This is a genomic window from Marinobacter sp. L-80 (assembly GCF_056859395.1).
Genome location: NZ_JBSXOI010000074.1, coordinates 1 through 57,671, shown reverse-complemented (window position 1 = coordinate 57,671; position 57,671 = coordinate 1). Strand labels below are relative to the sequence as shown.

Here is a 57,671-nt window from a genome sequence, read left to right as displayed (position 1 = left end):
GGACACCGTAGATGCCATCGAGCAGGCCGGCGGCACTGCCATCGCCCTTGAAATGGATGTGACTGACGAAGATGCAGTTGACGTAAACGTCAACTCTGTGGTTAAACAGTGGGGTGGTCTGGACATCGCCATTGCGAACGCCGGCATCCAGCACATTGATCCGGTGCACAAACTGGCTTATTCCGATTGGCGCAAAGTCATGAATGTGCATCTTGATGGCGCTTTCCTGGTGACTCGCGCGGCACTCAAGCACATGTACGAGAGCGGCGGTGGCACCATGCTCTACATGGGGTCGGTGCATTCTCTGGAGGCTTCTCCCCTGAAAGCCCCTTATGTGGCGGCCAAGCACGGCATGCTGGGGTTGTGTCGGGCGGTGGCGAAGGAAGGTGCGGAACACGGGGTGCGGAGCAACATCATCTGCCCCGGGTTTGTGCGCACGCCCCTGGTGGACAAGCAGATTCCGGAACAGGCCAAGGAGCTGGGCATTTCCGAAGAGGAAGTGATCAGTAAAGTTATGCTCAAGAACACTGTGGACGGGGAATTCACCACCCTGGAAGACGTGGCAGAGTTGGCGGTTCATCTGGCTGCATTCCCCTCTGCGGCTTTGACTGGCCAGTCCATCGTGGTCAGTCACGGCTGGCATATGCAGTAACATTCAGGAGATATGGATGAGCAATGAAGAACAATCACCGGTAGTCTGGTCTCCGTCGGAAGACACCCTGGCCAATTCCCGTATGGGCCAGTTCAGGACATGGCTTGAGCAGCAGGGCTTCGGCCCGTTTGCTGACTACCACGCACTGCACCAGTGGTCCATTGATGAGCTGGAAACCTTCTGGCAAAAAGTCTGGGATTACTGTGGTCTTGTCTGCGATACGCCGGCTGAAAAAGTACTGGGCAAGCATGAAATGCCGGGCGCCGAATGGTTCCCCGGGATGAAGCTGAACTTTGCTGCCAACCTGCTGAGGCTGGCAGATGGTGAGCACCGCGATCGCGAAGCGGTCGTGGCGTACTGCGAAACCCGTCCGGTGCTGCGTCGCACCTACGCCGAACTGAAAGCCGATGCCGGTGCCCTGGAAGCCTTCCTGCGCAGCAAAGGCATCAAACAGGGTGACCGGGTAGCCGGTGTTGTTACCAACGGCTATGAAGCCCTGGTGGGGATGCTGGCCGCTACAAGTCTTGGGGCCATCTGGAGTTCCGCGTCACCGGATTTCGGCATCGGCGCGATTCTTGACCGCTTTGGCCAGATCGAACCTTCGGCTCTGATCGTCGTGAACGGCTACGGCTACGGCGGCAAAGTGTTTGCGCGCCAGCAGGATTTTGCCGAGCTCATTGCCGGCCTGCCAACGCTCAAGGCGGTTGTCAGTGTCCAGCAACTGCCAGACGAGGCTCCGATTTCGGGCGATCTGGTGACTACCTGGGAAAACGCCCTCGCTGCTGGCGAAGGAACGGCTCCTTCCTTTACGCCTCTGCCTCCGGATCATCCGGTGTATATCCTGTATTCCTCCGGCACCACGGGCAAACCCAAGTGCATCGTGCACGGCAATGCTGGCCTGCTGGTCAATCATGCCAAGGAGCTGATGCTTCACGGCGACGTTGGCCCCGAAGACCGATTCCTGTACTTCACCACCTGTGGCTGGATGATGTGGAACTGGCAGGCCTCCGCCCTGATGACCGGCGCCGCCGTAATCACCGTTGATGGCTCTCCGGGTTACCCGAGCCTGAACTTTCTGTGGGACACCGTTGCGGAAGAGAAGGTCACCCACTTCGGAACCAGCGCCCGGTTCATTGCCGGCTGCCGCAAAGGCGAACTCAAGCCCGCAAAAACCCTGGATCAGAGCAAGCTGCGAGTGGTGTTTTCCACCGGCTCACCGCTGTTGCCGGAAGACTATGACTGGGTTTACAGCGATGGCGCCCCCGACGCCCTGCTTGGCTCCATTGCCGGTGGCACGGACATCTGCGGCTGCTTCGTGGGTTCAACGCCACTGCTGCCTGTTCGCCGCGGCGAAATCCAGTGCCGTTTCCTGGGCGTCGACGCGGTTGCCTACGGCGACGATGGCCAGCCGGTCAGTGAAGGTCGCGGCGAGCTGGTCTGCCGTCAGCCGCTGCCATCCATGCCCGTCAGCTTCTGGCAGGATCCGGATGGCGAGCGCTACCGCGACGCCTACTTCAACACCTTCCCGGGCGTATGGGCCCATGGTGATTTCATCGAGTTCACCGAACACGGCGGCGCCATCATCTATGGCCGCTCTGACGCCACCCTGAACCCGGGCGGCGTTCGAATCGGTACCGCGGAAATCTACCGCCAGGTCGAAACCGTGGCCGAGGTCAAAGACAGCCTCGTTGTCGGCCGTCAGATCGACGGCGACGTGGAAGTGGTTTTGCTGGTGGTTCCGGCCGACGGTCAGGAAATCACCGACGATCTGCTGAAACAGCTCAAGAGTCGAATCCGCGAGGGCGCCAGCCCACGGCACGTGCCCAAGCACATTGTGGAGGTGAACGACATTCCGTACACCCGCAGTGGCAAAAAGGTGGAATTGGCAGTGGCCCGTCTGATCAATGGTTCGAAGAAGGCGGACAATCGGGATGCTTTGGGGAACCCCGAAGCGTTGGATCACATTCGGGAGCGGTTGGCCGAGGTTGGGCTGTTGCCCAGTTGAAGGTCTGAAATCTGATGGAGGCTGTCGGTTTATGCTGTGCTAATCCGACTTACTCTCTTGATTTTGTCGACAAAAATGCTTCCGAGAATGGCCTTGATTGACCGCGCGGAGGCACACCGAGAGGCCCGGTGAGCGGCAGAAGAACCCCTTTCCAAAACTGTGCGGAGCCAGGGATGGCGGAGCCCAAGCGTCACAGGGATGTGCCGTTAGGAGCGTGTTTTGGAAAGGGGTTCTTCTGCCGCTCTACCCGAATGTCCGATGTTAGAAAGTTTCGTAAATTCCCGCCATTTCATCGTCTTGTAACCGAAGATCAGGCATTTTTAGTCCGTTCTTATACTAAGATCGTAACCAAAATTAACGAAAAAATGGTATCTTAGTAGCCCTATCAAAAGTTCCTAATCAGTCATTGCTCAGGTCGGACGTTCAAAAGACGCCTGACCCCGCCATGACCGTCCTGAACCCACCCATTAGCCTGAGGACGAAAATGACATCATCCAAAGCCAAGATTGTCTACACACTGACTGACGAGGCGCCAGCCCTCGCAACACGGTCGCTTCTTCCCATCCTGGAAACCTACGCCAAGCCGGCTGGTATTGAATTCGAAACCAGCGACATCTCTCTCGCGGCGCGTATTCTGGCGAACTTCCCGGATTATCTGGAGGAAGATCAGCGGGTTCCGGATGCCCTGGCCGAACTGGGTGAATACACCAAGGACCCGGACGCCAACATCATCAAACTGCCGAATATCTCAGCGTCCATTCCCCAGCTGCGGGCCGCGATCAAGGAGCTGAACGAGCAGGGTTACAACGTTCCGGAATACAAAGAAAACCCGGAAAATGACGAAGAGAAAGAAATTCAGTCCCGCTATGCCAAGGTTCTCGGTAGTGCCGTTAACCCGGTGCTGCGTGAGGGCAACTCCGACCGTCGTGCGCCGACTGCCGTAAAGGCTTTTGCCCGCAAATACCCGCATTCCATGGGTGAGTGGAGCCCGGCCTCACGTACCCACGTGGCCCACATGCGCGGTGGTGACTTCTACTCCAGCGAGCAGTCCGTAACTCTCGACAAGGCGACCAAAGCCAACATCGTGTTCGAGAACAAGCAGGGTAAGCAGACGGTTCTGAAATCCGACCTGCCGCTGCAGGAAGGCGAAGTTCTGGACGGCATGTTCATGAGCAAGAAGGCGCTGGTGAAGTTCTTCGAGGACGCCATTGCCGATTGCGAGAACACCGGTGTCATGTTCTCCCTGCACGTGAAAGCCACCATGATGAAAATCTCCCACCCGATCGTGTTCGGTCACGCGGTGAAGGTTTTCTACAAAGATCTGTTCGACAAGTACGGCGAGCTGTTCGACGAGATCGGCGTGAACCCGAACAACGGTCTGTCCAGCGTGGTCGAGAAGATCAAGCAACTGCCGGAATCCAAGCAGGAGCAGATCCAGGAAGACCTGCACGCCTGTTACGAGCACCGTCCGGAAATCGCCATGGTTGATTCCGTCAAGGGCATCACCAACCTGCACGTTCCAAGCGACGTCATTGTTGATGCTTCCATGCCGGCGATGATCCGTAACTCCGGCAAGATGTGGGCGCGTGACAACAAGCTCAAGGACACCAAGGCGGTTATGCCCGAGTCCACCTACGCCACCATCTACCAGGAAGTGATCAACTTCTGTAAGACTCACGGTGCCTTCGATCCCACCACCATGGGGACCGTACCGAACGTTGGTCTGATGGCGCAGAAAGCCGAAGAGTACGGCTCTCACGACAAGACCTTTGAAATCAAGGAAGACGGTGTTGTTCGCGTTGTTGCCGAAGACGGCACCGTGCTGACCGAGCACAACGTTGAGAAAGGCGACATCTGGCGCGCATGCCAGACCAAGGACCTGCCGATCCGTGACTGGGTCAAGCTGGCGGTCAATCGTGCCCGTGCCACCGGTATGCCGGCCGTGTTCTGGCTGGACGACGAGCGTGCTCACGACGCGCAGCTGATCCAGAAAGTGAACACCTATCTGAAGGATCACGACACTGAAGGTCTGGATATCCGCATCATGTCCCCGGTTCGCGCCATCCGCTGGACCATGGAGCGCCTGATTCGCGGTCTCGACACCATCTCCGTGACCGGTAACGTACTGCGTGACTACCTCACCGACCTGTTCCCGATCCTTGAGCTGGGTACCAGTGCCAAGATGCTGTCCATCGTTCCGCTGCTCAACGGCGGTGGCCTGTACGAGACCGGTGCCGGCGGTTCCGCACCCAAGCACGTGCAGCAGCTGATCCAGGAAAACCACCTGCGCTGGGACTCTCTGGGTGAGTTCCTGGCCACTGCGGTCTCCCTGGACGAGCTGGGCGAGAAGCAGAACAACGAGCGCGCGCGTCTGCTGGGTCAGACCCTGGACAAGGCCACCGAGCGTCTGCTGGAAAACAACCAGTCTCCGTCCCGGGTAACCGGCGAGCTCGACAACCGTGGTTCCCACTTCCACCTCGCCCGCTACTGGGCAGAGGAACTGGCCAACCAGGACAGCGACAAGGAGCTGAAGGAGTTCTTCACCAAGCTGTCTGCACAGCTGGAAGAGAACAAGGACAAGATCCTGGAAGAGATGACGGTGGTTCAGGGCAACCCGGCGGATATCGGTGGCTACTACCACCCGCCGATGGAGAAGGTCTGCGAAGTGATGCAGCCCAGCGCCACGCTGAACCGGATTCTCGAAGAAGCTCGCGCATCCGTGAAGTAAGTCAGCCTGTGAGCATCCGGCTTAACAGGCGGATGCCCTCAAAAAACCGGACAACCCTGGCGGGTTCTCCGGTTTTTTTATGGCTGTATACCGGGCGTTCATTCCTCGTCCGGTTCGTCCTGATAGCCTTTGCCGGTTTCGCCGGCTCGCCTGAGCTGAATCAGGGTGAGTGGGGGTCCCACCAGTTCAAAGATCACCGTTGCACCAATGACCAGAGGCAGAATATACGTCAGTTCCGGCAGCCGTTCTGTGGCCAGCAGTGCCAGGCCTAGGGCAACGCCGGCCTGGGGCATGAGGCAGGCGCCGATCCGTTTCCGGGTATGAGATGCAGAACCGGCCAGATAGCCGCCGAACCGTCCGCCGGCCAACCTGCCGGCAATCCGGGCGGCAACATAGGCGAGGCCCAGTGCGCCGAGGGTTGGCAGCATGGCCCACTCGAGCTGGTAGCCGGCCATAAAGAAGAACAGGGCCAGGAACGGCTCGGAAACCCCTTCAATTGAGCGGAACGGGCGCACATGATGCCTTGCCCGGTTGGCGACCACGATGCCGAGGGTCATGCAGGTCAGCAGATAGGAGAGACCAAGAAATGACGCGATACCGGCGGCTACAAAAACAAACCCGGCGGACTCGAGCAACATCGGCTCGCCGGGCCGCAGCCGGCCCGTAAGCCAGGCCATAGGCAGACCCAGGACCGTGCCCAGCAGAACCGCCCCTCCGACATCCAAAAGACCGACTCCGAGGGTCGAAAGCCCGGTACCGCCTTCGCCCAGCAGCAGTTGTGCACCGACCAGGCAGATACTGAACAGGATGGCGCCCCAGGCATCATCAATGGCGACGACCTGGAACACCAGCCGGGTCAGCGGACCGTTCGCACCAGCTTCCTTCAACGTATCAAGTGTTGCTGCCGGTGCTGTTGCTGTTGCGATGGAACCCAGGAGCAGCGCAGCGGGTAGATTACGAGTAACAAGCCAGACTGCAACGGCAACAAATGCCGCCGTCACCAGAGTGACCGCGAGGCTCACAATCACGGCTTCCCGGCCTTCTGACAGGTTTTTCACTGCCATGCGCTCGCCCAGCAGGAAGCCGACCATGGCAAGCGTTAATTGGGTAATGAATCCGAAGTGATCGTCTGCACCTGCTGGCAGAAGATCCAGAAGTTCCGGCCCGGCAAGCGCCCCAAGCAATAGCAACAGGGTAACCCTGGGCACGTGTATGCGCTGGCCGATGCCGTGTGCGGCAAGAGCCAGCAGCAGGGTGCCGCCGATTAGTAGCAGATCCGTTGCGTGATTCACGGGCTACTCCTGGTGGGGGGTGGAATGTAGCGGAGCGAACGCGCCTTTGGTCAGGAGGGCCAGATCGCGGGGCGCAAGTTCAATCTCTAGCCCTCTGCGCCCCCCGCTGACAAATATGGTGTCGAAGTCCAATGCCGAGTCGTCAATAAAGGTTGTCAGCTGTTTTCTCTGGCCCAGGGGGCTGACACCACCCAGGACATAGCCGGTGGTGCGCTCGACCAACTGTTTGTCTGCCATCCCGGCTTTTTTCCCACCTGAGGCCCGGGCGATCAGTTTCATATTGAGCATGGTGGTCACCGGGACAATGGCAACCACCAGCTCCTTGCCGTCGATGGCCACAACCAGTGTTTTGAAGACCCGGGCGGGATCCACGCCGGTTTTCTCGGCGGCCTCGGTACCATAGCTCTCGCTGGCCGGGTCGTGGTCGTACTCATGGATGGTATGGGGTACAGAGGCTTTGCGCGCAGCGTTGATGCCAGGCGTCATGCTGGGCTCCTGAAAGACGGCAGAAACCGGGAATTAAAGCAGCTAAGCGGCATCACAACAACTGTCTGGCGTGGAGGCAAAACCCGATTCCCGGGTGGATTTTACCGGGCATGACATTTGACGCTCGACTTAAAGCGCCGTTATGACTATTTTTCGTACATTATAAATATTCAAACATCGATGGCGGTGTTCATGGAGCCTTCGTCGTCGAAATCTCAGGGAATGAAAAGCTTGAACGAAAACCGCACACCCCTGCGGCGCGCTGGCTGGGCTGCCGTGGTCTATCTGATCGCCGGCTTTGCCTGGATTGCGTTTTCCGACACTCTCGCGGAAACATGGTTTCCCGATCCGAAAACCCTCTCCGTCATCCAGACCTGGAAAGGCTCTTTCTTTGTGCTGATAACCGGGGTGATTCTCTTTTCTGTGTTGCTCCGCCAACTCACCAAGGATCGGGCCCTGCTCAACCTCCAGCACCGACAACGGCAAGCACTCCGTGAGCGCGAGCGTCAGCTCCAGATCCTGATGGACAATCTCCCGGGCATGGCTTATCGCTGCCTGTATGATCCCGACTGGACAATGAAATTTGTCTCCCAGGGATGCACCAAGCTGACTGGTTATGAGCCCGATGAGTTGGTCAACAACCGGGTCACCAGCTATGCGGCGCTGGTTAGCGACGCTTCTAATCAGCAACTGTTCGAGCAAGTCAGAGTGGCCCTGGAAAAAGAAGAATCGTTTTCCCTGGAATACGAGGTCACCCGAAAAGACGGCAGTCGTATCTGGGTCTGGGAGCGGGGACGAGGCGTTCAGGAGGACGATGGCTCGCTCCACCTGGAAGGCATCATTCTGGACATTTCTGACCGCAAAGTGCTAGAGACAGAGCTTGAGCAAATGGCCACTCGGGATCCCCTGACCGGTCTTCTGAACAGGCGGGAGATGTCCCGGGTGCTGGATGAGGAGCTTCAGAGAGCCCGTCGTTACCAGCGACCCATGGCAGTGCTCTGGGTGGATTTCGACCATTTCAAGGATGTGAATGACACCTACGGCCATGCTGCAGGTGACTCGGTTCTCAGAGCTATCAGCCGCCTGTTGCTGGGTAGCGTCCGCAGCGTCGATTCCATCGGTCGGTTTGGCGGCGAGGAGTTCGTGATTGTTTTGCCTGAAATGGATCTGGAGGAGGCCCAGGAAACGGCCGAGCGTTTACGGCGCAAAGTGGCGGAAGAGCCGCAGCCGTTGGGGAATGGCGAGGCGGTGCCCCTGACCATCAGCGTGGGCGTTGCGGTCTACCCGGATCACGGGCAGACTGCTTCGACACTCTGTGCCGCCGCCGACAAAGCCATGTATCTGGCAAAGGATAGGGGCCGCAACTGTGTCGCCATGGCGCACCTGCACGACCAGGTCCATAATCAGTAGTGAGACTCGTGTCCTGGCAGGTGGAGGAGGTGACGTCCGCTTTGCTGCGGCCCGGCCAATGTGGCCCGGGCCGGTTCTGTTGAACATAGAAAAACAACAATCGTACTGAAAAAGGTTTGAGCCGATGAACCGACTTGCCCGCCGTGCCCTCCATAGCAGTCAGATTCCCGAGGATCTCGAATCCGTCACCTTTCGGGATGATGCCGGTGAAAATCCGGCTGCTGCCGGTGTCAGTCAGGAAACGGTTGATGCCCTGTGGCGCAGCGTCCAGAGCCTTTACCGGACCGGCGTGCACCCGGGTATCCAGATTTCCATCCGCCACAAGGGTGAGCAGGTTCTGCACCGGGCGATTGGCCATGCCAGTGGCAATGGCCCCCATGACCCGCGCGACGCCGCCAAGGTTCCGATGACGACTGATACTCCGATCTGCTACTTCTCCGCCTCCAAGGCGGTGACGGCACTGCTTATGCACATGCTGGCGGAACAGGGCCTGGTCAACCTGATGGATCCCGTCTCCTACTACTGCCCGGAGTTCGGGGTTAATGGGAAAAGGACCATCACCGTTCACCAGATTCTTTCTCACCGCGGGGGCATTCCTGCCATTCCACGGGAAACGCCGATTGATGTGCTGTGGGATAACGATGAAATCTGGCGTCTGCTCTGTGCTGCACGACCGGTGGAAGTGGACGGCGCCAAGGTGGCCTATCACGCCATCACCGGCGGTTTTGTCCTGCAGCGGGTATTGGAACGCGTCACGGGCGACACCATTGAAAAATACCTCGACAAGCATTTGCGTCGGCCCATGGGCATGAAATGGTTTACCTATGGCATTGCCCCGGAGCATCTCGATGAGCTGGCCTGCAATTACGCCACCGGACCAACGCCGCGTTTCCCCGTTTCCTGGGTTGTTAACCGCGCGCTGGGTGGCGATATCCGGACCGTCGAGCGGGTTACCAATGACCCGAGGTTCCAGGAAGCGGTGATTCCGGCGGGCAATCTGTGCGGTACGGCCGAGGAAATGGGCCGCTTCTTCCAGATGATGCTGAATGGCGGGCTCTGGAACGGCCGTCGTATCTGCAGCGAAATCACCATCCGCCGGGCCATTCAACAGTTCGGTTCGCTACAGATAGACCGCACCATGATGATACCCATGCGCTTCAGTGCCGGCATGATGCTGGGTGGCAATCCTGTGGGCCTCTGGGGTCAGAACAGCCGGTTTGCTTTCGGTCACGTCGGTCTGATCAACAAGCTGTGTTGGGCGGATGCGGCCCGAGATATTTCGGTCAGTCTGCTGAACACCGGCATCCCGATCGTCGGTCATCACCTGCCGGCACTGGCGAAGTTCGTGTATACCGTGGGCAATCGTTTTCCGTTGATACCCGAGCACCGGCGACCGCTGATCGCCGCCTGAGGCAAAGGGTTCAGAGCGTCCTGAGCTGGGCTTCGAGTATGCCCAGCACGGAGGACAGAATGTCCCTGAAATCCGTCAGGGTCTGGGTGCGCTGGATGACGTCTTCCCGGTTTTCATCAAGTCGCTCAAGCTTGGGCACAACCCGGCGTATGCCTTCTGTAATTACCTCATAGGGGTAATGGTGGTCCTGGATACTGAGCTTGTTTATCTCGGCCACTTCCTGGCTGAATATGCTGATGATGTCGTACAGCATGTCCTTGTGGTGAATGCTGCTGGCTTCCCAGTAGGCATCGTCCAGCAGTTCCAGCAGCGACAGATATTCACGGAGGGTATCCGCCACGGATGTCTGGGTCATGGGAGCTCCTGTCGGTGGGCATTGTCGTCTCTACAGGGAACTATAGCAGGGGTTCTGTCGTCTGGATGACAGGTGGTCCGGCAGAGCTGAAAATAAAAATGAAACTCTATTCATTTTAATTGCACTATGTCGGACAGTTGTGCAGACTTGCGTGATGGGAAAAGGATCTATCACGACTCATTGGACGAGAAGCCGAATGGACAAGCCCACCCCCCCCAGTAACCAGCCCGCCTCCCGCGAGGTCAAGCTGGACCATCACGACAGCGTTCGCAATCATGTGCACCAACAGGTGCGCTCTGAAGTTGAACGGCTGGAGCGCCGTATAAAAACCCTGCGTCTTGTCAAAGCACCCCACGCGGCCATCATGATCTCCACCTATGAACGCATGATCGACCGCAAGAAAGGCTTCCTGCAGAACTGGGACCTCAGGGATGGCGGCGCCGGCTAGCGGCCGGCGACAGGCACCGTTGTCCAGCTGGTAATCGCGTCGGCATCTTCCTGGTAGGTGCAATTGGCCGGATTCGGTATCGTGTCCTGCTCGTCCGTTGAGTCAGGATCGTCAATGCGCGCTGGCTCGCCGTTCGAGGCAAAAATCCTGACCACGTCCATGTTGTAATCCAGCTCGACTCTCAGGCAGTCCGGGCTGTTGTCTCCCAGGCCATAACCCGGATAGCGATCGAGTGTGATCACCTCGGATTCGTCATTCTTTATAAACAGCGTGTCGGTGTTTTCGTCAATGAAATCCTGGCGCAGTTCAATGCTGCCATGGTTCCGACTCAGGTAGTCGGCGGTGGCGAATTCGGTGGGGCTGTAGCCCAGTGTCATGAAACTGTTGGCATCAAACCGGCTGCCTGCCAGCACGCTGACCAGTTCCGGCTGGGCGGCCTGCTCCTCTTCTTCAACACTGCGGCTGACATACTGGATCGTGCGATATACCTTGTTTTCGAGATCCGAGCCTTCCGGGCCATCCGGCAGGTAACGCCAGTCGAGCGTCGGGTAGATCCAGAGCTGGTCGTTCAGCGGCAGATTGGCAATCACCGCCGACTGGTCTGTGAACCGGATCTGCGCGCCTTTGCCCCGGCTGTTGTAGGTGCCTGCGACACCATCTGCAATCCTCTGGCTGATGTATCGTTTGCCTTCCTGGAAATTGGTGACTTCGCCGGAGGCCAGCACCTGGTTCATCAGGTCCAGCGGGTTGCGCACGCTGTCATAGCTGTTGCCGGCGTCCGTTGGCGTGGCGCGGATGAAAACCTCGATGTGGCTGCGTATTTCCCCGGTGGTTTGCAGGTCGTCGGAATCGTCTGCTGCCGGCTGGATGCCCCGGTAAAAGTCCCAGAAACGGGTATTGCCGAGGTTGTCCGGTGCCACCTCCGTGTTTTCCAGGTTGAAGCTCGAGAACGTCAGATCCACATTGGTCGCCGGATTGAACGCGGAAGGTCCGGTATCCTCAAGTCCGCAGCCACTCAGGACAAGTGTGGTCATGGAAACAGCGGCGAAAATGCAGGAATGTCTCATTTCAGATGGCCCCGGGATGCGAAAAACGGTGTAAACGGCTAAAGTGAGTCACCGGGACGGTATAGCCCCGGCGTGGCTACTGACAGTAAAACAAAAAACCGGTATCTACCCTCGCGGAGATCACATTTTGCGGCAACGGCTTGAATTGGCGCTTCCAGCGGTGACGTCTTTGGTAGCGGTCCTGCTGTTCCTGGTCACGGCCATGATGCCGGTGTCGGCCAGTGCGGCCGGGCCCTGCCATGATGGCGAGATTGTACTGGACGGCGGTATCGAGAGTATCCGTGATCTGGGTGGCTGCATCTGGTATCTCGAGGACCCGGGGCAGGAACTGACCCTCGATGAGGTTCGCGCTCTCGAATCGGGTGCCTTTACCCGCCACGAAGGCGGCGTGTTGAACTTCGGCTACACGGAATCCGCATACTGGGTGCGCCTGGATCTCCGCTCCGCGGGCAATCCTGACCAGAACGGATGGATCCTTGAGCTTGCCCTGCCTCTGGTGGATGAAGTCACCCTGTTCATGGTCCGCGACGGGGATCTGGTTGATCAGCGACAGGCGGGTTATGAGGACAACTGGGTGGAACGGGACCTCGCCGTCCCCAACCCGACATTCCGCCTTTCACTGGCACCGGATTCCCTGAGCCACGTCTACTTGCGGGTGGTCAACACCAATACTTTCCGTCTGCCGATCGGCCTCTGGCATCCGGACAGCTACATCGAAAAAGTCTCGGTGGATGAGCTGGTGCGGGGCATCCTGCTTGGTTCGGTGCTGGCCATTCTCGCCTACAACCTGTTCGTCGCGGTCTCGGTTCGCGAGAGGAGCAACATCTATTACGTGCTCTACCTGGTCTTTGCGGCCATCTTTATCTTCACCGAACAGGTTCACGGTATCCAGCTTCTCGACAGCCGGCCCGCTCTGTTCGACAAGCAGTTCCTGCACTTCCAGATCATTCTGACCTGGTTCTGGGGCCTGCTGATGGCAAGGTCACTGCTGGAGACCCGGGAGCGGTCGGCCGACCTTGATCAGGTGATCCGCCTCTGTCTCTATTCGGTGGTCGCGACGTTCGTGCTTTCCCTATTCCTGCCCTACCACGTGGCCATGGAATGGATTGTGGTTGGCTCTGTCCTGCTGAGCCTGATCCTGATTGTGGTCAGTTACCTGTCCTGGCGCTATTACAACCCGGCGGCCCGGTCCTACTTTTTTGCCTGGACACTGGCGCTGGTGGGCTTCGGCATCTACGCCCTGACGGTAATGGGCATACTCCCGCTGAACACATTCACCGCCTATTCGCCGCAATTCGGTCTGACCGCCCAGATCATTCTGTTCTCGTTTGCCCTGGCAGACAGGATCAAGCAGGTCCAGGGCGAGGCCCTGGGCTGGAGCCAGCGGGCGTTGTCGAACCTTCAGCGTTACCAGTCGCTGTTCGATAACGCCATCGAGGGCGTGTTCCAGATGTCACCGGACCGGCGATTTGTCACGGCCAATCCCGCTATGGCGCGGCTGCTGGGCTACAACAGCAGCCGCGAGTTGCTCAAGCGGAACCCGGACGTACTGGAAACCTGCATCGCCGACGAGCGGTTGCGGCGGCTGGTGATCGAGCAGCTGGAGGCCCGGGGCACGGTCAAGGGCATTGAGGCTCGATACCTGACCCGGGATGGTGACGAGCGCTGGGCGACCATCTCACTGCACACGGTGTATGACACCGAGGGTGAGCCGACCCATCTGGAAGGCACCTGCATCGACGCCACCGAAAGTCACAATCGCTTGAGAATCGAGAGGGAGCGCGAGCAGGAGCGTCTCGAGAAGGAGCTTGCCCGCAATTCCGCGGAGGCGAAAAGCCAGTTCCTGGCCAATATGAGCCATGAGATCCGCACACCGCTGGCAGCCATCATCGGTTACGGAGAAACGTTGCTTGATCCGGATCTCAGTGAGCCGGAGAAAAGAAGCAGTGCCGAGACGGTGGTGCGCAGCGGCCGACATCTGCTGGACTTGGTCAACGACATCCTCGACCACTCGAAAATCGACGCGAACAAACTGGATGTGGACATCGTATCGGTCAATCTGCCGGAACTTCTTGACGAGATTCGCGCCTTCTTCGCGCCAAGAGCCCGGGAAAAAGGACTGGATTTCAGCATCATCTGCGAATACCCGTTGCCGGAGCAGGTACGCACCGACCCCACCCGACTGCGCCAGATCATCATCAACCTGTGTGGTAATGGCCTTAAATTTACCGATAAGGGGTCCATTTCCCTGGTGGTCCGTTGTGATCGCGATCAGGAATTGCTCGTGGCCCGGGTCGTGGATACCGGCATTGGCATGAAGCCGGAGCAATTGGGGCGTCTGTTCGATCCCTTTGCCCAGGGCAGCGCCGCCATTTCCAGGCAATATGGTGGCACTGGCCTCGGGCTCAGCATTTCCCGGCGTCTGGCGGAAATGCTTGGCGGCAGTATCCGGGTGAACAGCACCTATGGCGAGGGCAGCGAGTTTGAGCTTTCGATCCGGACAGGGCCACTGGATGAGGTGCATTTCCTGCGCGATGCCTCGGAGCTGAGCCAGCGCCGCCGGACCATCCCCATGGTTGTCGCGCCGCGATTGTCAGGGCGTATCCTGTGTGCCGAGGACAATGAGGTGAACCGGCGGCTTGTTTCCCTGCTGGTGTCTCGAACCGGAGCCGAGCTTGTCCATGTGGGCAACGGAGCGGAAGCCCTGGAAATGGCGATTCGCGAACCCTTTGATCTGATCCTGATGGACATACAGATGCCGGTGATGAACGGCCGTGACGCGACGGCGGCACTTCGCGAAGCCGGGGTGAATACGCCAGTCATCGCGCTCACCGCCAATGTGATGTCCGAGGACATTGCCGACTATCGCCTGGCCGGCTGCAATGAACACCTGGCGAAGCCCATCGACAAGCAGCGCTTCTATGAAACACTGGGACGATACCTGTCGGTGACGCCGGCCTCCGCTAATGAACGAACCTCACGCTATCAGGGCAAGGTGCTGGTTGCCGAAGACAACACCGAAAACCGGCAGCTGGTAGAGCGTATGCTGCGCCGGGAAGGTCTGGACGTCGTGGCAGTGACCGGCGGCGAGGACGCGGTTCGGACTGCATTGTCCGATACGGTTCATCTGGTGCTGATGGACCGTCACATGCCGGGAATGGATGGTGTTGACGCCACCCGGTTGCTGCGCCAGGCCGGGTTCCGCCGGCCGGTGATTGCCTTTACAGCTGGCGATCAGCCGGAAACCGATGCATTGCTTGAGGCCGGTTGTGACGGCGTTTTGAACAAGCCCATTGATCAGTCCCACCTGACGGCCCTGCTGGACCGGCTGCTGGGCACGGGCCCCGTTTTCGCCGCGGATACTGGCGAAGACGCTGAAATTGCCCACCTGGTGGCACAGTTTCTTGATGGGCTTGCCGCGCGGCGGACCCGAATGGATGCCGCGCTGGCGGACGCAGATCGTGAAGCAATGAAAACCGAAGCCCACCAGATCAAGGGCACGGCGGGTGCCATGGGCTATCCGCTGATGACCCGACAGGCGGGTATACTGGAAGAGCTGCTGAAAGTCACTGAGCCGGACTGGGAACGTGTTCGCAGCGAACTGAAGGAACTCGGTGAAATGATAGACCGTGCCCTCGCCGCTGCGAAAACGCCAGGCTGACGTGTGTGAGTATGACCAACAGGAAGAACCCGATGAGTGAGCTGCCGGAACGCCGAGAACACCATTCCTTGAGCATGATGTATGGTACCTATGCCGACATCCTGTTTGTGTTGTTTCCCTTTCTGATTATCGGTATGCAACGGTTGTGGGAAGGCCGGCTTTACGAAACCCTGCTGCGACCGGACCTGAGCATCGCCGCCGCTATCCTTGCCGGTCTGGCTATCGGCAAGTTCGTGCTCGGTCTCGTGACCAACCGGGAGCTCGGGCGCTACAAGGAGCGGATTGTTTTCTTCATTGCCCTGACGCTTTTCGTGGTGCTGGGGCCGGCAATCATTCTGATCCTGAGTATACTGGGAAGCGCGGATGTACCCGGTTTTGTAACCTTTGTTCAGCCGATCCTTCTGATTATTGCGATATCCCTCTACACAACCGCTGTGAGCATCAGCAATATACTGACACGGTTTGGCATGGAGGACGGGACGACGGCCAATCCGGAGACCTCGCCACGCCCTGACTACAGTGACATGAGCGAGCCCCGACCAGCGCCGCTGGACCTGCCGCGGCGCACAGGCAACGACCCGACAGTTTGAGAGGAGCAACCCACATGACGGATCTGAAAGTGCTGGTAGTGGAAGATGAGCCTGTGATGCGAGAGCGGCTCGTGGATATGCTCTACAACGCTGGCGCAACCAAGGTGATCGAGTGTATTGACGCAGCTTCCGCCAGGACGGCTTTCAAAGCCGGGGAATTTCACATCATCCTGCTGGATCTGGGGTTGCCGGACGGCGATGGGCACGAACTGATGCTGGAATTCAAGGACGCCCGTGAGGAGCAGCACATTGTGCTGGTGACGGCGGACGATTCGATCGAGAGTATTCAGCGGGCGATCAGTGCCGGTGCTAACGGCTACGTGGTCAAGCCTTACTCCCAGGAAAAAATACACGATGTGGTCAACAATTACGCCATGGTTCACGGCGGCGATATGGCGATGATGCAGGGTCTGAACCGGCGCCACTGACCGGTTCAGACACGCGGCTTCTGAATCAGGCGACCTGCCGGGCAATCCATGAATTGTAACGGGTCGCCAATGCTCTGACGTACCTTGCCTCGGCGTCGTTCATATTGCCCAGGACGCCCTTGAAGATCCAGCCCCGCTCATACACTCCCAGCACCCGCTGTTCGTCATCCAGATTGACGCGCTGATTAAGTTTTTTGCAGATGGCATCCAGCAGCGGCAGCTTCTCCGGACGCTTGATCGGGCCCTGGCGATTGTTCATGGGCTGGTTTGCTGCGCGAGTTGTCGGATGTCTTTTCATGATGTTCTCCTTGTCGTTTTGCGGCTGCAAAAACAAAACCCCGGTGCCTGAAGCGACCGGGGTTTCGCGGAGAAGCTGACCCGGTCGCTACATAGGCTCCCGGGACTGACCGAAAGCCGTTAGATGTCTTTCACCATCGCGCGAACAGACTGCCCTGCATGGCAACCTGCTGCTGTGTAAGCGCTGAACTGTGGAATCATTCTGGTCATACCGGCTCTTATGTTTCGGTTCGACTACCAGTGTATAGGCTAATGGGCCGTTTGCAATAGCCCGGCTTCTTCGGCAAACCCCTACAGACGGCCTCCAGGGGCGCTTGGCATAATTCTTTCCGTCACGTGTTTTACGTTGTGCAATCCCGACTGCCTGCCGCGCCAGGCAGTTGATGGATCTCTCCTTTCTACGCAGCCTCTATGGCTGCGTTTTTTTTGGGTAGTGGAATCTTCGTAGCCATTACTTCTTACAGATTTTGCGGCCTGTCCCGGCGATAATTCGCACACTAATATTCGATTAATCGCCATCAACAGACAGAGGTTGAAACCTAGCAAAATGTCCGACGAAGCCGGATCTGCCAGTAAAAAGTTCCGTTCCCACGCATTGATTGAACTCGCCCTGATTATTGCACTTGGTCTTTACCTGCTGGTCGCGCAGGAGCAGGTCGTGGGTGAGAATCTGGTGTTTACCGTGACCGGAGCCGCGCTCATGGCCCTGGTGACCTACTGGACGCTGAATACCCTTCGGGATGGTCTCGAGGTCATCGCACTGCGTGTCCGTCACGCCAGGCACTGATCAACCGGGAATGCGTCAGGCCTGCCGGGTTTGACCCGTTAACGGCGCCAGTTCGTCCTGATTCGGCGCAATCCGTTCCCAGGTTTTGTGGAGAATCAGGGCATCGTTTGCGGCCCGATGCACAGGCAGGCCAAGCTCTGTAATCACCTGTTGGCGAAGTGCTGACCATTCGCGCACCTGCCTCGTGTCCAACAGCGCTGAAATGGATTCAAGCTGAAACGTTGGCGTTATGCGGGCGGCCTTGAACAAACGATGCAGCCAGAAACTGTCGAAGGTCCAGGCATCGCAAAACACCTGTTCCGGCAGCAGTTCGTTGAGGGCACTGGCGACTTCGCTCACCGCAATACCATCCGCTTCCAGGGTCTCGCGGGAAATGCCGTGAATCTGCTCAGCGCTTTGTGACCAGTCCTGCCACAGCACGTGGGGGCTGATCAGCCAGCTGTGGAGAGTGCCATCCGGCATGCAGATTCCCACCTCAATGGGGTAGCTCGCGATCAGATCAAGGCTTGATGCCTCGAAATCGATGAATGCCGGCTGGATAGTGGTCATGGAGTCAGTGTAGCTGATGAGTTGTTTTTCGCTGAGTTTACCCGCCCCGCAAGCGAGACGCGAACCCAACCTGTTCCTGCACTGTTACAATATGTCCATTCATTGTAAAAGCCCGATGACAGCAACAGGCCTCGGGCGCGACAGTAAACCAGCCAAATCCGAACCGCACCATACGGGGAGCCCGAATGACAGACACCGTAGTCGTTATCTATTCCGGAGGCATGGACTCCTACACCCTGCTGCATCTGGCCCGGGAGCGCGGCTACCAGGTTCATGCCCTGTCCTTCAACTACGGGCAGCGCCATGTCCGGGAGCTTGAGTGCGCGCGTTCGGTCTGTGAAGCGCTGGGTGTACCCCACAAGGTGATCGATATCCGCGCCATGAGTGAGGTGATGGCCGGCTCATCGCTGACCTCGGATATCGATGTGCCGGAAGGCCACTATGAAGAAGACAGCATGAAAGCGACCGTGGTGCCTAACCGAAACATGATTCTCCTGTCCCTGGCGACCGGTTACGCCGTGACCGCAGGTGCTGGCGCCGTCTGGTACGGAGCTCATGGTGGCGACCACGCTATCTACCCGGACTGTCGCCCGGAGTTTGTGGATAAAATGGACGCGGTCTGCCGCGTGGCCAACTACGAGCCGGTCGGCATTGAGGCGCCTTTCATGACCATGGACAAGGGTCAGATCCTGGCTGAAGGCCTGCGCCTGGGACTGGACTATGCACAGACCTGGACCTGCTACAACGGCCGGGAGCGGGCTTGTGGACGCTGCGGCTCCTGTGTTGAACGACTGGAAGCCTTCGCTGCCAATGGTGTCAAAGATCCCCTGGACTACGAGGCGGCAAGCTGATGTATCGGGTCAAGGAAGCCTTCTACACGTTGCAGGGTGAAGGTGCCCAGGCCGGGCGTGCTGCCGTGTTCTGTCGTTTCAGCAAGTGCAACCTTTGGACCGGTCGCGAGAAGGACCGCGCCACTGCCGTGTGCAATTTCTGTGATACCGATTTTGTCGGTACTGATGGCCAGAATGGTGGTCGCTTTGAAACCCCGGAGGAACTGGCCCGTCACATACGCAATCTTTGGCCGGAGGCACCCGGCAAGCCCTACGTGGTCTGCACCGGTGGCGAGCCCCTGCTGCAGCTGGATGCTCCCCTGATCGAGGCTCTGCACCGGGAAGGGTTCGAGGTAGGGGTAGAGACCAACGGTACCCTGCCCGCGCCCGAAGGCATCGACTGGCTCTGCGTCAGTCCGAAAGCCGATGCCCCGGTGGTGCTTGAGGCCTGTGACGAGCTGAAGCTGGTCTATCCCCAGCCCCTGGCGATGCCGGAGCGATTCCTGGGCATTCGCGCAAGCCATTATTTCCTGTCGCCGATGGCCTCTCCCTCGATACCGGAAACGGCTGTGGATGAGATCAAACAAAGCAATACCCGACGCGCCACCGATTATTGTCTCGCGCATCCGCAGTGGCGCCTGACCCTGCAAATGCACAAGATCATCGGCATCGACTGATTACCCCGTGGCCAGTGCCCGCCTGGCGGTAATCAGCCCGGGGCCGGGTTGCGAAATTCGGTAATGGCTGGGGCTGCTGCCGGTCCAGCGCTTGAAAGCCCGGGTGAAATTCGCCGCGTCGGCGTAACCGAGGGCATCGGCAATCTGGCTCAGATTCATGGTGGTACTGCGGAGCAGATCCTGTGCCCGTTCCAGGCGGACCTGATCTACCAGCTGCTGGAAACTGGCGTCTTCTTCCTGCAGCCGCCGCTTGAGCGTTCTCTCGGACACAAACAGGGTGGCCGCTACCCTGGCCAGTTTTGGCGGGAAGGGGTGGCTGGTCTCGATTACCCGTCGGACGCGACAGGCAAATCCGGCGTCTTCGGTCAGCTGCCGCAGCGCCTCCTCGCACTGGGCTTTGGACGAGGCCGCCAGTTGATCATCGGTGAAGCGCACGGGCAGGCTCAGACGGCCAACCGGAATCACCAGGGCATTCTCCGTAGCGCCGAATCCCACCGGCACCGGGATCTGTGAGCGGAAACGCTGGAAATAGGCCGGCTCCGTTCCCCGGCGAACAATCCGCAAACCGTCAATGACCGAGCCTGTCAACTGTGCCCCCATGGAAACGCAACCAAACAGCATGGCATCCATGATAAAGCCGTGCAGAGGCCCCAGGTCGATATCACAATGCACAACGTACCAGGCCAGGTTGCCGGTCTCCCGTTTGCAGACCCGAAGGTGAGGCACCCTTAGCGTCAGGTATCGGGTCATCAGCTCCATGGCATCGCCCAGGGTACGGCTACTCATGACGGCCGTACCCAGGGCGCCGTGCAGGGGCAGCTTCAGCTCCCTGGCGAGCATGATACCGAGTCCAGGTTCGCCGCTTTCGATAATGGCCCGGGTGACGAATTCGCTGGCCTGGGTCTGGCTCACCCGCCGATCGGTGGATTGCAGGCGGACGGGGTCAAGACCGACCCGGAGGAGGAGGTCTTGTTCGTCAACACCGATGGTGTTCAGCAGTTCGGCCAGAAGATGCAGGTAGATGGCCGGCATGCCCAGGTCCTGTGCCGTTGAAACGGAGGCGCGCATGGGATTTCCTCGTCTGATTCTGTTCTTGTTATGTCGCAGAACGCTTGGTTTCGACGATTATGGCGCCTCGCGGCTCGTTGCCCCATGACTTCGGTGACGGAATAAATGGCCTGAAAGGCCAATCATCGGCTGGTTGGCAGGAAGCATCCGGATCGATCACTGGCCATGACGGCGGACAAAGTGTTCCAGGGCTGCGGCAGATCGCCCGGGCGTTTCCAGCATCGGAAGATGCCCGACACCCCGGAACATGTGGATTTCTGCCTGAGGCGTGGCCGAGCTGAACCAGTCGACGCAGCGGGTCGGGGTAATCACGTCACGGTCGCCCCACTGAACCTGCAGTGGCGGTGTCTCGGGGCCCAGGTAGCGGGCCGGTGCCAGCGCGTCTGCCACCATGTCACTGAAGATATGACGGAGGGCCTTGGTGCGGCCCAGGAGGTCCGGTCCGAGGAGGCCGGCCATGGCAAGTCCGGAGACCGTGGGCTTGCCGGTGCCAACACTGTTGAACATACGGTAGACGCCTTTCCAGTCCCGTGGAATCAGGATGCCATCCCGGTCAGGCTTCAGGGGGGCGTGAATGTCTACCTCTTCATGTTCGGGGATGCCGGCGCTGTTGAGCAACGTCACCGAGCGGGGCGCCGGATCCAGTGTGTGGGCCAGTATTGCGGCAATCGCGCCACCCATGGAGCTGCCGGCCAGATGGATGTTGTCGGTGTTAACGCCGGCAAGCCACTGAGCCAGTCGACGGGCCTGGGTTTCGTAGCGGTAGCAGGCCTCCGGCCGGTAATCACTCTCCCCGAATCCCGGCAGATCCGGCGCCAGAAGATGCCAGTGTCTTGGCAGTCTTTGCAGCCACAGCCCCCAGTTTTCCTTCATGGCGGCAAAGCCATGAATCAGGACGATCGTCGGGCGGCCGACATCTGGCGATCCCCGTTCCAGGAAAACCATCTTGTGGCCATCGACCATGGTTTCACGGCGGCGGGCCTGGAGAAGAAATCGTTGTCCCGTGCGGGCAGCGGGCCAGAAGTTGGGGGCAGGAATTCTCATGGTTGTCAGCGATCACCGGTTTTGGGTCTGACCACCAGTCTACCGGGACCAGAATCCGGAGCCTTGGCCACAGTGCCCGTGGACGTCGGCGAATGGGCAACAGATTGCCCGTGACGGGGCATCGAAAGTCAGAGCTTCAGGTCGACAATCACCGGATTATGGTCGCTGGATCGCCAGGGTCCCCGGCCGGATGCCGGGTGATCGCTCCGGTAGTCGAGTACCCGGGGCTCATCGGCGTTCACCAGCCAGCTCCAGGCGCCCATGACCCTTGGTTTTAAGGTCTCGGAGGCGAGTGCGAAATCCAGCGAGCCCTTCTGACCACGGTAACGGTAGGTGTAGTGACCACAGGTCTTTTCGGTGCAGGGATGGAAATGGTGCACCATGCTGGTAAATCCTGCCTGCTCCAGCACCGCTATGGGATGTTCGCGGGCATAGCTGTTGAGGTCACCGATTATCAGGGTGCCGACTGAATGGTGCCTGCGGGTATCGCTGCCGGACCAGGCCGCCAGTGTTTTCGCTTCGTTGGTCCGCCGGCTTGCGTAGCAGCCCTGGCCATCGGCCTGGTCTTTATCATCGCCACGGGCGCCCCGACAGGATTTCGATTTCAGGTGAGGAACAATTACCCGAACGGTAGCATCACCGTCCGTTCGGCCGAAATCCTGAGCCAGGGGAGGCCGGCCTCCCGATTCAAATGGCCCTTTGGTAAGCCGTTCTGGCGGGCCAACGGCGCTAATCCGGTCGCTGCGGTAGAGCAGGCCGGTCCGGATCTCGTCATCGCCGTCCTGGCCGGGCGTGCTGACGAACCGCCAGGTGCCGCCCAGGGCCTCTGCAAGTTTCGCTATGGAACTTGCCGGTCCATAGCCGTCGTTCTCAAGTTCGGTCAGCGCAAGAATGTCCGGATCGGGGGCCAGAAGTGTGTTCACCAGTTGTTGTTGCTGGCGCCGGAATTCCGCCGGTGTCCCGGCCCCACGACTCGTTGGAAACTCGCCGCCCCGGCCATCTCCGTTAAAGAAATTACCAAGGTTCAGAGCCATGATCCGCACCGAAGCCTCATGCCGCGGCCCGGGTGCGGTTTCTCTGGGATTGGTGGCGAGGAAAGCCGGCTCCTGAGAAGGCTGGAGCCGCCAGGCATCGAAGCGGAAATCCAGCACACCGATGAGCCCTCTAATCTGATCACCGGCCCTTACGGTTGCCGAGGACAGGCCGCCCGGGGGCCAGGGTACCGGGCGGGGGTCTCTCCTGGACCGGTTGTCATCAAGCAGAACGCGGTTTGCCCCGTTCCGGGTGAATGCCCGGTGTGCTTCTTTGCCGGGGGGCAGGTATTCCGTAGGCTGGACCTGGTCTGAGGCCGCCAGCCCAAGCTCGCCGTAGCGAGCCAGGTTGTAGTTGTCCACCACCGTCAGGGGCTGGCGAAAGGTAACTCTCATGTTCTCCAGATGTTCCGGATCGACGGTCCAGGGCAGGGTGATGGCAATGGGCGCTGGAAGCGGCCCACGCCCGCACGCCCGGATGCTCCGAACCGACACCAGTTCGGTCAGCCCGTGGTATTCCTTCACCTTTCCGGTTACCCGCACTCGCATGCCGACATCGGCGATTTCACGATCGGTGTAAATAAACAGCGCTTCGGAAGTGGCGGGATTCCCGTCGGTCTGATGGTCGGCCTGCTGCAGGTAAAAACCACCAAAGCCGCCCTTTGCCCGGGAATCCTGGGTCAGGATGCCCTCGACGGTGACGGTAGCTCCTGCCATGGGTGAGGTCGGGCCAGTTCCCTGGACCCGGGAAATCGGCGTTGCGGGATCACCGCAGACCGATTCTGCCCTCCCTGCTGCGGGCAGAAACGACAGAATCAGAACGCCGAGAAAGACATACCGCCAGGTCCCAGAGCTCACACTGGCGGTTTAGCTGAGGCCGGCAACGGCTTTGAGGGCCTGTTCGCGTTTGCTGCCAAATCCCAACTGGTCGGGATTGGCCAACTCAAGCTGTTGCACCAGAGGATCCGGGTGCTGATTGTCGAAGGTAATACCGAGCCGTGACAGCACGTAGGGGGCAAGCGCGGCACGGGTAGCAACTTCCAGACGACCATGTTCCATGCCGTAGTCACGGGCAATGATCTCTTGCTGGGCTTGGGTCAGGCGCTGATCCGGGGTGACCACCAGGGTAACCTGCCGGTTCCAGTGCTCGTCCTGGTCCCGGGTGTGTCTGGCGCGCTGCCGGAGGGCCTCCGGCGAGGTCCGGAATCGGCTCAGGGCGAAATCCCGGAATTCCCGGTTTGAGTCGCACCATGCCCGCAAATGCCAGCTGTCGCCGGCACAAACCAGAGTATGCGGCTCAAGTATGCTTTCCACCGCTTCCGGTCGGCTCAGGGAGGCATAGCTGGCCCGCAGCTGTCTTCCCTGTCGTGTTGCCGTCACCACCGCACGCATGGTTTCGGGCGCGATGACCCGATTCGGACCCTGGACCACGGTGCTGTCCGGCAGGCCAATGTTCAGGGATTCAAACGTGGTGCTCAGGTTTTGCTGGCGGGCAAGCAGGTCCAGATATTCATTGACCACGCCTCGGGTGACCACCGGGCGAAATCTATCGGCCGGGACATAACCTTTCAGGTGACGGTCGTAAACCAGATTGCCCGGCGCCAGTTCGCGCAGATAGGTGTTGATATCCTTGGACGCCTGCTGACGACCGATCCCGAAACTGTGGCAGATGTGGTTGGTAGTCAGACGACCTTCCCACAGGGCAATCGTTTCGATAAGTCGATAGCGAAGCAGCAGATCCCAGCGGATGGGCCAGTCCGTTTTTTTCATAACCAGGCGCTCACGGTCCAATGAATAGCTCGTTTTCATGTTACCTGCTCCGGCACTCATGGTCTGTTACGGCGCATTAATGTAAAACCCTGTTAAACCGCTACACGGCGGCCTTTGCGGGTTTTTGTGATGCAGTTAACAGGTTTCGGGAAGTGCCTAGTGGCTTCACTTCCCGCTACTGATCTAATACGTCGCCGGCAAAGTCCGGGACTTGTTGCTATTTTGTTTGTCATCCAAGCGAAAATACCCTGTAACGCCCGGAGCCGATGTAATGACCCGAATGGTCACCTCCCTGTCTGCCCTGATTCTAAGCATTATTCTGCTGGTCAGTGGCAATGCATTCCTGATGACACTGCTGGGCATCCGTCTGAGTATCGAGGCGATATCGCCGGATATTATCGGCTGGATTCTGGTCTGCTATTCCATCGGTTTTGTGTTGGGTACGCTCTATGTTCACCGGATTATCGGCCGGGTTGGTCATATCCGGGCGTTCGCGGTGTTTGCCGCTGCTGCCGCTGTCACGTCGTTACTCTATCCGATGGCCGTTTCCGAGATTTTCTGGGCCGTTCTGCGGGTACTCTCCGGGTTCAGTATTGCCGGTGTGCTGGTGGTCATCGAGAGCTGGTTCTCCAGCCGTGCCACCAATGCCAACCGCGGTGCGTTGTTTGCGGTGTACCAGATTGTTTTTTATCTGTCCGCCGCCGGCGGCCAGCTCATCGTAAATATCGGCGACCCCGCCAATTTCATGCCTTTCTCGATTGCCGCGATCCTGTTGGCGCTGGCGCTGATGCCGCTGGCACTGACCAAAATGGAAGCGCCCGTTATTGAGCAGGTTCAGCGCATCTCCATTTTCACTTTGGCACGGGAATCCTTTTCCGGTGTTGCCGGCGCCCTGATCTGTGGCGTCATGATTGGCGGCTTTTATGCGCTTGGGCCGGTGTACGCAACACTGGTCGGGCTGGACGTTGCACGGACATCCACGTTCATGGCCAGTGCCATTGTCGCTGCCATGATCCTTGCCTGGCCGCTGGGCCGGCTCTGCGACCGTTTCGACCGGCGCCGCGTGATGTTCTGGATCGCTCTGGTAGCGGCTTCAGCGGCAGGCGGTGTCGGAGTTCTCGGGGCCGAAAACGCGTGGCTTTTGACCCTTCTGGTTGGTGTGTTCACGGGGCTTTCAGCCGCTTTGTACCCCGTAGCCGTGGCCATCACCAATGACCGTATGGAAAGCACCCGTATTGTGGCGGCCAGTGCCACGCTGTTGCTGAGTTACGGCGTTGGCAGTGTCATCGGGCCGGTTGTCATGGCGGAGCTGATCAATCTCCTGGGGCCGAAAGGCCTGTTCTTCGGTAATGCTGGCTTCCTGCTGCTGCTGGCCGTGATTACCAGCTACCGGATCAGTCATACTGAGGACGTTGCCGTTGCAGATCAGGAGCACTTTGTGCCTGCCATGCCGGAAGCGTCGCCGGTTCTTGCCGAGATCGATCCACGAAATACCGAATTCCATGAGTCTCCTGAAGTCGAGGAGATGCACGAAGAGCAGCGTCAGGCGAGCTGACGCTGCTTTCGGTTTTCCCCGATTTTGTTTTTACTTCCGTATCTGTTTTTATCACAATGGTTAGCATACTATTGGTGACTTTCCGATAATGTGATTAATTGGCCGAAGGCGCGGCAGCGCCCGGCCCGGGCCAAGCCCTCTTTTGATATGGAGTGACGACAAATGAGAGACCAGTTTCCTTTTGCGGTAGCGCGGGTTACCCGGCGCTGGAGAAAAATGCTGGACGAGCGCCTGAAGGATCTGGGCGTCACCCAGGCGCGCTGGAGCACGATGGTGTACCTGGAAAAAGGCGGTGAGGGCCTCACACAGCGTGAGCTGGCAAGCCTGATGGCGATCGAGAATCCGACTCTGGTGCGACTGCTGGACAGTCTCGAGCAACAGAATTTGATTGAGCGCCGGCCCTGCCCGAACGATCGCCGTGCGCGGCGGCTGCATCTGACCAACGCCGGCCGGGCGTTTATGGATGACCTTTCCGAGCGAGCCGAGGTGCTGCGCGAGGAAATGCTGGAAGGCATCAGCGACAAAGAGATCGAGTGCACCGTAAAGGTGTTCCACAAGATCCTGGAAAACGCCGAAAAGCAGAAATAACCCTTGGCTGATAACTCAGTTGAGGGCCTGAAAGCCCGCTACGGGGATCGCTGGCGTTGGCTGGCGGTGGCCACGGTGATGATAGGCACCATGGCTACCGTACTCAGCGCCACCGTAGTCAACGTGGCGTTGCACGATATCATGGTGGAGTTCGGCATTCGCCAGGGCCAGGTTCACTGGCTGGCAACGGGCTTTATCGCCGCCATGACCACCACCATGCTGGCCTCCTCCTGGCTGCTGGATCACTTCGGGGTTCGCAAGACCCTTGCCGTAGCCATGTTTCTCTTTACCCTGATTTCCCTTGCCGGCGGTTTTGCCGAGACGCCGGGGCAGCTTATCGCCGCCCGGATCGGCCAGGGTGCCATGGCCGGCCTGATGCAGCCCATGGGCATGTATCTGGTGTTCCGGATTTTCCCCCGCGATCGCCGCGGCCAGGCCATGGGTATCTACGGTATGGGGGTGATTCTGGCCCCGGCCCTCGGTCCGGTGCTGGGAGGCTTTCTGGTTGATCAGCTGGACTGGCGCTACGTGATGTTTGCACCGGCTCCGGTCACGTTGCTGGGTGTTTTCATGGCCTGGCGCTTCCTGCCCTTGCCGGTGTCCCGGCCAGCCCCCTATCGCTTTGACCTCCCCGGCCTTGTATTGCTCGGGTTTACCATCGCCCTGTCGCTCGATGCTCTGAACCGGTTGCAACAGGCGGCAGGCCAGAAGAGCTGGATCCTGATCGAAGGGCTACTGGCCCTCGGCGGGCTGCTGCTCTTCATACTGCGTGAGCGACAAACTGCCCATCCTCTGGTGAACATTGCCCTGCTGCGCAAGCCGGTTTTTGTTTTCGCCTGCCTGGGTGCCATGGCACTGGGGCTGGCGCTGTTCGGATCCACCTACCTCATTCCTTTGTTCGTACAGACAGCTCTGGGCTTCAGCGCAACGGAGGCAGGTTTGCTGATGCTGCCTGCGGGTATTGTCCTGGGTATGACGTTTCCGTTGGCCGGCCGCATGGCCGACAGGCACAGTGCCAGGGGTTTGGTGGTGTTCGGTATTGGGGCATTTGCCCTTTCCGCCGTGCTGTTCGCGCTGTCCGATCTCGAGCTCGCCTTTGGCTGGCTGGTGCTCTGGACAGTGCTGGGCCGCATCGGTATCGGTTTCATGCTCCCGGCCCTCTCGACCGGCGCCCTGAATCCGCTGGAGCCACAGGAGCTGGGGGCCGGCTCGAGCACGCTTAACTTCATGCGCCAGCTCGGTGGCGCCTTTGGCGTTAACCTGGTGGCACTGACCATTGAATTTGGTGAGCACACCTCCGGGATGCCCACGATCAACGCGTTTCACTCGGCCTGGTGGCTGGTAGCGGCATTCGTAGCGGTTGCGGCGATCCCGGTGTGGCGAATGCGGGTCTAGGAAGACCTGTGGTTGCGGCCCCGCGCCGGATTCATTATGATGCCGGCATCTCTTCAGGGGAGTAGCCTCCGCATCGGAATGTCCGAGCGGATGATAGTCAACATACTTGGGGCCAAATCCCCATGGCTATCATGTCTCACCGCAACACCGGTGATATTGGCAAGACCTGAGGCGGTTTCACCTCCATTGGGCGGAAGGTGGGCTGCCTCATGTCTGGTTATCCGCCCTGGAGTTTTTCATGGACGCTTTTCTCGCCTCGACGGTTGCTGTTGCCATAGCGGAAATTGGTGACAAGACCCAGTTGCTCTCGCTTTTCCTGGTTGCCCGATACGCCACCCGCCTGCCTATTATTCTCGGCATTTTTGTCGCAACGGTTCTCAATCACGCCTTATCTGCCTGGCTCGGTGCCTGGGTCGCTTCCTTTATTCCAGAAGCCTGGCTGCCCTGGATTCTGGCCGGCAGCTTTGTCGCCATCGCTCTGTGGCTACTGGTGCCCGACAAGGATGACAGCGCAGACTCGAAGTTTCTGGGCATGGGGGCGTTCATGGCCACCACCATCATGTTTTTCCTGGCGGAAATCGGCGACAAGACCCAGGTGGCAACGGTCGTTCTCGCCGCCCGCTTTACCGAAACCTTCTGGGTTATTCTGGGCACCACGGTGGGGATGCTGCTGGCCAACATACCGGTTATCATGGCAGGACGCTGGCTGATGGAACGGTTGCCCCTTGCCACAGCCCGGATTGGCGCAAGCGTTCTGTTCGTGGTGCTTGCCGTTGTAACAGTGTGGGCAACCTTTATGAACTCCTGAGGGTACTTGCTGTCACTGTACCCGGTTGCCTGATGCTTTCGGAATGTTTTCTATGTGGTTCAGATTCTTAATGGTTTTTGCTTTGGCACAGCTCCTGGCATTTCCGACCATCGGTTCGGAACAGCCTGTGGAGGCTGTCAGTAATTCGGATACCCCGGAGAAACCCGACAGAAGCCCTCGTGTGCCCACCTTCCCGATCCAGGGGGACCTGGCCGGAGAGCTTGGCGTATTCGAGACCCGTTACGAGGACACTTTTGCCGGCATTGGCAACCGTCTGGCCATGGGCTATCTGGAGTTGGTGAAGGCCAATCCCGGTGTCGACCCCTGGCTACCCGGAGAAGGCACTACGATTACCCTGCCGCGCCATTATGTGCTGCCCGACTCCCGGCGCGAGGGCATTGTCATCAATCTTGCGGAGTACCGCCTGTATTACTTCACCAATGGGGGAGTTCAGGTGTACCCGGTTGGAGTGGGAACGGCTGAAAATCCCTCTCCGCTGACCGATGCCGAAGTCACCATGCCGCTGGAATCTCCGGCCTGGTATCCGCCGGCCAGTATTCGCGCGGAGTACGAGGCATCAGGTGAGTACCTGCCCCGTATGATTCCTCCGGGCCCCGGGAATCCGCTTGGTACCCACGCCCTGTTGCTGAGCGAGAAAGGCTATCTGATCCACGGCACCAACAAGAAGTTTGGTGTGGGCATGCCGGTCAGCCATGGCTGTTTCCGGATGTACAACGAGGATATCTCCCGGTTTGTTTACCAGGTTGAGAAAGGTACACCGGTTCAGGTTGTCCACGATGCCGTCAAGATCGGTTTCTCGGATGGTGAGGTCTGGCTTGAGGTGCACCGCCCCCATGAAGACTACCCCCGAGAAGATCGCGACCGTTTATGGCAGCAGGTCTTCGCTGAAGTTGAAGCTTTCCGCAGCCAGCACCCAGGCGTTGAGGTCAAGCGTGGCGCCATTGAGCTGGCAGTGGACCAGGCCGATGGTCTGCCAACCATGATTGGTGAACGGGTTACCCAAATGGCCGCAGACAAGACCGTGGAAGAGAAGTCACCGGAATCGGCCAACGAGCCGGAGCAGCGGCTATACTTCTGACATAGAGTTCCGGGCAAGAGTGCCGCGCTGCGTGAGTGCCTGAGACAGAACCGCGGCCACTGTGCCATCGTATGTCCAGCAATCAGAATTTTTCCGGATCCGGGGAGGCGTCATACAGGTAAACCATCCCATGCGATCACAGAACCCTGCCCGGCTTCGGCGCTGGGCCCTGGTGATGATGACCGGCGCCCTGCTGGCACTGGCTTCCCTCGCCCATCAGGTTTTTGCCCAGCAGAAGGCTTCCGAGACCGCTCTGGTGCTTACAGTTGAGGGCGCCATTGGCCCCGCGACCATGGACTATGTCACCCGGGGTATTCGCAGGGCCGAATCTGAGGGTGCCGGCCTGGTGATCATTGAAATGGACACCCCGGGCGGCCTGATGGATTCCATGCGGGATATCATCAAGGTGATTCTTGCCTCCGAAGTTCCCGTGGCTACCTATGTTTCCCCGCAGGGCGCCCGGGCAGCCAGCGCTGGCACGTTTATTCTCTATGGCAGTCACATTGCCGCCATGGCCCCTGCGACCAACCTGGGCTCTGCGACGCCGGTCCAGATGGGCGGCCTGCCGGGTAGCCCGGAACCGGAAAGCGATCCGGCCTCCGGCGAGCCGCAAACGGAGGAAGGCTCTGATTCCGAATCCGGGTCTTCGTCTGACGGCGAACAGCAAGCCAGCGACGACGACGGCAAACGGCGCGGCGGTACCGCCATGGAACGCAAAGTTCTGGAAGATGCGGTCAGTTATATTCGCGGGCTGGCCGAACGTCACGGCCGGAATGCCGAGTGGGCCGAGGAAGCCGTCCGTGAGGCGGTGAATCTCGGTGCCGACGAGGCCCTGGAAAAGAACGTCATCGACGTGGTCTCACCCAACATTCGGGACTTGCTGCAGCAAGTGGATGGCCGGACCGTTCGCATGGCGTCGGGCGACATGACCCTGAATACGGCCAGTCTGGAAATCGTCCGGTCCCAGCCGGACTGGCGCACCCGCCTGCTGTCGGTGATCACCGATCCGAACGTTGCCTACTTCCTGATGATTATCGGCTTCTACGGCATCATCTTCGAACTGGCCAACCCCGGTGCCGTGGTGCCGGGGGTGATTGGCGCTATATCACTGATTCTCGCACTCTTTGCCTTCCAGGTTCTGTCGGTGAACTATGCCGGCCTGGCATTGATCATCCTGGGCTTGGCGTTCATCGTGGGGGAGGCGTTTGTACCCAGTTTCGGGATATTGGGGGTCGGCGGGATTGTTGCCTTTGTGACCGGTTCGATCATCCTGATGGATGGCAGTCACCGGGATATATCGCTACCGACAATTGGCGGCACCGCCGTGGTGGCCGGTGGCTTTATCCTCTGGACGGTGACCCGGTTCATCGGCCTGCGTCGACGGCATCCGGTCAGTGGGGCCGAGCAGATCACCCATGAGGAAGGCGTGGCACTGGATGAATTTTCCGGGGAACACGGGCATTACCGGGGCCATATCCGGCTTAGCGGTGAGCGTTGGAATGCCATCAGCGAAGCGCCTGTCAAGGAGGGTGACCGGGTTGAAGTGACAGCAATTGAAGGTTTGACGGTAACCGTCAGGGTCATCCCGGAAAGCGGTTGACCCGGTAAACAAAGTAACGGCAATACAAGGAGGCCGTATGATTGGCGATCTGATTCCCTATCTGGCACCAACGGTGGTGTTACTGCTCATTCTTGCTTCGGCCATCAAGATCCTGCCGGAGTACGAGCGTGGCGTTGTGTTCTTTCTCGGGCGGTTCCAGGGCGTTAAAGGCCCGGGGCTGATCATTGTGATTCCCGGCATTCAGCAGATGGTGCGGGTTGACCTGCGGGTCATCACTCTGGATGTGCCCAGCCAGGATGTCATTTCCCGGGATAACGTGACGGTGCGAGTGAATGCCGTGCTTTATTTCCGTGTCGTGGATCCGGAGCGGGCGATTATCCGGGTGGAGGATTTCAATTCCGCAACCAGCCAACTGGCCCAGACCACGCTGCGGTCGGTGCTGGGCAAGCACGATCTCGACGAAATGCTGTCAGAGCGGGACAAGCTCAATTCGGATATCCAGGAAATCATCGATGCCCAGACCGAGGAATGGGGCATCAAGGTGGCCAACGTGGAAATCAAGCACGTGGATCTCAACGAGTCCATGATTCGTGCCATTGCCCGCCAGGCGGAGGCCGAGCGTGAGCGGCGTGCCAAGGTCATCCACGCCGAAGGCGAATTACAGGCGTCCAAGAAGCTGGTGGAAGCGGCGGATGTCATGTCTACCAACTCCGGTTCCATGCAGCTGCGTTACCTGCAGACCCTGGCGGATATGAGCAATACCAATTCATCCACCATTGTGTTTCCGCTGCCAATGGAGTTGATGACCACGTTCCTGAAGGAAAACAAACCCTTTACGCCTGATAAGCCCGATCCGGACAAACCCGAACCCGAGGCATAAAAAAAGGCCGGCATTGCCGGCCTTTTCTGTTACGTATCAGCCTTACTTCTGGCTGGCACGCTCGAGCATACGCTTGGCACGCTCGTTTGCTTCGTCAGCGGCTTTCTGGGCTGCCTTGGCAGCGGCCAGAGCTTCTTCTGCAGTCTGCTGGGCAGTACGTGCAGAGCTTGCAGCGCTGTTAGCGGTGTTCATTGCATTTTCAGCAGTGCGCTCAGCGGAGCTGGCGGTTGCATTCGCTTCGTCGAGGGCGCCTTGGTCAGTCGTGGCACAACCTGCAGTCAGAGCAGTGGCCAGTGCAATCCCGGCGATCGTCAGTTTACGCATTGTAAATCCCCTTATTGGTCGAGTTATTTCCTGTGATCCGAAAGTCAGTATAGACGACTTCCTGTCAACCTGTGCCCGATAGGCATAATAGGCATTGACTACCGGAGTCGTTAAACAGTGTAAAACACTGTAAGCCAAAATGTTAACTCAGGATAGGTAAATATTCTTAGCGTATGACAACAACTTAATTCTGCTGTCAGGCTTTTCTCAGGGGTGAATGCTGATCGGGGTCCCGTTCGACACCAGTTGCCAGATTTCGTCCATCTCTTCGTTGGTCACGGCAATACAGCCATCGGTCCAATCCAGACCGGTGTAGGCGAAGGCCATGTCGCCCACATCATTGGGAAGGCCATGGATCATGATGCTGCCACCGGGGTCCAGGCCCCAGGCGGATGCCAGTTCCCGATCCCGCTCACTGGGGTAGGAGATGTGGATGGATTTGTAGAAATCGCTCTCGGCATTGCGCCAGTCCAGGGTGTAATCGCCCTCCGGTGTGCGCTCGTCACCCTCGTACAGCTTGTGGCCTTCCGGATTGTCGCCCAGGGAAATGCGGTAGCTGCGAACCACGTCCTCGCCATCCATCAGGTACAGGCGGCGCTCTCCCTTGCGAACCACCACCCTACTGACGTTCTGAATGTCCGCGGGCTCATACATGGTGGCAACCGGCATCCGGGTGTCGGCCTTGGCCAGCAGCTCGGTTGCAAAGGCGGTTGGAGCGGCCGCCATGCAGAGCAGGGCGAGGCTGGATAATAGGGCGCGGAAAATGCTCATGTCCTTAACTTACCAATGATTAATCTTTGTACAGGCGATTTATACCATAGCCCGCAAGGGATCTGTTAAGGGGTTTTGTTAACTTTTTTGGCTATCTGGTTCGCTGATCAACCATTTTGTGAATTGTCCATCTTCAGTCCCACCTTGGTTACCTGGTCAGCGCTGGTGGCCCGGGCCACCAGCGTTACCGGGCCAAGGGTCACAACATCGCCAACAACGGGGTGACCTTTGGTGCGCCGGGCAAAGCACTCGGCCAGGGACAGTTCCGGGGGCAGATCGTCGAATTCAATGCCATAAACCTGCTCGACATCGCCGAGCAGGGCATCGCCGTTAAGCACAAAATCTCCAAAAAATGCCCGTTCAGCCAGGTACTTGGGCGCGTGGCGGCCGCTCAGGGCCTTGCCGAGCTCGGGCAGCACACTGGGGGTTGCGAACATCGCCACCATGTCGCCACTGGAAACTTCCAGATCGGCTTTCGGCTGCAGGCAAACCCGGTTCCGGAAGACGCCGGCGACGGCCGTGTTCTCAGGAAGCCGCAGCTGGCTCAGCCGCCGCGGCGTCTCCCAGATTTCGCCCCGCAGCGGGAACAGCATCAATTCATGGTCGCCGGCGGCCGGCGCATCCAGGGGCAGCCTTCGATAGGGATCCTCTCCGGCCGGAACTTCCAGGCGAAGTTTCCGGGCCAGGGGTGTCATGGTGGTGCCCTGAACCAGGAGCGAGACCAGCACGATAAAGAAGGCGGCGTGGAAGACCAGTTGGGCTTCCGGCAAGTCGGCGATGATCGGGAACAGGGCCAGTACAATCGGCACAGCTCCGCGGAGGCCGACCCAGCTGATGAAACCAAGCTCGCGGCGATTGAAGGCAAACGGCCAGAGGGTGAGCATGACCGTCAGCGGGCGGATAATGAAGATCAGCGAGAGGGCCAGGATCAACCCGCCGCCGGCCAGCGGAATCAGATCGGAGGGCGTTACCAGCAGTCCGAGCATCAGGAACAGGCACAGTTGGGCCAACCATGCCAGACCATCGTGTACCTGCAGGATCATCGGCATCATCCGGACATGGCGGTTACCGATCACCACGCCGGTCAGATAAATGGCGAGAAATCCGCTGCCGCCGAGGGCGTTTGTGGCAGAAAACACCGAGATGCCAGCAGCGGCGACCAAAAGGGGATACAGCGAAGGCGTCAGGCGGATCCGGTTGGCCAGCTCAACCACGGCGAAACCGCCAATGATCCCGGCAACGGCGCCGACACCGAACTGCTGCACCAGCATGGTCAAGACCGCCCAGCCCGCGTGGTCGCCATCGTTACCGATGAGCGTGACCAGCATCAGGGTCAGGAAAATCGCCATGGGATCGTTACTGCCGGATTCGATCTCCAGGGTGGCACTGACCCGTTCGTTCAGGTGCAGGCCCCGCCCCTGAAGCAGGGAAAACACGGCGGCGGCATCGGTGGATGAGATGATGGCGCCGATCAGCAGGGCCGTCAGCCAGTGCAGGTCGAATACCCACCAGGCCACAACTGCGGCACCAGCGGCGGTCATCGCGACCCCGAGTGTAGCGAGCACCAGGGCGGGTTTCAGCCCCACGCGGAAGGTTTCGGCACGGGTGCGCATGCCGCCGTCCAGCAGGATCACGCCCAGCGCCAGATTGGCAATCAGAAACGCCAGCTCGAAATCGTCGAACTGGATGCCACCCGGGCCGTCCTCGCCCATCATCATGCCGACCACCAGAAAGATCAGCAGCACCGGCATGCCCACCCGGCTGGAAAGCGGGCTGAGCACAATACTGATGACCAGCATCAGGGCGCCAATCAGAGTCAGGGTGGGATCCATTGTTGCTCCAGACAGAATGCTTGCCCATTGCCGGGCGGACCGCTTATATTGCTTTCGCGGCCCTTTTTTTGCGGGTGTAGTTCAATGGTAGAACGGCAGCTTCCCAAGCTGCATACGAGGGTTCGATTCCCTTCACCCGCTCCAAACCACTATCCTTCTACGCCCTCGTATCTCCATTAAAGTCTTTTGTATCAATGCATTAAGACTAATTCTTGCCCTTGTACGTCTTTATAGATCCCTGTACGTCGGGCCCCGTTGTGTATAGCGATTTGTATGGTAATTTCAAAGGCGAACTCAGCCATACAAATACAGGGATCGCAATGAAGCGTCATGAAATCAAAAGAACTCCCCTCGCCGAGACGGTGCTGCGGAGTCTTGAACCTGAAAACAAACTTTACCGGATCAAGGACGGTTCAAACCAGCTTCATTTCACCGTGGCTGCCAACGGATCGAAGCGCTGGGAAGTCAGATTCAAGAGGCTTGATGGTAAATGGAGCTGGATGGGTGTCGGTGGTTATCCGGCTGTGAGCGCCAAGCTTGCCCGAAAGCAGGCCGACTTTATTCAGGCGCTTGTGTCGGATGGGAAGGATCCGCGGGAGGTCCGTCGCGCTGAAGCGGAAGCTAAAAAGACTTTGATTGAACATCCTTTCTCAGAGTCGTGCGAGTTTTGGTACAACAAGAAGCTTGAGGAAGGCTATGCAAAGAGCACTGCCAAACAGATGCGGGGGTATCTCGACAACGACATTTTGCCGGAGCTTGGCAAATTCCCTGTCAGGCAGATTACGCCGAAGCAGTGCGCTGATCTGCAGCACAAGATCGAACTGAGTCAAAGTCTCGACAAAAGTAAGAAGGTTCGCCAAGCACTGAACCAGATCTTTCGCTATGCCATCGGTCGTGGAATTTGCGATAACAATCCGGCGTCTGAGCTTAGGTATATCGCCACCCGGAGAGGCTCGAAAACGCCGTTTCCTCATCTTTTGGAGCCAGAGCTGCCTGATTTCCTGAAGGCTCTGGAGTGCTCCAGCGCGCGGACGCAAACACTTATAGCGACGAAAATGACTTTGCTAACCGCGTCACGACCAGGAATGGTTGTGAAAGCGGAGTGGACTCACCTAAATCTGGACCAGGCGTTATGGGTTGTTCCAGACGGAAACATGAAAAACAGAAAACAGCACATCGTTCCGCTCTCCACCCAGCTCGTGGACCTGCTGAGAGAGCTCAAGGCAATCACGGGCCGTTCTCGCTATCTGTTTCCGTGTATTGGACCAAAGAACCCAACCATGCCAACAGACTCAATAAACAAGATGCTTCGTGGAATCGGTTATAAAGGGCGTTTGACAGGCCACGGCTCGCGTCACACAGCCTCTACCCTCCTCCATGAGCATGGCTGGTACCATTTCCACATTGAAGCTCAGCTTTCACATAAGATGCCCGGCGTGGCAGGGGTATACAACCAGGCCGGTTACCTGGAAGCCCGTCGGGTCATGATGCAATGGTATGCGGACTATCTTGATGCCCTCAGAGAAGGGCTCACAGAAGACAAGCGAGCGGATTTCGAGCAACGTGTTATTCAGGCCATGCAGCGCTACCGGCCGGTTGATGTCTCCCAAAACATCGCTGCTTAAAGTTGGCCGCGCTCGTCTAAATCATCTTTTAGCGAAATTAGACCCGACACAAGTGCTCAAAGCGCCAATAATATAGGTGTCGTTCTTAAAAAATTCAGGAGCGACACCTATGTCCAGAAAGATTCAAAAAATCCTTATCCGCCAGAAAACCCTGATGGAGATGCTCGATCTCTCCAGTAGTGGGTTCTACGAACTTCGTAAGCGTGACCCCAGCTTCCCCAAGCCGATTAAAGATGGCCACTCCCAGCAGGCCCCAGCTTTCTACGTCTACGAAGAAGTCCGCTGCTGGCTCATTGACCGAATGAATGCTCGGGACAAGCAGGACTCATGATGTCGATTTTGGACATAGAGTTATTTCCTGCAGGGGACACCAAAACCTCGCAGAAAGCCTCTGCCCCTTCCCAGAATCACTTAACCACTCATTACTTAATAATGGGTGGTTAATGGCCCTGCCTCCGTAAGCTCTCAATTGGCCTCTTCGTAAAACGCTGATACAGTCAAAGCCAACTTAGCAAAGTAATGATCTTCGGATTTCTCGAACTTGCCATCAGCATCGTGAGACTGATGGTCGCAATAAAGCGCTGAGCCCAGGGAGCAGGTCGTGCAGGAAAGCAGTACTCCATCGGCAAACTTTAGTTTCCTCGACGAACACGATCCTTTATTCGTAGAGCTAGCTCAATCCGCCGAACGTGCCTTCGCCAGTGACCCCAATACGACCCTGATTAAACTCCGTCAGCTTGGCGAAGCTCTGGCACAGCACTTGGCCGCGCTCTCTGGCGTCGAGTTTGACGAACAAACTAGCCAGGCCGAACTGCTCTACCGCCTTAACAGGGAATTGCGCCTGGAACCGCAGATCAAAGAGCTGTTCCACATACTGCGCATTGAGGGCAACAAGGCCACTCATCAGTTCCGCACCCAGCATAAAGAGGCGATGGACGGCCTGAAAGTGGCGCGCGCCCTGGCTATCTGGTTTCACCGCTCGTTCGGTAAAACCGGGGCCAGCTTCAAACCCGGCCCCTTCGTTCCACCCGCTGATCCCAGTGCCCAGTTGCGCCAGCTCCAGAGCGATATAGAAAAACTGCGCCACGATCTGCAACAGGCCAACATGGAGCTGGACAGCAGCCAACAGCTCAGCCAGCTGATCGAGAAAGAGAAGGCGGAATACGAAGCCCTTGCCCTAGCCATGGACGAAGAGTCCCGCGCGTTGACGGAACAGGCCCGCCAGCACGAACAGGCTCTGCACCAACAGCAACAAGCCTACGAGCAGAAGATCAAAGCCCTGCACCAACAGCTCACAGAGCAGGGCGAACAAACCGTTAACCAACAGCGCCAGCAGGTAGCCAAGCAGACCAAAGCCGCCACGGATACTCTGGTACTGAACGAAGAACTCACCCGCATCCTCGTCGACCAGCAATTGCAGGAAGCCGGCTGGGAAGCTGATAGCCAGGAAATCACCTTCCAGAAAGGTGCACGTCCGGAGAAAGGCACGTATCGGGCTATTGCTGAATGGCCGACAAACGACAATGGCGAAAAGGGCCGGGCCGATTACGTGCTTTTTGTGGGTTTGACCCCTATCGCCGTGGTCGAAGCCAAGAAAGAAAACACCAACGTCGCCGGTAAGATTCGCCAGGCAGAGCGCTACAGCAAAGGCCTGAAAGTTGAGCCCCCTTTGGTCGGTGCCTGGGAACTGATTGGCCGCACCATCGCCTGGCCTGCCGATGAAAGCGGCCATTACCATGTCCCCTTCGTGTATTCCTGCAACGGCCGCCCTTATATACCGCAACTGGCGGAACAGTCCGGCACCTGGTTCCGGGATGTGCGAGAGCCCAGCAACCTGCGCCGGGCACTGCCGCAGTTCCACACCCCGGGCGGCCTGCTGGATTTGTTGGAACGGGACAAGGAAAACGCCGAGAAATTGCTGAAAGGCGAGCCCTTCGGCTACCTGAAACTACGTGATTATCAACAGAACGCCATTGTCGCCACCGAACAAGCCCTGGCCCGTGGCGTGCGTACCGCGCTGCTGGCTATGGCCACTGGCACTGGTAAAACCCGAACCATCATCGGTTTGATGTACCGCTTCCTGAAGGCCGAGCGCTTCCACCGTATCCTGTTCCTGGTAGACCGCACCGCCCTGGGGCAGCAGGCCATCGACGCGTTTAACGAAGCGCCGCTGGAGCAGAACCACACCCTCAGCAAAATCTACAACGTCGCCGAGCTGGGCGACATGGCCGCCGAAGCAGAAACCCGCGTTCAGGTCGCCACCGTTCAGGCCATGGTCAAACGCATCTTTATGAGCGACAACCCGCCGCCCATTGACCAGTTTGACTGCATCATCATCGACGAAGCCCACCGTGGCTACACCTTGGACCAGGAAATGACCGAGGGCGAACTGGCCCTGCGGGACACCAGCCAGTACCTGTCCAGCTACCGCCGGGTGCTGGACTATTTCGATGCCGTGAAAATCGGCCTGACTGCAACACCGGCCAAACACACCAGCGAGATCTTTGGTAAACCGGTATACACCTACTCCTACAGGGAGGCGGTGGCCGACGACTGGCTGATCGACCATGAACCACCTGTTCGCTATGAAACCCTGCTCACCCGCAACGGTATAAAGTTCGAGAAGGGCAAACCAGTCGAAGTGATCAACACAAAAACTGGCGAACTGGACACTACCGAACTCGAAGACGAACTTAACTTTGAAGTAGACGCCTTCAACCGTCGGGTCATCAACGAGAACTTCAACCGGGTAATCTGCGAGCAACTGGTGCAGGAACTGGACCCGTTTGGCGACGAAAAAACCATGATTTTCTGCGCCACCGACTTGCACGCAGATATGGTAAAAAGTCAGCTCGATAAGGCCTTCAAGGACTTGTACAACGGCCAGTACAACGAAGCAGCCGTGGCCAAGATCACCGGCCAGAGCGACAAGGTGGAGCAGCTTATCCGCCGCTACAAGAACGAGCGCTACCCCAATATCGCCATCACGGTAGACCTGCTCACCACCGGCATCGATGTACCACGCATCTGCAACCTGGTGTTCATGCGCCGGGTGCGCTCACGCATCCTGTACGAACAGATGATCGGCCGCGCCACCCGCCGCTGCGACGAGATCGGCAAGACCGTGTTCCGCATCTACGACCCGGTGGACATCTACGCCGCCTTGCAGGATGTGAACACAATGAAGCCCTTGGTGAAAGACCCCAACGTCACCCTGGAGCAACTGGTGGACGAGCTCACCGACGAGGAACAACTGGAAAAGGCCCTCAGCAGTCCTGGCGAACAACCCGATGAAAGCCATGCTGATGTGGTGCTCAGTCAGCTTAGCCAGAAACTCATGCGGGTGCTGCGCAAGGCCGACAACAAAGCCGAAAACCGCCCGGAACTGAAACAGAAACTGGACGAACTGCACCAGAGCTGGGGCGTGGAACCCAAATCCCTGCACCAACACCTGCATAAGCTTGGTCCGCGGCAAGCGTCGAAGTTCATAAAGCAGCACAGCGGACTGCTGACCCAGTTAGCAGAAGTGAAATCTCTCGCCGGCACGGAATCCATGCCTCTGATTTCCTATGATGACGATGAGTTCAAAAAGCGAACTCAAAGCTACGGCATTCACGAACGGCCTGAAGATTATCTGGATGAATTCGGTCGGTTCATCAAAGAACAGTTAAACCAGTCTGCTGCACTCTCAGTTGTGGTCAATAAACCGCGAAACCTCACGCGTGAGCAACTGAAGGAGGTGCGCCTTCTACTGGATAACCACGGCTACTCAGAGGCCAAGCTGCAGAGCGCTGTTCGTAGACAAGCGAACAAGGATATTGCCGCAAGCATCGTGGGGTACATCCGCCAGGCTGCACTGGGAGAACCTCTCATCCCGTTTGAACAGCGGGTAGCGCAAGCTATGGATCATATTTACACCCAACACGAATGGAGCCCGGCTCAACGAAAATGGCTCGAACGGCTAGCCAAACAGTTGGTGCACGAAGTGATTATCGACCGCGAGTTTGTGAATAGCCGATTTGCAGATGACGGTGGCGCCAAACAGATGGACAAAATTTTGGGCGATCAGCTTGATACCGTCCTGGAGGAGCTAAACGACGCCATGTGGGGCGCTGAAAGCGCCTAATTTATAAATGTTACCCATTGCTGTTGTAATCGCCACGAGGCCACGGCCTAACCTGCTCATTAGGCATGCCATGCCTGCTGTTGAAGCCCAGCAACGCAAGCCAGACGTAATCGTAGTCGTCTCTGATGAAAGACCCTTGTCGGCCGCAGAGCAAGATATGTTGAGACGGCATACGCCTTCCTTGAAAGTGGTCTTCGGTCAGAACCAAAACTCCCCGGGGGCTGCCGGCACCTGGAACACAGGATTCTCAATCCTCAGTAATTTGTACAAGGATTGCTACGTCGCCATTATCGATGATGACGACCAGTGGCACCCAGACCACCTTCGCTCCTGCGAAACGACTTCGAAAAATGGGCAAGCAGATGTCGTCTTGTCTGGGATAAACGTAGTCCGCAGGAGCACTATTCTGGCGAAAAACATCCCTGATAATATCAGCGCGGCTGATTTTCTCATCGGAAACCCAGGCTGGCAGGGCTCGAACACGTTTATCAGCCTATCAAGCGCGTTACGCATCGGCGGATACACCGACGGGCTCATTAGCTGTAACGACAGAGACTTTGCCATCCGGGCACTCGAATTGGGTGACCTCGACATTCAATACACTCGCCGGGTCACCGTTGATTGGCACATCAATCAAGCTCCTGATGCATTATCTGCTGTCGGGTCTGAGCAGAAGCTCAAGGGGAGCGCTCAGTTTCTGAGGTTCCATGGCGGGAAAATGTCCCCGATTCAACGGGAACAGTTTTTCCGTCGCATGGAATCGCTGTTTGGTCTGAACAAAATGACTATCGAACGAACTGTACAGGGAATGTAACGCTTGCCTCTTCGTGCCCCGATCCGAACATCGCAGATTCTCACTCTGAGAAAGCTCCAGTGCCTGAATGCCGCCAGCAATGAATTCAGGGCTGCGCCGGTTGTTATTGCGGTCTCTCACCAAAACCAACCAGAGCTCTTGAAACGAGCGCTAAAAAGCGCCGTTGAGCAAACTCTTGTCGATGAGAGAAAGGCACAAATTGCGGTACTGGATGATCAATCTGAAGAAAACTGGCGGGACATCACAGGTGCCATTCTCGACCATCCGGCCATTACGATACTAACGGCACGTTGTGGTTCCCCGGCGCGATCCCGGAATCAGATCCTCGACTGGGCAGAAAAGCAGCCCCAGATAAAATGGGTGGCGCGGCTAGATGCAGACGACGAGTTCGCTGCTACCAACAGCCTCGAAGCACTCTACCGCCAAGCAGAAACTCAAAATTCGATCGCGGCAATCGGCAGCAACAAGCTCAGAATCAACGGCTCGCTTTCCTCAAATATCAACCATGCCTCACCCAAGGAGCTGTTGAATACAGAAGCCCTGGTTCAACTCGTACAAAGCTTTTGTATAGAAGGCCAAAAGAGGGAGCTTCCCTCCTGCAACTTGCTACTGAGAGCGGACGCGGGGTTACGCTACCCGAATATCCGCAGCGCTGAAGATCATTGGTTGGTAATGCGTTTACTTTTTGACTTCCCGGATCGAGTGAGTGTTGTCTCCGAACCCACCTATGCCATCTATTCGTTAACTGGCAATGACACTCAATTCAATCGCGACACAGGTTACTGGGCAGATAGCCGCAAAAAACTGGCTTTTGTGGCGCAGAAGCTTCTTGAGCTGAAAAACAATGATCAGGAGCTAGTCGGTTACGGATTAGAGGGTGCCGTATGGCTTGAGGGCGATACCGTCCGAAAGCAGTTCTACCCTTGGTCGATGACTGTCACCGAAGTGACAATGCTGAAGGAGCTTCTGAAGAATGAAGCTACACCTATTCCGCCGGTTCAATGGTCTCAGGCCAGAGAAGGCTTTTGGCACTATGTAACACCGAAGGTTGCCTATTCAACGATAAGAAAACACATACCGTTCGACCAGGTCGTGCATTTCCTTCAGGCACTTTACAAAGCCGGCATTGCCACGCTGAATATCAAGCGTGACAACCTGCGGCTAACGCCTGAGGGTAATCTTCATTACATCGACATAGGAAAAGATATTCAGCCGCTTACGACTTCGTATTTTCTGGACATGTGCGCGCGGCTTTACGGCATCGGAATACTCGGCTACGACGATGAGGAATTGGTGCGAAGATCGTCGACTCTTCGACCAGAAGAAGCTTTATCGGAGATTCCCGGATTCACTAACTTCTATCGCGACTTGATTTCCGGTCTTCACGGCCAAGATTCAGCCGTAACTACAGCCCCAGTCGCCGAAAACGAAGCAGCTGACGTTACGCTCCTTATCAAATGCTGCGCCCAGGATGCTGATGGCTTGTACGAACAAGTCGCTCATATCGTCACCCAGCTCTCCTTCCCAACCACTTTCGCTGAAACAATCCTGCTGGTTGATGGGTATGCCGGGCCTTTTCTTCGACAATATGCAGAACCAGACCTACAAAGCGTTCTGGATCAGGCCGCCCGGCTAAAAGCTGATGGATTAATACATGAAATTTTGACGCCACCAAAAGGCACAGAGTCCATACAGGCCATCTACGAGCAGTGGTTTGGTACTTCCGAAGCCTCAGACACCCACACCATTAATAATGCACCGCTGTATCCCCAAGTTTGGGCCTTTTCTAAAATCCAGACTCGCTATGTCCTTCAATGTGACTGCGATGTTTTGGTTGGCCGAAAAAGGATGGGTCATGATTATCTGACCGACATGCTTGATGCCATTTCTGTGGATGGTGCGCTCAGCGTAGGATTCAATATTCCCAAGGCGACGAACGACGCGTTGGCGTACCAAGGAAAAGCCGGTGAATTCCCTCCTGAAGTGCGATTCGGTCTTCTCGACTTGCATCGAATCCGTGGCTGTTTGCCAATCAACAATCCGGTGCACGACGGCCGCCATCAACTCACTTGGCATCGTGCCCTACAGCAATTCCAGAAAGAAAGTGGGAGACATACTTCCCTCAGAGGTGGGAACCCTGAAAGTTTCTATATCCACCCGCGGAATGAAGACAAAGCGTCGCTGAAATACTCTGCAATACGAGATCTTGTCGCCCAGGGCATCTTTCCTGCGAAGCAAGCCGAACAGTTTGACCTCGTGCCAAACGCGGCCTGGCGGTATCCGCAGCGGCATGAGCCTGTAATTTTCTTGCTTAAGGGACGTTTCACATCTGCCATAAAACTACGGCGTTGCCTCAAATCTCTGGAACAGCAGTCAGACCACAGCTTCGGAGTAATTCTGATTGATGATGCCAGCGGTTACGCCCATTCCTGGCACTATCCCGAACAGATGCGCCCGTTCAAGAATCGTTACACGCTGGTACGGAACATCAAGCGTGAGGGCCATATCGCCAATATGCAAAAAGCCGTGAGCCAGATTTGCACGGATCCATCGTCAATGATCGTGATTCTGGATCAGGATGATTACCTGATGCAGGACACCGTTGTCGAGCAGTTACTCCATGCAAGAGCGAAGGGGCATGATCTCATTCAAATGCCGATGTTCCGACCGAACAAACCGCTGAAGCTTTATCAACCGGATTACAATTCCCCTAGGCAAAAAGGCGGTGGCAATACCTGGGCCCACATGAGGGGGTTTACCAAAGATCTCTTCGATCGCATTCCGATTCAACATCTTAAAACGGCCGACGATGACTGGTATCGGCAGGTGACCGACTACGCCACCATGCTACCGATGGCTGAGCTGGCTAGAAGCCCCGTCTATCTCGACGCTGGGTATGCCTACTGGCACGAACGGGATGATTATTCAGCCACACACAAAGAACAGGAAGTTGCGGCTCTTAAAGAGATTCTGGCAAAGCCTGCACTGGAGAAAGAAGGGACTGTTGAGCCATCGCCAGCGTGCGATGAATCCTCGCCATAAGCCCAGAAGCCTCAAAATCGAAAAGCCACCAGTTCGACGTATCGCGAACACCTCTTCTCAAGAAGAACAAATGTTCTGCCTGTATGAGCAGCTCTTCTGTTGCGTGTGTTTTCCAACAGGCGTGAGGTTGCCCGGCCAGCCACCGTATCAGCCTCAAACCTTCTTGCCTCTCAATGGAAGACAGTGACAGAAGCGGAGGGTATGGGTCGGAGGCCTGGCTCAACTTGGAACCTTCCAATTCAGACAACCAGAACTCAGACCAATCGAGCTTGTGCGCCCATGACAATGCAATGCGGCGTTCCCCCAACCAATTATGAAAACAACACGCTAGTGGCAGACGGTTCGACAACTGCTCTGGCCGCGCAATAGTAGGAAGAAGGTCCATGCAGCTAATTCGTAGGCTACTGGGCTCCTCTCTCAACGCAACAAGGGTCGTCAGCCCTGCAGAGGGACGAACTCCCAGTCGGCTTTCTAGAAACCCTGAAGTCTCATTCAAACTGCGCTCGAAATCATGAGGTGGTTGCAGCCCTTCAACGAGGAACGGTTGGTTGATCCCTTTTCCGCGACCATTTGAAACAACAAGAGTTGATGACTTTGGCCCGGGATCTGATTGATTGAAACGTATCAATCTCTCATTTGGCCTGATCTCAGCCTTTCCAGGACCATTCCCGATCACATGCCATTGCTCGGTATTCGAAGTCATAATTCTGTTTTCTGAATAACAACAATGATTCGGTCTCCCTGACTCTCAACCGAAGTTACATGCGCCATACCCTCCAGCGCAGAGCTAATGGATATCACCTTGCCAAAGCGGTCAGAAACGACAAACTGACCATCCAGCAGATCGAAGTTCCACTGGTGCAGCCCGTAATAGTCTGCAGCGATGCCCTCATTACGATAATGGTTCAGATAAAAATGGCAGCCGGGCTTGAGTACGCGAACACAATTGAGAATGACCACGACCGGATCCAGGCAGTGATCAACACTGTTCCGCGCATGGATAAGATCGAAACTATTCTCTGGAAACTGCTCCGAAAGCCTCTCCCCATAACCTTTCCGCGTGGGAACCGGCGGCAGTAAATCATTCTTTGCCAACAGTTGTTTGTAGTCGTCTGCCAAAGGATCAACCGGGATCAGGTCTATGGGGCTGCCATCCGCGATTTTTCCGACCTTGCTGATCGGTCCTGCTCCCACATCCAGAACCTTATAGAGAGCGTTCGAATCGTTCGGAAGAAGTCTCGCGAGCTCAGGTTGAAGCGCCATCTTTGGGTCAAAAAGCCGCTCCAGTTTTGCCCGATTTCTTCGGAGGTTTTCACCGTGAAATTCCGTTCCCACCAATGTCAGCGCGGATTTCCAGCGAAAAAAAGTGCTCAGGCGAGAGTCCGGAAGTACGGGGTTCAGGAAACGGTGAATCAATCGATAGGCAGCGTGACGCAAATACAGCTCCGTGCATTGGCTAGGACTTAAAACAACGATTTGGACAAGGATATTACCCATCAGATGAGTGCTTTAACATCAAAGCCCAGAAAATGGTAAATTCCTTCGCTATCTAACCATAGCTCCTCACTACAGGCACTGGCTCTTAACATGACCAACAACGACATCGTCCAAAAACTCTGGAACCTCTGCGACGTTCTGCGGGACGACGGCATCAACTACTCGGACTACGTCACCGAACTGGTGCTTTTGCTGTTCATCAAAATGGTCCACGAGAACACCGAAGCCGGCACGCTGAAAAAGCACCCGCTGCCGGAGGGCTGCCGCTGGACGGACATTAACGGCAAATCCGGCATCAACCTGCTGAACGACTACAAACGCATCCTGCTCAGCCTGTCCACCGGCAAGGATGGCGAGGGCAATCTGGTGCACGACGATCCGCTGATCAGCGCCATCTACGCCGACGCCCAAACCCGCCTGCGGGAGCCGCGCCATCTGGAGCAGATGATCAAAACCCTGGATCAGATCGACTGGTTCAGCGCCCAGAAAGACGGCCTAGGCGACCTTTACGAAGGCCTGCTGGAAAAGAACGCTAACGAAACCAAATCCGGCGCTGGCCAGTACTTCACGCCCCGCGCCCTGATCAACACTATGGTGCGCTGCCTGAAACCCCAACCTGGCGAACATATTCAGGATCCGGCAGCGGGCACGGCGGGCTTTCTGATTGCCGCCCACGAATACATCAAAAGCCAGACCGACGACCTGTACGAGCTGAGCGACAAAGACAAAACCTTCCAGACCACCCAGGCCTACGTGGGCATCGAACTGGTGCCGGGCACCCGCCGCCTGGCCCTGATGAACTGCCTGCTGCACGGCATGGAAGGGGATGCAGAAGGCGTGGTGCACCTGGGCAACGCCCTGGGCCAGACCGGCGCCGGGCTGGAAAAGGCCGATGTGATCCTAGCCAACCCGCCGTTCGGCACCAGCAAGGGAGGTGATGCCAGCATCACGCGGGACGACCTGACGTACAAAACCAGCAACAAACAACTGGCCTTTTTGCAGCACATCTACCGCAACCTCAAACCCGGTGGCCGCGCTGCCGTGGTACTGCCGGATAACGTGCTGTTCGAAGCCGGCGTGGGCACCGACGTGCGCCGGGACTTAATGAACAAGTGCAACCTGCACACCATCCTGCGCCTGCCCACCGGAATCTTCTACGCCCAGGGCGTGAAAACCAACGTGCTGTTCTTCACCAAAGGCAGCGCCACGGACAAATATCAGGAAGAGAACTGCACCAAACACGTCTGGGTCTACGACCTGCGCACCAACATGCCCAGCTTCGGCAAACGCACCCCCTTCGGCGGCCAGCACCTCAAACCGTTTGAAGACGTGTATGGGGAAAGCCCCAACGGCGACAGCGAACGCAAAGAGGGCGAATACAGCTTCCATTCCGAAGACATCGAACTGCCGGAACACAGCGACGAAAACGAAGGCGTCGACCCGCGCCTGGCCCACAGCCGCTGGCGGAGCTTCAGCCGCCAGTGGATTGCCGAGCACAAGGGTGACTCCCTGGATATTTCCTGGCTGAAGGACAGTGACAGTGTGGATGCGGCCAACCTGCAGGAGCCGAGTGTGTTGGCGGGTGAGGCGATGGGAGAGTTGGTGCAGGCGCTTGGCGAGCTGGATGCGTTGATGCGGGAGTTGGGGGCTGAGGAGGAGGCTGATGGGGCGAGCGTGCTTTTGCGGGAAGTGATGGGTGAGAATTCATGACTGGCAGCTCTATGCCATCGGAATGGCACAAAACGACATTAGGTACCGTCGCACAGTGGGGCTCAGGCGGTACGCCCTCGCGGAAAAATCGCGAGTACTACGGTGGGGATGTGCCTTGGGTCAAAACTGGTGATCTCGGTCCAAAAGTCCTGTCGGGCGCAAGTGAATACATCACTGGACTTGGCTTACAGAAATCCAGTGCGAAATACTTTCCAAAAGGTTCCGTTGTAATAGCCATGTATGGTGCAACGATCGGCAAAACATCAATTCTGGGTTTCAACGCAACGACTAATCAGGCATGCGCAGTTGGCCAACCAGTCGATGGAATTACCGATACGACATTTCTGTACTACCTACTCCGAAATGAGAAAGACGCCTTCATTGCGAAGGGCAAAGGGGGAGCACAGCCCAACATTTCTCAAGCTCTCATCAAAGAGCATGGGATTGCGCTTCCACCCCTCGCCGAACAAAAAGTCATCGCCAACAAACTCGACACCCTGCTGGCCCAGGTGGAAAACACCAAAGCCCGCCTCGAACGCATCCCGCAAATCCTCAAACGCTTCCGCCAGTCCGTGCTGGCTGCGGCGGTCAGTGGGCGGTTGACGGAGGAGTGGCGGCCGCATTCCGGGTCGTATGTTCATTCGCTTGCAGAAGACTGGAAGTGGACGCCGGTTCCTGAAACCTGGGAAGTCAAACTCTACCCTGATCTGGTAGAGAGTCGGTTGGGAAAGATGCTTGATAAAGCCAAGAACAGCGGTCTTCCAACCAAGTATCTCGGCAACATTAATGTCAGATGGTTCGATTTCAATTTATCCGAAGTTCAGGAAATCCTGGTATCAGAAGCAGAGAGGAATGAGCTGTCCATTCGCGCTGGTGATGTCCTGATTTGTGAGGGCGGAGAACCCGGAAGATGCGCGATCTGGGATGGTCGAGTTGAAGAGCAGATGGTGTTTCAGAAGGCTCTCCACCGGGCCAGAGTCTCAGATGCATTACTACCCGAATGGCTGGCCTTAAATCTGAAGCATGATGCTGATAGTTTGACCTTGGAACAGCTATTCACAGGCACGACAATCAAGCACCTGACCGGCAAGGCATTAAAGAAATATCCGCTAAGGGTTCCGCCCATCAAGGAACAAACCGAAATCGTCCGCCGAGTAGACCAACTCCTCGCCCACGCCGACCGCATCGAACAACAGGTCAACAACGCCCTGGCCCGCGTCAACAACCTCACCCAGTCCATACTGGCCAAAGCCTTCCGCGGCGAACTTACCGAGCAATGGCGCAAGGACAACCCGGAGCTGATCAGCGGGGAAAACAGTGCGGAGGCCCTGCTGGAGCGGGTCCAGGCGGAGCGAGCGGCAATGAAGCCTGTGAAGAAAACCCGAAGCAAGCCGACTACCGTTTAATCTCTCTCTGAACTACCCTTTAGAATTCAGGATGTTAAAAATAATCTGAGAAAAAAGGCGACATGATGCAACATGGACGTTATCGGCATTTTCCGTCAAGTTCACTTGACAACAGCAGGCTTGGCTACCAAACTTCGCAACACATCCGCCCCTTGGCAGTAAGCCCCCTCATACATCCGGAGGGTGCGCCGATCCCCTGGGGCTTTCTTATTTCTGGGCTCTCGAAAATCTCCGTTTTCGGGAGTCAGCCATGAGCCACCGCAACATTGCTATCCTTATCGATGGTGGCTTCTTCCTCAAACGCCTCCCCAAACTCGTCAATGCCGATGACTGCGATACCGTAACCAAGGTAACCGACTGCATCCGCCGAATGTGCAAGCAGCACATCAGGTTTCTGACTGGCGATAGCAGTCGACAGTGGCACCAGCATGTCTACCGGATCTTCTTCTACGATGCATTGCCCTATGACGGCAAAGCCCACCATCCCATCGACAATCGTGCTATCGATTTTGCCAAGTCCGACGTCGCCAAGTACCGTCACGAACTGTTTGATGCACTCAGAAAGCAGCGAAAAGTTGCTCTGAGGCTCGGCAAGGTCAATAAAGATCGCGACTGGACCATCAACCCCCGATACACGAAAAAGCTCCTGAAAACCCGTGAATGGCTGTCTGCGCTTGATCAAATCCCGTCACCTGAAGGTGATGCTTTGCCAGATGAGACAAGCCTCACTCTGACCCCCGAACAGACACAGAGCCTTTTAAATTTGAGAGACCTTTGGAGCTCTCTGGATGGCGGTACCGTGAGCTTGGGGCTCCATCAAAAAGGTGTGGATATGCGGATCGGTATCGATATCGCGTCACTGACACTCAAGCAGCAGGTGGATACGATCATTCTGGTGGCCGGGGACAGCGACTTTGTTCCAGCCGCCAAAATGGCAAGGCGTGAGGGGATTGAATTCATCCTTGATCCGCTGTGGCAGGAGGTCAACGCTGATTTGTTCGAGCATATTGACGGCCTTCAATCTGGTCTCCCCAAACCCGGTACCCGAACTCCTCCCCAAGAATAAAAGGAATAGCTTGTGCACTCCGATCTCTCTAAGGACACGGAACTCAAAACCATTCTGGACGACATCTCCCCCAGTGAGCGAAATCCTGACTGGGTTTCCAGCCTGACGGATTTTTTAGAGTATGTTGAAGGGGCAGACCTGGAGACCCGCAAAACTCTCGAATTTCAGCAAAAGCTTTGGGAGGGAAATGCCGTCAGCGGTGTGGGAATGGGTACGGTCAATATCTCGGCTGCTCTTGAGGATCCTGAATTCAGATCCTGGATTGCTGAGGAGTCGCTTAAGCCACTACCTGAAAGTTCAGAAGCCCGAATCACCCGACTCCAAGCCTTCCATGACGAAATCGCTGCACGGATGAAAAAGTACACCAATCGGATTGCGTGGGTGAAAATCTGTCGGGTGATGGCTGCCCTCTATCCGCAATATTTCAGCACTATCACCTATGACCTTATGGCCCAAGAATGTCACAGGGCCTGGTTTGGCGATTCCTCCCGCCGGCCGAAAGTGGTCACTTGCCAACATGATCTGATGCGCCGATTGGAACAGCTATTGGGCCCAGTAGAAAGCTCACCTAAGGCGCTTGCCGAACGCATGACACTGCCCTGGTTTGTCTATGAAGGGCATGTTCAGGGCTCCCATACTGAAACGGTAGCGGAGGAGGCAGATGATAAAGGTGAAGTGAAGCTGAAACCGCTTCCTGCGATTCAAAGACGTAAGGGCCTGACTAGCATTCGTGGCGGTATTGCTACCCTGATCAAAGCACTGAGCTTTGTTGAGGATGGCGTTCGACGCGACGAGCTCATTGATTTTCTGAGGTCTGAGTTTCCAGATTACCGGGAAAGCAGCCTGCGGACGACGGTCAATGTTCTGAAGAATGAGTTCTATGTCATTGAGGAACACGGAGGCGTTGTCACGAAAACCACGCGTGGGCAGCTATATCTGGATACCAAAGATCCCCGAGAACTGATCCCGATCTTTCTGACACGGGTTCTGGGTATCGATCACGTTCTTTTGGCGTTGGGGAAACAAGACCAAACCAGCCGTCAGCTCTATAACCTGCTTAGGAAGGTGAATTCCGGCTGGACCTCGAACTTTATGCCCGGAAGCATCATCAAATGGCTAAAAGGCTTTGATCTGGTCCAAAACTCGGAGAATGGGCTGTTCTCACTCACTGAAACCGGCAAGGAATGGGCAGCACAGATTCACTGGGAGCCGGAATTCCTCGATCCCGAGGATCTCGGGGAAGAGAGTGATTCAGTAGATGTCGATGAAGCGTCTTTGGATATAAGTAGTATCGATCAAGGCTCCCTGATTAAAGCCGTAACTGCCAGCACCGCTTTTTCTGCCAGACTCGCAAGCCAGCTGCACTTTGGACTGTGGTCCCACGAACGGAGACATTTTGCCATCCTCGCTGGCCTGTCTGGGTCAGGTAAGACACTTCTGGCTCAACGGTATGGGCAAGCACTGTCGGAGCAATTCGGGCTTCCGGCAGACAAGCACGTGTTTGTACAGGCGGTGCAGCCTGGTTGGTATGACCCATCCCCACTATTCGGACACATTAACCCATTACGGCCGGACAACTATGTACGCTCCCCCTTGCTGGATTTTCTGCTGCAAGCCGCCAACTCTCCTGGCCAACCTTTCATTGCGATCCTGGACGAGATGAACTTGTCTCACCCAGAGCAATATTTCGCACCCGTTCTGTCTGCCATGGAAACAGGGGAACACTTGCTGCTGCATAATGAAGGAAAATCCTTTGATGGAGTGCCAAGCACTCTCCCATTCCCTAGTAACGTGGCCTTCATTGGCACCGTCAACATGGACGAAACCACTCATGGCATTTCCGACAAGGTGCTGGATCGAGCGTTTACCATGGAGTTCTGGGACATCAATCTGCAGGCTTATCCGAACTGGCACAAGTTCGGGCTGAATGGACAGGATCTGGCTCGGGTGAAAAGTTGCCTGACCGATCTTCTCGCAGCACTGGAAACCGAGCGACTGCACTTTGGCTGGCGCACCGTTGAGGATGTGTTGTCCTACCTTTCTCTGGCACAGAAAACTCCGGAAATCGAGCTATCTCAAGCGCTGGACGATGTTATCTACGCACGGGTGCTTCCGAAGTTGAGGGGCTCCGAGAGCCAGAGGCTGCACGAGGCCTTGGTGAAGCTGATTTCGGTTCTGGCTGACTACGACCTGAAGCGATGTCGTGCCAAAGTTGAGTCACTGAAATCTGACCTGGCCGATACCGGAATGATGCGATTCTGGCGCTGATATGAAACTACCGGTTTTCGCGTCAACGGCCGCAATCGAACCGCTCGGTTACCTGGATACTGAGCAGGCTCTGCTGGGCCTGAGTGAAGCCCAAACCTATCTGATCGGCATTCCTGATCAAAATGCCAAGTGCTATGTCGATGATGCTTTACTCAATGTAGATGACAGCGGGCAACACTGGGTCTGGGAACCGGGCTTTTTCGCCGGCGAGGTTGGCCTGGAGCTGGAGTTGCCTGAATTGGCACAGCCGATCCGTTATCGGGTAGACGTATCCCCAGCTCAACATAAATCCGGGCGAGACCAGTTCAATCAATACCTGCAACAAATCATCGACTTTCTGCCGCAGCTGGCCACTGGAACTGAACCGGCCATGCACAACGTAAGCGGTCGGTCCGGCTTCGTTTCGCTATGGCTTCGTTATGCCAGACTTCGACAGTTCATTGATCGTTACCTTTCTGGACTCAGGGCTATACAAGACCGGCCTATTGTTCGACTGAGCAGTCGCCGTGAACAGATGCCGCTTCATATGGCCAAAAGGATTGATGGAATTACGGTACAGCGCCTGACAGCGAACGCCGCCTTGCTTTCAGCATTATCCGGAGACCTTGCCGCTGAACCACTTGTTGCTCCTGAGCAATGCAATCTGGACGTTCCCTTTCACGAACCATCCATGGATAACCCAGCTAACCGGCTGATGGCGCGCCAGTTGATCGAAGTGCGCAGGCTTGCGCGATTCATGCTTTCAGAGCTTCGAGACTTGAGGGTGTCAGGATCTGAAACGGAAACCGACCTAAAGGAGCGGTTGCCTCGGCGTATTCGTTTTTTAAAATCCGTAGACAAAAAGTTGGGGCGAATTGAACGGGGCGAGCCCTTTGCGAGTGCGAGCGTCGAGAAACGAGGGGTTGCGGATCTCAATGCCGTTTCCGGCCATCCGCACTACAACATGACCTATCGGGCTGGTATCCGACTTTTGCGTCAGGGCCTCTCGGATATGGGGGGCGATGAGCAGCACTACCTTGCGCCCACATGGGAAATATATGAGGTTTGGTGTTTTGTGGCGTTCGCGGAGGCTCTTCAATCCCGATACCCGGATTATGAGTGGCAATTGGAGCAGACCCCGGTATCTGCAGATCTGATTCTCTGGGGCCAATCGGGCTCGAAGCGAATAACTCTCTTTTTCCAGATGACTTGTCCGTCCCTTGAGACACCAAACCGGTACGGGTACTTTTCAGTTTCTAAGGAGCGGCGTCCAGATATTCTGCTGGAAATTGTGGATGGCGAACAGAAGAGGTTTATCTGCCTCGATAGCAAATACACAGCGAGTAAAAGCCGAATTCTGGACTCCATGTCTTCCGCCCACATTTACCGGGACTCTCTGCGATGCGGGCAGGCTGAGCCTTCGTTATCGATAATCCTGGTTCCCGCTAATCAAGACTTAGCTGTTCTGGGAAGTCAGAATTACTGGTGTAATCACGGGGTTGGATGTGCAATTCTGAAAAAAAGTGATGACGCATACTTCATACTCGACCAAGCGTTGGGCACCTTCAGCAATATGGGGTAAGTTTCCGACCCCGCCGACGCTCAACGTTGTCACTAAGATACTCCCACTAACTTGCATAAGGAGTGTGTCATGTACAAGGAGTTCGAAAACCCACTTCCCCCGAAGTTCGGAAGAATGTTTATTGGTAACGATGCCAAATCAAACCAAGGACCTCCGAAGCCACATGACACAGTGACAGTGCGCGCCGGGGAATCCACGGATTTTTACATCCTCGTGGCAGAATGTTCTTCTGGCATGGTTCGCGGTGAATTGGTTGGGATTGGTCCTGATCCTCAATGGGAATACGAAAGCTGGTCTCATGGCGACAAAATTAAGGTTTCTGAGTCGGCAGTCACGGCAATAATTCGAGCGGATTGATTACCGAATTAGTCCATTAATCGTCAGCGTTTTAAGATTATTTATGAAGAGACGTGAGATTAAGGGTGCACATGAGAGGGGTGTAATCGGCTCCTTCAAAAAGCACCTTGAAGATGCAGGCAGAGCGCTGGCTGTTATAAGTCATCCTGATCCCCCAGATGCTGTAGTTGAAGTGGATAACCAACTTACTTGGCTCGAAATTACCGATGCTTTCATTGGTCCAGACTTTGCCAGAAGCCTAACTTCATATGCCGCTGACGACACGGCACATATCCCAACACAGCGGAAGGCTATTAGAGATCCCGACGCTCGCTTTTCTGACGTTGTTCAGTCCGTAGTCGAAAAAAAGTACGCGAGCACATCGATCGGGAATATCTATAAAAAGAACGGAGCTGGTGTTCTTCTGGTAGGACTGTTCTCACCTTTTGTAGGCGAACCAGAACGCGATGAGCTGATCCAATGTCTGTCAGAAATGCGGCGTCAACGAGATGGTCGTTATAAAGAGATCTATGTTTACGATCAATCTCATAGGTTTTATCGAGTTCCTTGAGCCGCTCAGGTTTACTGTGATCATATAATGAGCGTCGACGGGCCTTTCGGCCAAAAAAGGGAGTCCAAATGGCTGATTTGCAGACGAAGATTATCCAAAACGTGCAGTCTGCAGCCTCCTGTGTTTACCGTGCGGACGATTTCTGCGACCTTGCCGATCGGGATGAGATCGAGCGCGCCTTGGTTCAGCTCGTCGAGTTGAATGTTCTCTGGCCAATTGGCGAAGGCCTCTTGGCCAGAGTCAGAACCAACAGACTTACGAATCAGCTGATGCTAGATGCGCCCGGCGGATTCGAGCAGGTCGCCCACGAGGCACTTGATAGGCTCGGCATTGAGTGGTTTCCAGGGACAGCTTCAGCAGCCTATCAGCAAGGTTCCAGTCAGATACCGGCAAACGCGTCCGTCAGAGTCGTTGGCGAGTTCCAGCCAAAGATTGCATTCAAGAACTATAGAATCATCTACGAATAGGCCAGAGATAATACCCGCAGCTGATTCATAGCTTCTCGCCTGGCAAGTGGACTCGAAGTGGACTCCAAGTTGACTAATCGAATTAGAGCCCCGGTAGGGCTTTGACCAAGAGCTTTCGAAAGTCCATTTGGAGTCCACTTGGAGTCCACTTGAGCCGATGACTGCCGTTCATTCCCCAAAGCCAATGGTCGGCTAAACGCAAATATATTGCGTTTACTCCGCTGGACATCAATGAAGAGATCTTCAACAATGGTTTGGTATTGAGGCACTGCCTCTGACGCGCCTAGCTGGGGCTCGATGAAATAAAACAGCACAGCGATCCGATCTGTTAATCGGATCCAGAAGTCCCTTCCTAATGAGCTCCTGAAGCTCACCCCTAAAAACGCCGGCTTGGCGACATTAACAGCAAACATATCTCGATTTTTCCGTTCTGGTTGTATGACCTTAAAACATTGAGATGCACTAGGTTTGGTAAGAGCTCACCGCCTGGAATCAGGCACAGAGAGCTGTTTCCAACTCAGCAAGCGACGAAACCCCGAACGAAACCTATCGGGCCGGGTGGATCACTCCCATGATCAGCGGTGCGTCATCACCGTCATCGCTCAATTTTCGTTCTTGCTCTAACCCCACCACTGAATGTGGTACCCACTCCTCACGAGTCATGTTGACGACATGAAGCCCGCCCCGGCCAGAAATGGTTTCGCTGGTTCATGAGGACAATTCAATCGCGCTTGCAGCAGCGCAAACGGAGGCCCGGAGCCATGATCTGGAAATGGTTAAAACTGACTCAGCTATACGGGGACAGGGCCTACGAGTGTGGAGAACCGAGCGGTCCTGCCCCCATACGCTGAGGGTTTGCCACACAACCATGCTGCACTTTTTGAAGGAGAAAACTTACTGTAAGGAATTATCGAATGAAGAAAAGCAGGCAACTGAAACGGAATCGCAAGCAACGAAACTTTGGGTTAGGCCACCAGCCGGCATATGCCGCAAAAGTAGCTTTAGCACAGGCTTATGGCGGAGACAGCCATTTTTATACGCGGTATACCCACCATGCCAGGTTCAAGCTCGTGCTCGTGTGGCTGTCGAAACTCGACCCGCCGATTCGAGACCTCCGGGACATTACCAGTGCTCATGCTGTGGCGTACGCGGAACATTTGGCAGCGGTTGTTGCAACGGGAAGCATGGAAGTCGCGTATGCGCAGAATCTGATCTCGACGGTAAATACGGTGATGCGAGCAATTCGTCTGGACAAAGAGATTCGGCTGTCACCATCAGATGCAGTGGGAAAAAGAACTTACATCCGAACCGTTCTGCCGATGGCATCCTGGGACAAAGTCATCGAAGCGGTACGATTAGCAGAAAAAGCGGAATACTATCGCGGAGCTGCCCTCATTCTGCTGTGGCGCGCATTTGGTATGCGGCTACGGGAAGCGGCGCTGGCTGATCTGCATCGGATGAGGTCAGAGGCGGAAATGTATCGTGGGGTTTGGATCTCGGAGGGAACCAAAGGCGGTTTTGTGTCGGAGGACCGGTGGATTCCGGTTGAGAGCGTACAGTGGCAGGCCCTTGATTATGCGATTCATACGATTTCCGATACTGGCACGTGCCTGATCGACACCAACAGCTCATTGAAGGAGTTTCTAGCCCGGATTTCTCATGAAGAAGGTAGCATGAGGAAGGAAGAAGCGGCTTAAAGTGTTAGAATTCAAGTTCCTACACAAAAACCCACACTAAAAGCCGCTATCCAAAATGATACCTCAAAAACTGACCTTCTCGCCAC

The 57,671-nt window shown here is 56.7% G+C and carries 48 protein-coding genes, 1 tRNA gene and 1 riboswitch (1 of these 50 running past the window's edge); of the genes, 34 read left to right on the top strand and 15 right to left on the bottom strand.

The genetic code is table 11. The features are described 5' to 3' along the window. From AC13E3_RS16295 to AC13E3_RS16285, 3 genes are all read left to right on the top strand, one after another. Window positions 1-652, top strand: partial view of a 3-hydroxybutyrate dehydrogenase gene (locus AC13E3_RS16295; protein WP_053113490.1) — the 3' portion only. The gene continues 128 nt to the left of window position 1, outside the view; the window shows 652 of its 780 coding nt (coding positions 129-780); the start codon falls outside the window, past its left edge; the stop codon is at window positions 650-652. Window positions 653-668: 16 nt separating this feature from the next. Next, window positions 669-2,657 (top strand): acetoacetate--CoA ligase, encoded by a 1,989-nt coding sequence (locus AC13E3_RS16290; RefSeq protein ID WP_053113491.1) that lies wholly within the window; start codon window positions 669-671, stop codon window positions 2,655-2,657. 484 nt (window positions 2,658-3,141) lie between these two features. Then, complete coding sequence (locus AC13E3_RS16285) at window positions 3,142-5,385, top strand: NADP-dependent isocitrate dehydrogenase (RefSeq protein WP_014578929.1); 2,244 nt, start codon at window positions 3,142-3,144, stop codon at window positions 5,383-5,385. Window positions 5,386-5,483: 98 nt separating this feature from the next. Here the strand turns inward: AC13E3_RS16285 and AC13E3_RS16280 are convergent, their stop codons facing one another. Continuing rightward, the gene (locus AC13E3_RS16280) at window positions 5,484-6,677 is read right to left on the bottom strand and encodes a cation:proton antiporter (protein ID WP_053113494.1); all 1,194 of its coding nucleotides are present in this window, start codon (window positions 6,675-6,677) and stop codon (window positions 5,484-5,486) included. 3 nt (window positions 6,678-6,680) lie between these two features. Beyond that, window positions 6,681-7,163 (bottom strand): Cys-tRNA(Pro) deacylase, encoded by a 483-nt coding sequence (gene ybaK, locus AC13E3_RS16275; RefSeq protein WP_008176781.1) that lies wholly within the window; start codon window positions 7,161-7,163, stop codon window positions 6,681-6,683. Between the two features lie 222 nt (window positions 7,164-7,385). Between ybaK and AC13E3_RS16270 the strand changes: the two genes are divergently transcribed. After that, a complete protein-coding gene (locus tag AC13E3_RS16270) occupies window positions 7,386-8,573 on the top strand; it encodes a sensor domain-containing diguanylate cyclase (protein ID WP_108018187.1) in 1,188 nt (395 codons plus the stop codon). A gap of 124 nt (window positions 8,574-8,697) precedes the next feature. Further along, complete coding sequence (locus AC13E3_RS16265) at window positions 8,698-9,984, top strand: serine hydrolase domain-containing protein (protein WP_053113496.1); 1,287 nt, start codon at window positions 8,698-8,700, stop codon at window positions 9,982-9,984. 10 nt (window positions 9,985-9,994) lie between these two features. On the opposite strand, the gene AC13E3_RS16260 is transcribed toward AC13E3_RS16265, so the two are convergent. Next, window positions 9,995-10,339, bottom strand: a complete 345-nt coding sequence (locus tag AC13E3_RS16260) for a hypothetical protein (RefSeq protein ID WP_008176786.1) — start codon at window positions 10,337-10,339, stop codon at window positions 9,995-9,997. 196 nt (window positions 10,340-10,535) lie between these two features. On the opposite strand from AC13E3_RS16260, the gene AC13E3_RS16255 reads away from it, so the two are divergent. Continuing rightward, window positions 10,536-10,787 carry a hypothetical protein gene (locus AC13E3_RS16255; protein ID WP_053113497.1) on the top strand — a complete coding sequence of 84 codons (252 nt, stop codon included), beginning with the start codon at window positions 10,536-10,538 and terminating at the stop codon, window positions 10,785-10,787. Here the strand turns inward: AC13E3_RS16255 and AC13E3_RS16250 are convergent. After that, window positions 10,784-11,854, bottom strand: coding sequence for a hypothetical protein (locus AC13E3_RS16250; protein ID WP_053113499.1), 1,071 nt, complete (start codon window positions 11,852-11,854; stop codon window positions 10,784-10,786). The genes AC13E3_RS16255 and AC13E3_RS16250 overlap by 4 nt on opposite strands. Before the next feature lie 127 nt (window positions 11,855-11,981). Here AC13E3_RS16250 and AC13E3_RS16245 point away from each other — a divergent pair, with 127 nt between their 5' ends. The 3 genes from AC13E3_RS16245 to AC13E3_RS16235 are packed head-to-tail and all read left to right on the top strand — an operon-like array spanning window position 11,982 to window position 16,533. After that, window positions 11,982-15,515, top strand: a complete 3,534-nt coding sequence (locus AC13E3_RS16245; protein ID WP_053113500.1) for a response regulator — start codon at window positions 11,982-11,984, stop codon at window positions 15,513-15,515. Between the two features lie 32 nt (window positions 15,516-15,547). Next, window positions 15,548-16,105: a hypothetical protein gene (locus AC13E3_RS16240; protein ID WP_041645885.1), complete on the top strand. Its 558-nt coding sequence runs from the start codon at window positions 15,548-15,550 to the stop codon at window positions 16,103-16,105. A gap of 14 nt (window positions 16,106-16,119) precedes the next feature. Further along, window positions 16,120-16,533: a response regulator gene (locus AC13E3_RS16235; RefSeq protein ID WP_008176796.1), complete on the top strand. Its 414-nt coding sequence runs from the start codon at window positions 16,120-16,122 to the stop codon at window positions 16,531-16,533. A 25-nt stretch (window positions 16,534-16,558) separates the two neighbouring features. On the opposite strand, the gene AC13E3_RS16230 is transcribed toward AC13E3_RS16235, so the two are convergent. Further along, window positions 16,559-16,831, bottom strand: a complete 273-nt coding sequence (locus AC13E3_RS16230) for a hypothetical protein (protein ID WP_041645887.1) — start codon at window positions 16,829-16,831, stop codon at window positions 16,559-16,561. A gap of 546 nt (window positions 16,832-17,377) precedes the next feature. Between AC13E3_RS16230 and AC13E3_RS16225 the strand changes: the two genes are divergently transcribed. Further along, window positions 17,378-17,617 carry a hypothetical protein gene (locus AC13E3_RS16225; RefSeq protein ID WP_008176800.1) on the top strand — a complete coding sequence of 80 codons (240 nt, stop codon included), beginning with the start codon at window positions 17,378-17,380 and terminating at the stop codon, window positions 17,615-17,617. Window positions 17,618-17,632: 15 nt separating this feature from the next. On the opposite strand, the gene AC13E3_RS16220 is transcribed toward AC13E3_RS16225, so the two are convergent. Next, entirely contained in the window at window positions 17,633-18,166 is a 534-nt protein-coding gene (locus AC13E3_RS16220; RefSeq protein ID WP_014578938.1) for a 3'-5' exonuclease, read from the bottom strand. A gap of 185 nt (window positions 18,167-18,351) precedes the next feature. Here AC13E3_RS16220 and queC point away from each other — a divergent pair, with 185 nt between their 5' ends. Both queC and queE read left to right on the top strand, forming a co-directional pair. Then, window positions 18,352-19,017 carry a 7-cyano-7-deazaguanine synthase QueC gene (gene queC, locus AC13E3_RS16215; RefSeq protein ID WP_008176806.1) on the top strand — a complete coding sequence of 222 codons (666 nt, stop codon included), beginning with the start codon at window positions 18,352-18,354 and terminating at the stop codon, window positions 19,015-19,017. After that, entirely contained in the window at window positions 19,017-19,673 is a 657-nt protein-coding gene (queE, locus tag AC13E3_RS16210; protein ID WP_008176809.1) for a 7-carboxy-7-deazaguanine synthase, read from the top strand. The genes queC and queE overlap by 1 nt, the downstream gene beginning before the upstream one ends. Here the strand turns inward: queE and AC13E3_RS16205 are convergent, their stop codons facing one another. The 4 genes from AC13E3_RS16205 to AC13E3_RS16190 all read right to left on the bottom strand — a co-directional run bounded on the left by AC13E3_RS16205 (window position 19,674) and on the right by AC13E3_RS16190 (window position 24,586). Then, window positions 19,674-20,741, bottom strand: coding sequence for an AraC family transcriptional regulator (locus tag AC13E3_RS16205; RefSeq protein ID WP_482902225.1), 1,068 nt, complete (start codon window positions 20,739-20,741; stop codon window positions 19,674-19,676). A gap of 156 nt (window positions 20,742-20,897) precedes the next feature. Next, window positions 20,898-21,785, bottom strand: a complete 888-nt coding sequence (locus AC13E3_RS16200; protein ID WP_053113502.1) for an alpha/beta fold hydrolase — start codon at window positions 21,783-21,785, stop codon at window positions 20,898-20,900. Window positions 21,786-21,913: 128 nt separating this feature from the next. Continuing rightward, window positions 21,914-23,533 carry an ExeM/NucH family extracellular endonuclease gene (locus AC13E3_RS16195; protein WP_094182566.1) on the bottom strand — a complete coding sequence of 540 codons (1,620 nt, stop codon included), beginning with the start codon at window positions 23,531-23,533 and terminating at the stop codon, window positions 21,914-21,916. Between the two features lie 150 nt (window positions 23,534-23,683). After that, window positions 23,684-24,586: a helix-turn-helix transcriptional regulator gene (locus tag AC13E3_RS16190; protein WP_175497395.1), complete on the bottom strand. Its 903-nt coding sequence runs from the start codon at window positions 24,584-24,586 to the stop codon at window positions 23,684-23,686. 271 nt (window positions 24,587-24,857) lie between these two features. Between AC13E3_RS16190 and AC13E3_RS16185 the strand changes: the two genes are divergently transcribed. The 7 genes from AC13E3_RS16185 to AC13E3_RS16155 all read left to right on the top strand — a co-directional run bounded on the left by AC13E3_RS16185 (window position 24,858) and on the right by AC13E3_RS16155 (window position 32,472). Beyond that, a complete protein-coding gene (locus tag AC13E3_RS16185) occupies window positions 24,858-26,141 on the top strand; it encodes an MFS transporter (protein WP_053113506.1) in 1,284 nt (427 codons plus the stop codon). Window positions 26,142-26,303: 162 nt separating this feature from the next. Next, window positions 26,304-26,729, top strand: coding sequence for a MarR family transcriptional regulator (locus tag AC13E3_RS16180; protein WP_008176821.1), 426 nt, complete (start codon window positions 26,304-26,306; stop codon window positions 26,727-26,729). Window positions 26,730-26,732: 3 nt separating this feature from the next. After that, on the top strand, window positions 26,733-28,124 hold the full coding sequence (locus AC13E3_RS16175) for an MDR family MFS transporter (protein ID WP_053113508.1): 1,392 nt from the start codon (window positions 26,733-26,735) through the stop codon (window positions 28,122-28,124). 51 nt (window positions 28,125-28,175) lie between these two features. Then, window positions 28,176-28,359, top strand: a riboswitch (yybP-ykoY riboswitch). Between the two features lie 3 nt (window positions 28,360-28,362). Beyond that, window positions 28,363-28,932 carry a TMEM165/GDT1 family protein gene (locus AC13E3_RS16170; RefSeq protein ID WP_008176825.1) on the top strand — a complete coding sequence of 190 codons (570 nt, stop codon included), beginning with the start codon at window positions 28,363-28,365 and terminating at the stop codon, window positions 28,930-28,932. 52 nt (window positions 28,933-28,984) lie between these two features. Then, entirely contained in the window at window positions 28,985-30,031 is a 1,047-nt protein-coding gene (locus AC13E3_RS16165; protein WP_008176827.1) for a L,D-transpeptidase family protein, read from the top strand. A gap of 130 nt (window positions 30,032-30,161) precedes the next feature. Further along, complete coding sequence (locus AC13E3_RS16160; RefSeq protein ID WP_273017726.1) at window positions 30,162-31,631, top strand: NfeD family protein; 1,470 nt, start codon at window positions 30,162-30,164, stop codon at window positions 31,629-31,631. A gap of 37 nt (window positions 31,632-31,668) precedes the next feature. Then, window positions 31,669-32,472, top strand: coding sequence for a slipin family protein (locus tag AC13E3_RS16155; RefSeq protein WP_273017725.1), 804 nt, complete (start codon window positions 31,669-31,671; stop codon window positions 32,470-32,472). A 42-nt stretch (window positions 32,473-32,514) separates the two neighbouring features. Here AC13E3_RS16155 and AC13E3_RS16150 read toward each other — a convergent pair whose 3' ends face one another. The 3 genes from AC13E3_RS16150 to AC13E3_RS16140 all read right to left on the bottom strand — a co-directional run bounded on the left by AC13E3_RS16150 (window position 32,515) and on the right by AC13E3_RS16140 (window position 35,399). Continuing rightward, the gene (locus tag AC13E3_RS16150; protein ID WP_008176834.1) at window positions 32,515-32,796 is read right to left on the bottom strand and encodes an Lpp/OprI family alanine-zipper lipoprotein; all 282 of its coding nucleotides are present in this window, start codon (window positions 32,794-32,796) and stop codon (window positions 32,515-32,517) included. 207 nt (window positions 32,797-33,003) lie between these two features. After that, a complete protein-coding gene (locus tag AC13E3_RS16145; RefSeq protein WP_008176836.1) occupies window positions 33,004-33,567 on the bottom strand; it encodes a L,D-transpeptidase family protein in 564 nt (187 codons plus the stop codon). 107 nt (window positions 33,568-33,674) lie between these two features. Next, window positions 33,675-35,399 carry a potassium/proton antiporter gene (locus AC13E3_RS16140; RefSeq protein WP_014578952.1) on the bottom strand — a complete coding sequence of 575 codons (1,725 nt, stop codon included), beginning with the start codon at window positions 35,397-35,399 and terminating at the stop codon, window positions 33,675-33,677. 70 nt (window positions 35,400-35,469) lie between these two features. On the opposite strand from AC13E3_RS16140, the gene AC13E3_RS16135 reads away from it, so the two are divergent. The 6 genes from AC13E3_RS16135 (at window position 35,470) to AC13E3_RS16110 (ending at window position 45,006) form a co-directional block, all read left to right on the top strand. Next, a tRNA-Gly gene (locus tag AC13E3_RS16135) sits at window positions 35,470-35,543 on the top strand. A 176-nt stretch (window positions 35,544-35,719) separates the two neighbouring features. Next, window positions 35,720-37,024, top strand: coding sequence for a tyrosine-type recombinase/integrase (locus AC13E3_RS16130; RefSeq protein ID WP_092032270.1), 1,305 nt, complete (start codon window positions 35,720-35,722; stop codon window positions 37,022-37,024). 109 nt (window positions 37,025-37,133) lie between these two features. Then, the gene (locus tag AC13E3_RS16125; protein ID WP_092032273.1) at window positions 37,134-37,355 is read left to right on the top strand and encodes a helix-turn-helix transcriptional regulator; all 222 of its coding nucleotides are present in this window, start codon (window positions 37,134-37,136) and stop codon (window positions 37,353-37,355) included. 270 nt (window positions 37,356-37,625) lie between these two features. Continuing rightward, entirely contained in the window at window positions 37,626-41,150 is a 3,525-nt protein-coding gene (hsdR, locus tag AC13E3_RS16120) for a type I restriction-modification system endonuclease (protein WP_092032276.1), read from the top strand. 7 nt (window positions 41,151-41,157) lie between these two features. After that, window positions 41,158-41,964 carry a glycosyltransferase family 2 protein gene (locus AC13E3_RS16115; protein ID WP_092032279.1) on the top strand — a complete coding sequence of 269 codons (807 nt, stop codon included), beginning with the start codon at window positions 41,158-41,160 and terminating at the stop codon, window positions 41,962-41,964. Window positions 41,965-41,967: 3 nt separating this feature from the next. Continuing rightward, window positions 41,968-45,006: a glycosyltransferase family 2 protein gene (locus tag AC13E3_RS16110; protein WP_092032282.1), complete on the top strand. Its 3,039-nt coding sequence runs from the start codon at window positions 41,968-41,970 to the stop codon at window positions 45,004-45,006. Here AC13E3_RS16110 and AC13E3_RS16105 read toward each other — a convergent pair. Continuing rightward, complete coding sequence (locus AC13E3_RS16105; protein ID WP_139216042.1) at window positions 44,924-45,709, bottom strand: hypothetical protein; 786 nt, start codon at window positions 45,707-45,709, stop codon at window positions 44,924-44,926. The genes AC13E3_RS16110 and AC13E3_RS16105 overlap by 83 nt on opposite strands. Then, window positions 45,706-46,503 carry a methyltransferase domain-containing protein gene (locus AC13E3_RS16100; RefSeq protein ID WP_092032285.1) on the bottom strand — a complete coding sequence of 266 codons (798 nt, stop codon included), beginning with the start codon at window positions 46,501-46,503 and terminating at the stop codon, window positions 45,706-45,708. The genes AC13E3_RS16105 and AC13E3_RS16100 overlap by 4 nt, the downstream gene beginning before the upstream one ends. Window positions 46,504-46,593: 90 nt before the next feature. Between AC13E3_RS16100 and AC13E3_RS16095 the strand changes: the two genes are divergently transcribed. The 9 genes from AC13E3_RS16095 to AC13E3_RS16055 all read left to right on the top strand — a co-directional run bounded on the left by AC13E3_RS16095 (window position 46,594) and on the right by AC13E3_RS16055 (window position 57,585). Continuing rightward, window positions 46,594-48,213, top strand: a complete 1,620-nt coding sequence (locus AC13E3_RS16095) for a class I SAM-dependent DNA methyltransferase (RefSeq protein ID WP_092032288.1) — start codon at window positions 46,594-46,596, stop codon at window positions 48,211-48,213. Beyond that, on the top strand, window positions 48,210-49,619 hold the full coding sequence (locus AC13E3_RS16090) for a restriction endonuclease subunit S (RefSeq protein ID WP_092032291.1): 1,410 nt from the start codon (window positions 48,210-48,212) through the stop codon (window positions 49,617-49,619). Before AC13E3_RS16095 ends, AC13E3_RS16090 begins: the two co-directional genes overlap by 4 nt. Before the next feature lie 250 nt (window positions 49,620-49,869). After that, window positions 49,870-50,685, top strand: a complete 816-nt coding sequence (locus AC13E3_RS16085; protein WP_011783610.1) for an NYN domain-containing protein — start codon at window positions 49,870-49,872, stop codon at window positions 50,683-50,685. A 12-nt stretch (window positions 50,686-50,697) separates the two neighbouring features. Further along, window positions 50,698-52,953, top strand: a complete 2,256-nt coding sequence (locus tag AC13E3_RS16080) for an McrB family protein (protein WP_092032294.1) — start codon at window positions 50,698-50,700, stop codon at window positions 52,951-52,953. A gap of 1 nt (window position 52,954) precedes the next feature. After that, entirely contained in the window at window positions 52,955-54,514 is a 1,560-nt protein-coding gene (locus AC13E3_RS16075; protein ID WP_092032297.1) for a nuclease domain-containing protein, read from the top strand. Between the two features lie 69 nt (window positions 54,515-54,583). Then, a complete protein-coding gene (locus AC13E3_RS16070; RefSeq protein WP_092032300.1) occupies window positions 54,584-54,871 on the top strand; it encodes a hypothetical protein in 288 nt (95 codons plus the stop codon). A gap of 43 nt (window positions 54,872-54,914) precedes the next feature. Further along, window positions 54,915-55,421, top strand: coding sequence for a hypothetical protein (locus tag AC13E3_RS16065; protein ID WP_092032301.1), 507 nt, complete (start codon window positions 54,915-54,917; stop codon window positions 55,419-55,421). A gap of 68 nt (window positions 55,422-55,489) precedes the next feature. Continuing rightward, entirely contained in the window at window positions 55,490-55,888 is a 399-nt protein-coding gene (locus tag AC13E3_RS16060) for a hypothetical protein (protein ID WP_092032303.1), read from the top strand. Between the two features lie 914 nt (window positions 55,889-56,802). Continuing rightward, window positions 56,803-57,585 carry a hypothetical protein gene (locus AC13E3_RS16055; protein WP_482902224.1) on the top strand — a complete coding sequence of 261 codons (783 nt, stop codon included), beginning with the start codon at window positions 56,803-56,805 and terminating at the stop codon, window positions 57,583-57,585. The last annotated feature ends 86 nt before the right edge of the window (window positions 57,586-57,671 follow it).

Coding starts and splice junctions, on each gene's coding strand:
- AC13E3_RS16125 (WP_092032273.1), top strand. CDS start 37,134: ATGTCCAGAAAGATTCAAAAAATCCTTATCCGCCAGAAAACCCTGATG.
- AC13E3_RS16160 (WP_273017726.1), top strand. CDS start 30,162: ATGCGATCACAGAACCCTGCCCGGCTTCGGCGCTGGGCCCTGGTGATG.
- AC13E3_RS16060 (WP_092032303.1), top strand. CDS start 55,490: ATGGCTGATTTGCAGACGAAGATTATCCAAAACGTGCAGTCTGCAGCC.
- AC13E3_RS16265 (WP_053113496.1), top strand. CDS start 8,698: ATGAACCGACTTGCCCGCCGTGCCCTCCATAGCAGTCAGATTCCCGAG.
- ybaK (WP_008176781.1), bottom strand. CDS start 7,163: ATGACGCCTGGCATCAACGCTGCGCGCAAAGCCTCTGTACCCCATACC.
- AC13E3_RS16115 (WP_092032279.1), top strand. CDS start 41,158: ATGTTACCCATTGCTGTTGTAATCGCCACGAGGCCACGGCCTAACCTG.
- AC13E3_RS16165 (WP_008176827.1), top strand. CDS start 28,985: ATGTGGTTCAGATTCTTAATGGTTTTTGCTTTGGCACAGCTCCTGGCA.
- AC13E3_RS16270 (WP_108018187.1), top strand. CDS start 7,386: ATGAAAAGCTTGAACGAAAACCGCACACCCCTGCGGCGCGCTGGCTGG.
- AC13E3_RS16065 (WP_092032301.1), top strand. CDS start 54,915: ATGAAGAGACGTGAGATTAAGGGTGCACATGAGAGGGGTGTAATCGGC.
- AC13E3_RS16290 (WP_053113491.1), top strand. CDS start 669: ATGAGCAATGAAGAACAATCACCGGTAGTCTGGTCTCCGTCGGAAGAC.
- AC13E3_RS16180 (WP_008176821.1), top strand. CDS start 26,304: ATGAGAGACCAGTTTCCTTTTGCGGTAGCGCGGGTTACCCGGCGCTGG.
- AC13E3_RS16255 (WP_053113497.1), top strand. CDS start 10,536: ATGGACAAGCCCACCCCCCCCAGTAACCAGCCCGCCTCCCGCGAGGTC.
- AC13E3_RS16285 (WP_014578929.1), top strand. CDS start 3,142: ATGACATCATCCAAAGCCAAGATTGTCTACACACTGACTGACGAGGCG.
- AC13E3_RS16095 (WP_092032288.1), top strand. CDS start 46,594: ATGACCAACAACGACATCGTCCAAAAACTCTGGAACCTCTGCGACGTT.
- AC13E3_RS16225 (WP_008176800.1), top strand. CDS start 17,378: ATGTCCGACGAAGCCGGATCTGCCAGTAAAAAGTTCCGTTCCCACGCA.
- AC13E3_RS16055 (WP_482902224.1), top strand. CDS start 56,803: ATGAAGAAAAGCAGGCAACTGAAACGGAATCGCAAGCAACGAAACTTT.
- AC13E3_RS16200 (WP_053113502.1), bottom strand. CDS start 21,785: ATGAGAATTCCTGCCCCCAACTTCTGGCCCGCTGCCCGCACGGGACAA.
- AC13E3_RS16240 (WP_041645885.1), top strand. CDS start 15,548: ATGAGTGAGCTGCCGGAACGCCGAGAACACCATTCCTTGAGCATGATG.
- AC13E3_RS16260 (WP_008176786.1), bottom strand. CDS start 10,339: ATGACCCAGACATCCGTGGCGGATACCCTCCGTGAATATCTGTCGCTG.
- AC13E3_RS16195 (WP_094182566.1), bottom strand. CDS start 23,533: ATGGCAGGAGCTACCGTCACCGTCGAGGGCATCCTGACCCAGGATTCC.
- AC13E3_RS16100 (WP_092032285.1), bottom strand. CDS start 46,503: ATGGGTAATATCCTTGTCCAAATCGTTGTTTTAAGTCCTAGCCAATGC.
- queC (WP_008176806.1), top strand. CDS start 18,352: ATGACAGACACCGTAGTCGTTATCTATTCCGGAGGCATGGACTCCTAC.
- AC13E3_RS16090 (WP_092032291.1), top strand. CDS start 48,210: ATGACTGGCAGCTCTATGCCATCGGAATGGCACAAAACGACATTAGGT.
- AC13E3_RS16130 (WP_092032270.1), top strand. CDS start 35,720: ATGAAGCGTCATGAAATCAAAAGAACTCCCCTCGCCGAGACGGTGCTG.
- AC13E3_RS16190 (WP_175497395.1), bottom strand. CDS start 24,586: ATGAAAAAAACGGACTGGCCCATCCGCTGGGATCTGCTGCTTCGCTAT.
- AC13E3_RS16235 (WP_008176796.1), top strand. CDS start 16,120: ATGACGGATCTGAAAGTGCTGGTAGTGGAAGATGAGCCTGTGATGCGA.
- queE (WP_008176809.1), top strand. CDS start 19,017: ATGTATCGGGTCAAGGAAGCCTTCTACACGTTGCAGGGTGAAGGTGCC.
- AC13E3_RS16185 (WP_053113506.1), top strand. CDS start 24,858: ATGACCCGAATGGTCACCTCCCTGTCTGCCCTGATTCTAAGCATTATT.
- AC13E3_RS16075 (WP_092032297.1), top strand. CDS start 52,955: ATGAAACTACCGGTTTTCGCGTCAACGGCCGCAATCGAACCGCTCGGT.
- AC13E3_RS16230 (WP_041645887.1), bottom strand. CDS start 16,831: ATGAAAAGACATCCGACAACTCGCGCAGCAAACCAGCCCATGAACAAT.
- AC13E3_RS16150 (WP_008176834.1), bottom strand. CDS start 32,796: ATGCGTAAACTGACGATCGCCGGGATTGCACTGGCCACTGCTCTGACT.
- AC13E3_RS16070 (WP_092032300.1), top strand. CDS start 54,584: ATGTACAAGGAGTTCGAAAACCCACTTCCCCCGAAGTTCGGAAGAATG.
- AC13E3_RS16155 (WP_273017725.1), top strand. CDS start 31,669: ATGATTGGCGATCTGATTCCCTATCTGGCACCAACGGTGGTGTTACTG.
- AC13E3_RS16145 (WP_008176836.1), bottom strand. CDS start 33,567: ATGAGCATTTTCCGCGCCCTATTATCCAGCCTCGCCCTGCTCTGCATG.
- AC13E3_RS16105 (WP_139216042.1), bottom strand. CDS start 45,709: ATGACTTCGAATACCGAGCAATGGCATGTGATCGGGAATGGTCCTGGA.
- AC13E3_RS16250 (WP_053113499.1), bottom strand. CDS start 11,854: ATGAGACATTCCTGCATTTTCGCCGCTGTTTCCATGACCACACTTGTC.
- AC13E3_RS16205 (WP_482902225.1), bottom strand. CDS start 20,741: ATGCGCGCCTCCGTTTCAACGGCACAGGACCTGGGCATGCCGGCCATC.
- AC13E3_RS16170 (WP_008176825.1), top strand. CDS start 28,363: ATGGACGCTTTTCTCGCCTCGACGGTTGCTGTTGCCATAGCGGAAATT.
- AC13E3_RS16085 (WP_011783610.1), top strand. CDS start 49,870: ATGAGCCACCGCAACATTGCTATCCTTATCGATGGTGGCTTCTTCCTC.
- AC13E3_RS16140 (WP_014578952.1), bottom strand. CDS start 35,399: ATGGATCCCACCCTGACTCTGATTGGCGCCCTGATGCTGGTCATCAGT.
- AC13E3_RS16220 (WP_014578938.1), bottom strand. CDS start 18,166: ATGACCACTATCCAGCCGGCATTCATCGATTTCGAGGCATCAAGCCTT.